Raw genomic sequence first — 57,671 nt, 5'->3', positions numbered from 1 at the left:
CGAGGCAGCTCCTACGGCGCTGCCAGGGTTCGATCCTGAGCTGGTGGAGTATGCGATGAACGTCCTTAAGCATAAAGGGGTCACCTTCCGCATTGGAATTCCGATTAAGGAATGCTTGCAGGATGGTGTAATCGTTGGTGAGGGGGAGAAAATCGAAGCCTGCACGGTGGTCTGGACGGGAGGGATCCGTGGGAACGGATTAATCGAGAAAGCCGGATTCGAAGTGATGCGCGGAAGGGTGAAAATCGACGATTTTCTGCGTGCACCGGGCCACGATGATATTTTTATTATCGGGGACAGCTCCCTGATGTTTAATCCCGAAGGACGTCCTTATCCACCGACTGCCCAAATTGCGATGCAGCAAGGGGTTCTTTGTGCCAAGAATCTGGCCGCTACTCTTCGCAAAAAGGAGCTGCACAAGTTCGTATTTTCCAACAAAGGGACGGTTGCTTCTCTTGGAAAAGGGGAAGCCGTCGCCGTGGTGGGCAAACGCAAAATAAAAGGTTGGGTGGCCGCACAATTGAAAAAAATTGTGGATCTCCGCTATCTGTTCATCATTGGCGGAATTCCACTGGTACTGAAAAAGGGACGGTTTTTCTAAAGGTAGAAAGGTTTCCTTGACTCCTAAAAAGGAGCATGGAGACCTTTTTTATTTAGGCGAACAAAAAAAGGTATTGACTCATAACTATTTGACGACGTATAGTATGGTTACTAATTACAGAGGGGGAGCTTCAGATTGAATTCTGATTTTAATATCAATGCTGATCCCAAGAGAATAAATTTATTGGCAGAAAAGTTTCCAAATGCGGACTCCCAATCGTTGAATACGTTGGTACTTTTCGTGCAGGCAGCGCATGAAGTGTACAATGGAGTGTCTTCCAGACTGTCGGAATATGGGCTGTCTGTAGGCAACCTGAAAATTTTAATGCCATTGTTTCTTCATGAACGTGCATTGACTCCATCCGAGCTGGCTGAATATTCAGGAGTTACTCGTTCAACAGTAACCAGTGTAATTGATAAGCTGGAACGAGACGGCATCATCCGGAGAAGTACGCTGACGGATCGACGTATGACTGCAATCTCCTTGACTAATGAAGGTAAACAGTTAATGACGGAAAGAATTCCGTTGTTTATGCAGCTTTTTGCTGATTTGATGAATGAATTTACGCAGGAGGATCATGATCTTTTTGCAACACTCTTACAGAAGCTTTCCTCAGGTGTTGAACGGATAAAACAGGAATAATCAAATTTCCCGGCTTAAATAGTTAGACGTCGTACTATCAGGCTCCTTATTTGTTTTTGACTATTATTTTTAACTATCATTGGCTAAATCATCATGAAGGAGAGTTTATTGTAATGAACAAAAAGATCATCGTGTACGTTTTACTTGTTGTCGCGTTAGGTACCGGGGGTACGCTAATGGCAATGAGCGGCAAGGATGCTGTGAGTATGGCAGCCCAACAAAAAAATACACTGCTTACGGCAGATACCGTGAATGTTGCTTTTCAGGGCGTAGGGGGAAGAGTAAACACGATTGAGGTGAGGGAAGAACAACAGGTGAAAAAAGGGGATGTGCTCATGACCCTCGATCCTGTAGACCTTGATTTGCAAATTGAGAAATTAAAAACGGATATCGCACAGGCTGATGTGAAAATAAAACAGGCTAAAGACGGGTTGCAAAATCAGTCGGAGAAAATTTCGAATTCAGAAAAACAGGGGCAATTGGACATTCAAGCCGCGCAAGCGGGAGAGTCCTTATTAAACCAAGGCACACGTGCGGAGGATATTGTAAGACAAAAGCTGGCTATTGAAGCAGCACAGCAATCGTTGGACGCAGCTCTGACAGGAGTAGAGACAGCCAAAAGAAATGCGGAAATCGCACAAAAAACAGTATCATCCAGACAACAGGCTCTGGACTTGGCTAAAGTGAATTACAACCGTATCAAAGCGTTATATGATGCAGGAGCTGGAACCAAAGCAGAACTGGATAACGCCAAAAACCAACTGGATAATGCCCAAATCGCGTTAGATACAGCTAAGGATCAGGTTGAAATTGCCAATAACCAGATTACAGCGGCTAGCAAACAATCGGACATTGCTAAAAATGGGATCGCTCAGCAGCAAACCGCTTTGGATAAAATGGAGGCTGGCGCAACTGCTGAGGAACGCCAGCAGGCTCGTATCAAAACAGAAAAAGCCAAGGAAGCATTGACTCAAACCTCGCAAACACGAAAAGATGTTAAGAATAGCGAATACAATGTGGATCTTCTGGCTCAACAAAAGCAGGCATTGAGTGTTCAACTCAAAACTTTGGAATTGCAGCGCGGACGTATGGTGCTGAAGGCATCTACAGATGGTAAAGTGGCACGTATTGTACCTAAAATGGGAGAGATCGTTTCTACGGGGGCAACGGGCGCCGTTATTGAAACCAATCAGCTATACTACGATATTTACGTGGGCGAGGATTCCATATCACAGTTTAAAGCTGGGGGAAATGTGACTTCGCACGTTGTAGCTTTAGATAAAGATGTCCAAGGCAAGGTGAGGTACATTACTTCTGCCCCTCAGTATACTAACATGAGAATGAGTCGGGACAAAGGTCTGTCGGATATCAGCTCCTTCCAAGTACGGGTGGATGTCCAGCGAACATCTGAATTATTGCCTGGAATGACGGTAGAGGTTGTGACGAAATGAAGGCGTTTATAGAAGAATGGAAGCTGATGATCAGCGGCAAAATGGTTTTTATTATGCTGCTCGTTCCTATCGTTGTAGCTGTTGCCTTTGGATTTGTTTTTAAAAATAATCAGCTTAACGATGCCTCTGTAGCTGTAGTCGATTTAGATCATAGCAGTTATAGCCGACAGCTTATTAATAAATTAGATGCATCGCAGTATATTGATGTACGCCATGTGCAAGAGAACGAAACCGATCCGAATTTACTTTTATATAATGAAAAGTTTTTTGCGGTGATTTACCTTCCAGCTGGGTTGGAGGAAAATAGGATTAAAGGAGTTCAGAGCAACATCGGTTTTTATGTAGATAATACGGTAGGTCAGGCTACTGGAAATCTACGCTCGGCAGTCACAGAGATCATGGCGACGGAAAATGCGATGCTGGCTGGTGGTGGATTAAAGGGTATGGGAATGAGTGACAGTCAGGTTACAGGGCTTACTTCCAATATGCTGCTTCAGCAGCGCCTGTTATATAATCCTACCAATGCTACTTTGATGACCTCGGTTATGGGGTTCATTAATACGGTCATGATTTCACTAATTGGTGCTACTGTACTGACAATTGTCCCGCGATTGCGGGAGCAAGGAAGATTAAAAGAGGAGCTTCAGCATTCGTATAGCTTGATTCTTAGGGTGTTGCCGTATGCGTTAGTAGGATGTGTGTCCTTTTACCTGTCCATTGGTTTGCTCAAGCAAATTGGCGGACTACGCTTTGAAGCGAATGTATGGCAGCTCAGTATTCCATTTCTCCTGTACACGATTACGTTGGGTTTGTTTGCGATGGCTTTAGGGTGGAATGCGGCCAATCCTGGAAAAGCTTCCCCACGCCTCATGCTAATTATACTGCCTTCGTTTTTACTGAGCGGCGCTCAATTGCCAGTGGCTATGCTGCCTCCATCGCTGCAATATATAAGTAACATTCTCCCATTGACCTGGCATTTCAAGTTTTTAAGAGGTATGGGCTTTAAAGGTGGAAGCTTAAAATATTTTATTCCCGAATTGGGGGGATTTTTGATCTTACTAAGTGGTTTGCTGCTTATTATCTTTATCCTGATCGCTTTGGAGAAAAGAAAGCTGGCGCATCAAGATATATAAAAAAGGATTCCGTCGTCCCGAAAGTGGGAGTTCGCGGAATCCTTGATTGTATGTTGCGACATAGTTCCGACGCTTATGGTTTACAGCTTCAACATGTCTTCAAATGTCTCTTCATTTAACACACTGCCGACATAGAAGGAGCCGAATTCACCGTAACGGGCACTGACTTCATCAAAACGCATTTCGTAGATTAGCTTCTTGAACTGAAGTGCGTCATCGGAGAACAGTGTTACGCCCCATTCCCAATCGTCAAAGCCGACGGAACCGGAAATGATTTGCTTTACTTTGCCAGCATAGCTGCGTCCAATTAAACCGTGGCTGCGCATCAAGGTGCGACGCTCGTCCATCGAAAGCATGTACCAGTTGTCGTCCAGGTCACGTTTTTTGTTCATTGGATAGAAGCAAATATAACGGGCCTTGTTTAATACGGGCTTCAAGCGTGCGACAATTTGTGGATTTTGCATGGGATCTTCATCCTTGCTCAAATAATTACTCAGTTCCACCACACTCACATAAGAATAGGTTTTGGTTGTATATTTGGCGAAGGTTGTTTTGTTAAAATCATTTTCCAGTTTATTGAGGTCTTCCAGCGTTTCGCGCAGGTGCATCATGACAAAATCAGCCTTTTGTCCGACAACAGTATAGACAGCTGAACTGCCCAGACCCGCTTCCTCGGTAACGTTCCATTCCTTCATAAACTCTTGAAGCTCGTCCAGTGCTCCGGCGCGCTCTTCATCGTCTGCGGTCTTCCATGCTGTCCAGTTGATGGACCGGAAATCGTGAAGCGCATACCAGCCTTCCAGTGTGGAGGCTACTTCGTTGGGTGTTGCTGGGGTTTGTTGAGGTTGATGTTGACTCACGATCTACACTCCTTTACGTCTGTAAATGATAATCGGCTCAGCCGAAATATGTGTACTTCCTTATATCATTCCTGTATCCAATACGTGATGCTTAACCATTATATTGTAGCTCAAAGTAAAGCTTTTCACCAATGAAAGAAGTGTGAAGAATTTTATTTTTACCATGATGCAGGTCACAAAGTCTTAAAATAGTTAGTATTCTCGAAAAAAGTAGAACTCAGACGAATACGGCTGCCAAAAAGGAGAACAATTGCCCTTATTTTGTTGGTCCCACGAGAAGGCAAGTATGATAGAATAGAAAAACATCTTGGAGACCGTTATGTCAGGAAAGGAAGAATGTTGGAATGCGGATGAAAAACCTGCTGCACTATACTGAGAACCACCGCTACTGCGTTTATCGGGAATTTGGCTTGAGCGCACTGGATGAATTGATGCTGGGAAGCGTCTATCAGCCGATGGTAGGCGCATTTGCGGTCAGTCTGTATCGACTGTTGTTCCAGCATGTGCCAGTAGGACAAGTCGGTTATTCGCCGTTGGAACAGCAGCGTCGCCTTTTTCTGACACTGGGACTGGAGCCGAGTGAGAAGGGACGCAAGTATTTGATTGAACAGACCTCCAAGCTGGAGGCCGTCGGTCTATTACAGACGTCCAGGCTGTATGCACCCGAAACGGACGACTATATGTATGAATATGAGATGCAGCCGCCGCTCGCACCTGCTGAATTTTTCAGAACGCAGCATCTCACCCTTTTGTTGAGAGACAAAATCGGTAAGTTTGCAGTGCTTTCTCTGAGAGAATCGTTGTGGAGTAGGGAATCTAGCGAATGGTCGCAATCTTCCTATAATAAAGAAAATATTTCGATTCCTTTCTACGAGTTATTTGAATTGAATACCCATGTTATAGATTACGAACTGGAACAGGCGCTGTCCGAGGTGTCCACTAGCCGTCAGACTGGACCACTAGCGTCAGAATCGGAGGAAGCATTGAATTATGCAGATATTATTCTCCGTTTTCCGCGTGAATCTGCCAATCGCAAGCACGTGGAGCGTCTCCGGTTTGAACACGAGCAGTTAGGCATGGTCAATTACGTTGTTCGCAAATTTGACCTTTCTGTACAGGATATTAGTCGCTTGCTGGATGAGGATGGTATTTTTACCGAAGCAGGCGACTTGTTGCTTGACGAGCTTCAGCTTCGGGCTAGTCAGCACTCCAGACAGGATCGGAAGCGTCAGGAGGAACAGCAGGTACAGGCCGCCAAAGTGGTCGCCTTGCGCCAAAGAGAAGCTTCCACACCTGAAGAGCCGCCTGCAGAACAGGCTGTGGAAATGGAATTTTATGTGGAGGTTCCACCACAATTCACAGCCAAGTGTGACATTCACCAATATAATATGATGTTGCGCAACGAGCCTTATCGCCGTTTGCTGCAAACCTTTTTCCCCGGCACGGTTCCCGGTAACCTGCTGGATATATTTGAGAAAATTGATATCAGCTATAAGCTGCCCGGTGAAGTCATCAATGTGCTGATCCATTATTTGATGTCACTGCTCGTATCGGGGAGCGATCAGCGAATTAACCGAAACTTTGTCGAGGCCGTTGCTTCCAACATGCTGCTTAAGCAGGTAAACACTTACGAAAAAGCCGTTCAATATATAAGGGATCAAGCCAAGGTAAAAGGAAAACAGTCCTCTGCTTCTCCTTCCGGCGGCCGATCCCGCGCATATGCCAAAAATAACGGGCCAGCCAAGCCATCCATTCCAATCGTTCAGGATCACCCTTCCGAGGAGTCTGTATCTGAGGAAGAATTGGATGAACTGCTGCGTCTGGCCGAACGAATGCAATCCGGAAAACAGAAAAAAGTCTAGTGGATTTTAGGTTTTATAAAACTATTAAGCGGAGCCAATTCAAATAGATGTCGACTTTATGGCGGTCAGTAGCGGAGCGGATGGAATCGTTCTGGAGAAGCGATAGCGTTCGCCTTTGCCACCGGATTTTCACCTTTAAATTTCTATTACGATAGAAAAAATCTGGTGGCAACAGCGATCGTAAGAATGATCCATCCGCGAAGCGTCTCCCCCCATAACTCTGCACATTTTAGAAAGGAGGAGCGTTCTTGGAATCACTGGGCGATTTGCTACAGCAGATGCAGAACCCTTCGTTTCGCCAGCGCACTCGCAATGTAGCCGATCAAGTTCTAAATGATCCGCTCGTGCAGGAGTTTTGTGCTGCGCATCCTGATGTGGACGAAACACAATTGCGACTCAACATGAGCATGCTCTTTCAGTATGCCCGGGATCGTCGAAATTGCGACAATTGTCCGGGGCTGGAACAGTGTCCTAACGATTTTCAGGGCCACTTTTGTAAGCTGGGCGTGGAATATCCGAATGGAACAGCCGAAATCGTGGACATTCGGACCCCATGTGCGAAGTTGGTTGCTTCCCAACATGAACAACGGGTGCGTCAGAGAATTAAAAGCTTTTATGTGGATGAACGGGCACTTCTGGAGGGATATAACGCTCTTGAGATTGCGCGCAAAGATTCACAACGTATGCCTGCCGTCACACAGCTATTCCGTTACATTGAAGAAACGAAAAGTCAGGGTCTATCCAAAAAAGGACTGTATCTGGAAGGTACGTTTGGTACGGGTAAAACTTTTTTGATGGGCTATCTATTGCACGAGCTGGCTCTGTCGGGTCTGAACGGTGTGATCGTGTATATGCCTGATTTTGTGGAGGACTTAAAGTCCATGATTCAGGATGGACAGAAGCTGAAGGAAACGACCGAAATGCTCAAAAATTGTGATCTGCTCGTATTTGACGATATTGGTGCCGAAAATTTAAGCCCGTGGGTACGGGACCATGTGATGGGTTCCATTTTGAATTACCGAATGAACCGCAAACCTACTTTTTATACTTCCAATTATTCGTTGCAGGGGCTGGAGAAGCATCTCAGCTTTACGAGCAAGGACGGAGAGGAAATGTACAAAGGACAACGCTTGATGGACCGGATTCGTCCTTTTGTAGATGTCATTACCGTAAAGGGAAAAAATCAGCGGGGGTAAGCGTTTATCCGTCTGCTATTTTGATATCTTACAATTAAAAGACTATTGTGATATAATTAAAAGGTGTCGAAACAGACATTACAGGTTATAATAATCTTGACTTTTCTATAAAGGAGGAACATACAATGGCAATTGTTAACGTGTCCGATCAATCCTTCAACGCAGAAGTCGAAGGCACAGGAACCGTTTTGGTTGATTTTTGGGCGCCATGGTGCGGTCCTTGCAAAATGATCGCTCCCATTCTGGAGGATCTGTCCACAGAAGTTGGCGACAGCGTCAAAATCGCGAAGGTGAACGTGGATGAAAATCCAGAGTCTGCTTCCCGTTTCGGCGTGATGAGTATTCCTACCCTGATCGTTTTCAAAGACGGACAGCCTGTTGATAAAGTGGTAGGTCTGAACTCCAAAGAAGCGCTGAAAAGCATGCTTACTAAACACCAATAATCATCGCATGTGACCCATGCTCCCGCGGGGGCTTGGTGGAGCGGCCATGAAAGGTCAATGCCTCCGGTTGTAAATACCGGGGGCGTTTTTGTGTATTATTCCTATATATTATAAGTAGTTAGTTGAGCAGTCATTAAGAATGGAAGGAGGAACCGGGCGAATGAAACCTTATGCGGAGGACTTGCAGAATCAGGAGAAGGCGCTGGAAAACATACGGCACAAATTAGCGTTACTGCCGGATGCATCAGGCTGTTACCTGATGAAGAACAGCGAAGGCACCATCATTTATGTCGGCAAGGCCAAAGTGTTGAAAAACCGGGTCCGTTCCTATTTTACAGGTAGCCATAACGGCAAGACGCAGCGATTGGTTTCCGATATCCGTGATTTTGAATATATCGTTACAGGTAGTAATATGGAGGCGCTCATTCTGGAGTGCAACCTCATTAAAAAGCACCAGCCGCGCTATAACGTGCTGTTGAAGGATGATAAAACCTTTCCGTATTTGAAAATTACGAACGAGGCACACCCCAAGCTGGAGGTGACCCGTCGCGTTCTGAAAGATAAAGCAAAATATTTTGGACCGTACCCCAATGCCTACGCGGCACATCAGACGAAAAAGCTGCTGGATCGCATGTATCCCTTACGCAAGTGTGGTGTGATGCCCAAGGAAGTGTGTCTGTATTATCACATGCATCAATGTTTGGGGCCTTGTGTGAAAGAGGTCGAGAAGGAAACGTATGAGCAGATTGGTCAGGAGATTGGTTCCTTTTTGAGCGGGGGACATGAGGAAATTAAAAAGGATCTTCAGCGTAAAATGCAGGAGGCCGCAGAGGAATTGTACTTTGAGCGGGCCAAGGAGTTGCGAGATCAGATTATCAGCATCGACGCGATGATGGAAAAGCAGAAAATCACCACATCGGATGCGAAGGATCGAGATGTATTCGGTTTTTCAGTAGATAAGGGCTGGATGTGTGTACAAATCCTATATGTCCGCAAAGGTAAAATGATCGAGCGCCATATGTCGACTTTTCCTTTCTACGGTGAGGCTTACAGTGATTTTATGTCCTATGTGACGCAATATTATAGTGACAACCCAGCAGTGCCGCAGGAAATATTGCTGCCGGATTCTCCTAAGCTGATGCAGGCAGAACAGGTCAATGTCGATCAACCGGTTGCGGCAGAAACTGCACTCCACAGTGCACCTCTAGCCGATGTTACTGGACAGACAGATGAGAAAGCGATACAAACGGAGACAGAGCATTCTGCTGACTCATTGCTGGTGGCTGAAGAACGAGCAGCTTATGCAGTAGCAACGAATCAAGGTCAAGTTGGTGACCAAGATGCAGAGATAAAGGAAACAGAAACCCAACTATCCGGTGGACTGGAGGACCCAGCTACGGCGGCTCTCGCTCTGGCTGAATGGTTGGATGTTAAGGTACTTGTACCGCAGCGTGGACTGAAAAAGCAAATGACAGGCATGGCGACGGAAAATGCACGTGTTGCTTTGGATGAGAAGTTTAAGCTGATCGAGCGGGATGAGGAACGGACATCCAAAGCTGCAAGCAATCTCGGACGTGCCATTGGGCTGGATAGCTTGCACCGGGTGGAGGCGTTTGATAACTCCAACATCCAGGGTTCCGATCCAGTCTCCGCCATGATCGTGTTTATTGATGGCAAGCCTGCCAAGAAGGAGTATCGAAAATATAAGATCCGTTCTGTGCAGGGACCCGATGATTATGAAACGATGCGTGAGGTTATTCGGCGTAGATATGAACGTGTGCTTAAGGAAAATCTGGAACGTCCCGACTTGATCGTTGTGGATGGTGGACGTGGACAAATTAAGGCGGCGACCGATGTACTGCAAAATGAGCTGGGTTTGTTCATTCCTGTGTGTGGTCTGGTGAAGGATGCCAAACATAGAACTTCCCAACTATTAGTGGGAGAGTCCTCTGAGGCCGTGACACTTGCACGCAATAGCGAAGAATTTTATCTGCTGCAACGGATTCAGGACGAGGTTCACCGTTTTGCCATCACGTTCCACCGCGAGCAACGCGGCAAATCTATGGTAACTTCCCGGCTGGACTCTATTCCAGGCATCGGCGAGAAACGGCGTAAGTTACTGCTCAAGCATTTTGGATCACTCAAAAAAATAAGAGAGGCCAGCGTTGAAGAATTCCGGCCTCTCTCTATTGGGGATAAGCTTGCGCGTCAGATTATAGCTGCCCTTCGGGAGGAGGAGTCGTAGAATACGGCTCCTCTTTTTTAATAGGTTCAAACATAATTCGATTTGGCTTTTTAGGACTAAACCAATAAATGATGTAACCCACAATGGCTGGAAGTAAGATCCAGAATAGACCAGCGCTCACATTCACAGTGTCTCCCAGACTCATTACACTAAGCCCCATTAGAATGCTGTCAAAAATAACGTGGCTGAACATGGCGGCAATAAAACCGTAACGCAGGAACACAAAACTGAACAGCAAGCCAAGAAAAGTCAGCTCAATAGGTCTGGAAATCACCGGATAGATCGGATAAAGTGTATGTCCCAGTGCCCAAATCAGCGTGGTGATCAGACAAGCAACAAAAGTGTTTTTCACTATTTTTTTGACCATCGGAATACCAAACAGACGGTAGACAGTCTCTTCTCCAATACCTGCCATCCAGGCCATAATCGGCAGTAACCATGGATAAGCCATATTGTAAGGGGATTGCGTGGCATCTGTTGTGGAGAATGTATTAAATGTGCGCTCCAGTATAAAGAATAAGATGGATTGTACCCCGAGTAAAATAAAGGCCCACAAGTAGCCAACATACATACTGCGAAGCACATACAGCCCGTAGCCCGGCTCTTTCGCACGCGGCCATGCATTCAGTCCAACCTGACGCATAAGTCCGTCACCGCCGACCAAGGAGAAGTAGAGCGCTACTGCCATGAAGAAGGTAACACCAATCTGGAACACCATAAGAAATATAAGCATGCCCTTACCGCCTGCTTCTGCTTGCAATAAAGGCAGCATGTTCATTGTCCCAGCTATACTTGCAATAAAGTATATAACGGACAGAACAATGCCGCGTACAAATGAAGTATGTCGTCGGGTGAGTGACGCATACACAATGGCAAGAACACCCAGCACAAAGCTAAATAGGGCATAACCCGCATAGGTCATCCAATTCGCCCAAAATGTTTGCTTTTCGATATAATCGGTATAGGACGACGGGGCCGAAAAGCTTTGAGAGAAGGAGCGAACATCACCGTCTTCGAAAGTAAAAGCCAGTGTAAGTACCGAGGCGCCGATTTTTTTATCGTCTACGGTATACTTTAATCCACCTTCTTTTTCAGTGGTGGCGAGCTTCAAGTCCGACGGCTTAAAGCCAAAGCGCTTGACCCATACTGCGGCCGCCTGCTCCTTGGCTTCAAGCGTCATGCCGTCCTCAGCTACACGTATAAGCCTGTTACGTGCTTCTTCATCCGTAGAAATATCAGCCTGTGTGTAATTGGTACTGGAGGTGATCCGTTTAAAGCTAACGACCTTCCCAGTGGATAAATCCACATGAATTTGCAGTTTGCTTTTCGCTGAGGATTCAGGCAGATCAACCCGAAAGGTTTCGTAAGGGTAATTTTTCTTCCATGTACGGTCGTACTGTTGAAGCAGTTTTTCTCTAGATAAATAACCGTACAAATCTGTTTCGGCCTGATAGGTCACGACAGGCTCCTCTGGCTGTGATTCAGTATAGCCCAACTCGGAGCGGGCAAAGTCCAATGCGTGTATGACCGCTTCTTGTTTGCTGATGACCTTTGCGTTCATTACTGATTCTGGACTCGGATTGCTAAGCGAGGGAATAAGCAATTGAAAGATAAAAAAGCAAATCAGGCCAATCCCGCCCAGCAAGCCTAATTTTTTGAAGTTGGCCGTGAGCACGACCGGTTTCCCGATAGGATTCATGAGTTTCCTCCTTAATCTGTAAATAAGAACATCCATTAAAGATATCATACTGCACAGGTTCCCGCCAACAGACCAGCGATATTCATGAAAATAGAGTGAAAGCACTTTAAAGTTCTAATAAAATAAGATAAGCTGCGATTAAACGATGCCCATTCGCAAAATAAAGCCAATTTCACGTTTTTTCGGCGAAATCGATTTTGTGATCTGGATATAGAAGGATTATAATCTTGAGGCAATGCCTATGAAATACATAGGTAATGATATACAGTTGAGCCGAATTTCTATGGGAAAACGGGGGAACCATGTTACTGGGGTGAATTTTACAGCCGATCCTGCTGGATTGGATGTGTAAATAGGGCATACTGTGCTGCCCGAATCCGTCAGCTAACCTCGTAGGCTATGAGCAGGAACCAAGTCAGGCACTCGGTTTTCCGGTGTCTATTTTTGTGTGTATAAAAGTGTTTGGATTGGTTAGACCGCTGCGGGTGCAGATTATTCTTCCGATTGCTGTTATCCCCGGATTTTTTGATTGTATAACCCCTTTAATGGTTAAAATCCGGAGATAAAGGCAAACGCTTCGCTTCTTCAGAACAATTCTGCTCCCTTCGCTGCTGCCCGCCAATAGCACAGGGGGCAGAGTAGTGCTTGACATGCATTCTTCCTGTATTCAGGGAATGCTAATTATAGTTACTAAAGGTTTGGAAAAATCAAAAAAATTAGGGGCAACGACGATCGGAAGATCAAATGGAACGCGTAGCGGGCTTACACCGTATTAAATCACTGTTTTTATAGTTTTAAGGATTAGGAGAGAAGTGATGAATAGATGAATCCCAATGCAAGCTGGCTCCGGCTTTCTCCACCGCAGATATTCGTTGCGGGCTTTGCCATTATCATTCTAATAGGTAGTTTATTGTTAATGCTGCCGATCTCCAATACAACAGGAAAGCCACTTGCGTTTATAGACGCTTTGTTTACTGCCGCTTCCGCGACCTGTGTTACAGGGCTTGTCGTAAAGGATACGGGGACCTTTTTTACAACCTTTGGTCAAGTTGTTATCGTTGCGCTCATTCAGATCGGCGGCCTGGGCTTTATGACTATGGCTACCTTGATCGCGCTGGTGTTCAAACGTCGGATTTCCTTACGGGAGCGCCTCATTTTACAGGAAGCGATGAATCAGACCTCTGTCGAAGGAATTGTCGGATTGATTCGTAAGGTGCTGCTGTACTCGCTGGTCATTGAGGGCGTATGTGCTGCAATATTTGCGATTCGCTGGGCGTTTGATATGCCTGTAGGCAGGGCGATTTATTTTGGGATTTGGCATGCCATCTCCATGTTTAACAATGCTGGTTTTGACTTATTCGGGCACTTTCGCAGCCTGACAGGTTATGTATATGATCCGATTGTTAATTTTACAGCTATGTTCCTGATTATTTCAGGCGGCATTGGTTTTGTAGTGATGTCGGATCTGGCAGAATATCGCAAGCGCAAGAGACTGTCCTTGCATACTAAGGTGGTACTCAGCATGACGGGCGCTATGATTGTAGTCGGCACGCTCGTGATTTTTGTATTTGAGTTTACGAATCCAAAGACTCTTGGCTCGCTTGATTGGGGGGGGAAACTGCTGGGATCTTTATTCCAGTCCGTAACCCCTCGTACCGCAGGTGCCAATACACTGGACATTGCAGGCTTGCGGCAGGCTACGCAGTTTTTTATCATCATACTCATGTTTATCGGGGCTTCTCCTGGCTCTACTGGAGGCGGGATTAAGACCACAACATTCGCGCTGCTCATTGGAGCCGTGATTTCGATGCTACGGGGGCGTGAAGATATTGTGCTGTTCAGGTACCGACTTGCGCAGGGACGAATTTACAAGGCTTTGACCATTACACTGCTGGGGCTGCTGTTCGTGATCGGGGTGACCATGATTTTGTCGGCAACCGAAGATCATCATTTTTTGATGATCTTGTTCGAGACGGTGTCTGCGTTTGGTACGGTGGGGCTGTCGATAGGGCTTACACCTGATTTGACAGTCATAGGCAAGCTGGTGATTACCCTGACGATGTTTGCAGGTAGACTGGGGCCACTCACGCTAGCTTATGCACTGGGGCCGAAAAAGGGTAAAGAATTATATCGTCATCCGGAAGGCAAAATGATTATAGGATGAATCATTTCATATTCATTTCGTTGGTTTAATTATTTCAGGATTTTTGTAAAATCCTCATTTATGAAATTGATTCAGATAAGGGAGTTTTCGAGTAGATATGAAAACGCAGCAGTTTGTAGTTATTGGCTTGGGGCGGTTTGGCTCAAGCCTGGCTTTGCAATTGGTGGATATGGGGTGCGAGGTGCTAGGCATTGACCGGAATGAGGATGTGGTGGACAGTATGAGTGAGATGTTGACACATACTGTCGTGGCGGACGCTACCGATGAAGACTCATTGCGATCACTGGGCATCCGTAATTTCGATTGCGGCATTGTTGCTATTGGTGATGACATTCAGGTAAGCATCCTGACCGCCATTTTGCTGAAGGAGCTGGGTGTGAAAAAAGTCGTAGCCAAAGCCATATCTGTGCTGCACGGGCGTGCGTTAGAGAAGCTCGGTGTGGACCGGATCATTTATCCAGAACGGGATATGGGTATCCGGGTGGCTCATCAGCTAGTCACGCCTAATTTGCTCGATTATTTGGAGTTGTCCAAAGAATACAGTATTGTGGAACTCAATGTACCTGCATGTCTGAATGGCAAAACGCTAGCAGAGCTAAATGCCCGTACTCGCTTTGGTTGTAGTGTCGTGGCGCTTCATACGGCGAACGGTATCCTGATCGCACCGACGGCTATGGATCGGCTAAAAGCAGACGATATTATGGTCATCATCGGCTCGAATGACAATATCGGTCGCTTTGAGGATGAGGTTGTTAATGTCAATGAAGAGGGCTAAACCCTCTACACCATACGATAGCCTGCAAACGACGCACGTGTCTCGCTAATCCAGCGTCGTGCTGTCGGACCGAGATCGGTCGTCTCCGAGTAAATGAGGGAGGTCGTTCGGCGTGTCTCCTTCAAATCGGGCAAGTACAATGCAGTGAGTCCATTATCCCGTAATAGTTCGCTGCGCAAATAGGATTTGGGTAGCAAGGCGGAAGCCTTACAGGTTGGAAGCAGGCGTACAATTGCCTCGAAGGAGTCGATTTCCATGCGGATATCCGGCATGATGCCGCTGCGCTGGAATAAGTCATCCGTCAGACTGCGATACCAGGTTCCTTTGGAGAAAATAATCATTGGCAATCCTTGCAGGTCTTTCATCGAGGCCGTTTCTGTCTTGACGGTTAATTCATGTCCAATGGGAACAACAAGCTCCAAATGATCATCAAATAGCGGAATGCAACGCAGTCCGGCTTCATGAATGGCAGACCCGACAATACCGGCGTCTGCTTTTTTATCACGTACAAAGGCGACGATTTCATGGGTTTTACCGGTGAGCAGCTTCAGCTCGGTTTGAGGATGCTTGCTCATGAAAGCTTCGACGAGGGTAGGCAGCGTCGTTTGGAGTGTCGTGAGGCTTGCGCCGAGTGTAAGCATACTCTGGGCTTCATTTTTGTGCTGGGACAGCTTTTGTAAAAAGCGAAGCTGTCGTTGCCGTTGCTCTAGTGCGAATGTATAAACAAATCGGCCAGTGGACGTAATTTCGAGCCGTTTGCCCCGACGATCAAAGAGATTCACACCCAGCTGTTCCTCCAGCTTGGCAATTTTGCGAGACAGGGCAGGTTGGGACAGATTCAGTAGTTTGGAGGCTTTATTCAGGCTGGACTGCTCGACAATGACGGCAAAAGCGTTCAAATCCTCAAACAAATCATCCACTTCCTCTCTATATGCAAAAAAGACATAATAATTAATACGTATATTGCAATTCCATTATAAGCCGAAAAGGAGTAACATGAAAGCGACACAAGATGTTCACACTTTTGTTTTTCCTTATAAGGGACACCTTGTTGGACATTTCCTGTCGGGAACTGTCATTTTATATGTTATATTACTATTGAAAACGCTATTATTGGGAGAAGGGAGCATGACCTAGATGAGAGGATTTTATTCCAGAAAGCTGCATTCGCTTCTTGGCGTCATTCCGTTGGCTCTATTTTTTGTTGAGCATTTGGTGACGAACTTCACAGCGGTGGAGGGCGGCAAGGAAGGATTTAATCGCAGCGTGGCCTTCCTGAATGGTTTGCCGCTGGTTATTGTGCTAGAAACGTTATTCATCTACTTGCCATTACTGTTCCACGGGATTTATGGCTTGTATATCGCTTATCAGGCTGACCCGAATGTCAAAAGGTTCGGCTATTCACGTAACTGGCGCTTTCTGTTCCAGCGTATTTCTGGCGTCATTACATTTGTATTTATTATCTGGCACGTATACGACACACGCTTTCAGGTAGCTCTGGGTAAAGTAACTCATGAGGAGCTAGGCGGCGTTATGCATGGCATTGTGACGAACCCGGTTTATTTCATTTTGTATTTAATCAGTGTCGTTTCGGCATCCTTTCACTTTGCTAACGGACTGTGGGCATTTATGGTCAGTTGGGGGATTACTGTGGGACCGCGTGCGCAAAAAGTATCTTCTTATATCTGTATGACCCTGTTCGTGGTGGTGTCTATCGGCTTCATCGCTTCCCTGCTTGCATTCCGCAGCGCGGAATTTCAGGAAACGGCAACTGCCTTGGTGCAATGCAGCGCTTTTAAACAGCTACTGTAAATGAGTCATATCCATTATACATCGTGTTGAGATTCTATTTTTAAACGTAAAAGGGGATTTGGTTAAAATCCTGAAAAAAAGGAGTGAGCAGAAATGGCAGCATCCAACATTATTGTCGTGGGCGGCGGTCTGGCAGGTCTAATGGCTACGATCAAGGCGGCAGAGGCGGGAGTTCACGTTCATTTATTTTCTTTGGTTCCGGTCAAAAGGTCCCACTCCGTTTGTGCTCAAGGCGGCATCAATGGTGCGGTAAATACCAAGGGTGAGGGAGACTCACCCTGGATTCACTTTGATGATTCGGTCTATGGCGGGGACTTTCTGGCCAACCAGCCTCCGGTAAAAGCGATGTGCGAAGCGGCTCCAGGGATCATTCATCTCATGGACCGCATGGGCGTCATGTTTAACCGGACACCGGAAGGACTGCTGGACTTCCGTCGCTTCGGCGGTACCCAGCATCATCGGACCGCCTTTGCTGGCGCGACGACAGGACAGCAGCTTCTGTACGCTCTCGATGAGCAGGTACGGCGCTGGGAATCTGCTGGTTTGGTGACCAAGTATGAAAATTGGGAGTTTTTACAGGCTGTACTGGATGATGAAGGCATCTGTCGAGGGATTTGCGGGCAGGATTTGCGTACGATGGAAGTGAAGACTTTTGCAGCGGATGCAGTTATTTTGGCGTCTGGTGGCCCCGGGATTATTTTCGGTAAAACCACGAATTCCGTCATTAATACGGGCACAGCTGCTGGTGCGGTGTATCAGCAAGGCGTACGCTATGCGAACGGTGAGTTTATCCAGATTCATCCGACGGCTATACCAGGGGATGACAAGCTGCGTCTCATGTCCGAGTCGGCACGGGGAGAGGGCGGTCGTATTTGGACGTATAAGGACGGTAAGCCATGGTATTTCCTCGAAGAAAAGTATCCGGCTTACGGAAATCTGGTCCCTCGCGATATTGCAACACGTGAAATATTCAGTGTATGCGTTGATGATGGACTGGGTATTAATGGCGAGAACATGGTCTACCTCGATCTGTCCCACAAGGACCCGAAAGAGCTGGATGTAAAGCTGGGCGGCATTATTGAAATCTATGAAAAATTCGTCGGTGACGATCCGCGCAAAATCCCGATGAAAATATTCCCGGCTGTTCATTATTCAATGGGCGGCATGTGGGTCGATTACAATCAGATGACGAATATACCGGGCTTGTTCGCGGCTGGTGAGTGTGAATTCCAATATCATGGTGCGAACCGTTTGGGTGCGAACTCGTTGCTGTCAGCCATTTACGGCGGGATGGTAGCTGGACCTAAGGCTGTGGAATATATCAAAGGCTTGAAAAAATCTGCACAGGATATAGCTACTTCCGTATTTGATGCGGCAGTGAATCAGCAGACGGAGAAGTATGAGCGTATTTTGCATATGGACGGAAAAGAAAATGCTTATGTTCTTCATAAAGAGCTGGGCGAGTGGATGACGAACAACATGACTGTGGTTCGTTATAATGACAAGCTGGAAGCTACGATCCACAAGATCAAGGAGCTGAAGGAGCGTTACTCTAACATTAACATCAATGACGCTTCGCGCTGGAACAATGCGGGTGCGGCGTTTACACGGCAACTGTGGAATATGATGGAGCTGGCCGAAGCGATGACCAAAGGTGCGCTGTTGCGCAACGAAAGCCGCGGGGCCCATTACAAACCAGACTTCCCGGATCGCAACGATGAGGATTTCCTGAAAACGACGATTGCGGACTGGACACCGGAAGGACCACAAATCTCGTATGAAGCGGTGGATGTTTCGCTGATCAAGCCGCGTATTCGGGATTATTCCAAGAACAAATAACGGAAGGGAGTGTATTTAGATGTCGGAGCAAGCAGTGAAGTCGAATAAAACAGTGAAGTTCGTTGTGACCCGTCAAGCTGATCCTAAAACCAGTTCCTATACGGAAGAATTCGAATTGGCTTATCGTCCGGGGATGAATGTGATTAGCGCGCTGATGGAAATTCAGCGTAACCCGGTGGACAGCCACGGTAAAGAGACGGCTCCGGTGTGCTGGGAGTCGAATTGCCTGGAGGAAGTATGCGGAGCATGCTCCATGGTGATTAACGGCAAGCCGCGTCAGGCCTGTGCGGCGCTCGTCGATAAGCTGGAGCAGCCGATTACGATCGCGCCGATGAGCACGTTCCCGGTAGTTCGGGATTTGGTCATCGACCGCAGCCGGATGTTTAATGCGCTCAAGAAGGTCAAAGCGTGGATTCCGATTGACGGTACCTACGATCTGGGCCCTGGTCCTAGAATGGCAGAGAAAAAGCGTCAGTGGGCGTATGAGCTGTCCAAGTGCATGACCTGCGGTGTCTGTCTGGAAGCTTGCCCGAACGTCAACGAGAAGACGACGTTCATCGGACCTGCGGCGATATCTCAGGTTCGCCTGTTCAACAGCCATCCGACAGGGGAAATGAATCAGGAAGAGCGGCTGGAGGCGTTGATGACGGACGACGGGCTGGAAGGGTGCGGGAACTCGCAAAACTGCGTACGCTCTTGCCCGAAAGGCATTCCGTTGACAACTTCTATTGCCGAAATGAACAAGGAAACGACCAAGCATATGTTCAAGCGCTGGCTGACTGTATAGCACTAGACAGCGAATAGGTTATGCACAAACAGGCTTTTTCTCAAACTGGAGAAAGCCTGTTTTTTTGCGCTCAGGAATGATGGAGGGTAACATGGAGAAAGGAGCGCGGGATAGCAGTTATGGTATAATTATGGTATTGTGTATCGTTTTTGGTGAAAAGGAGGCTGGACAGGTGACTGTGCAACCGATAACGAATCGACCTGTCACTAGGTCGGATGTAATGAAGGGATTAAAGGATCTGGGAGTTCGGAGCGGCATGACATTGCTTGTTCACTCGTCGATGCGCAGCTTTGGACGCTTTGTTCCAGGCGGGGCCTCAGCCATTCTTGCCGCGCTAACCGAAGCGGTTGGTCCGGAAGGGACGCTGGTAATGCCGACACAGTCTCATGACTTGACTGATCCCTCGACTTGGATGAACCCGCCTCTGGATGAGTCATGGTGGGAACTGGTACGCGAGGAAATGCCCGCTTATGATCCGGCCTGGACGCTGACCGGAGGGATGGGCGTCATTGTAGAAACGTTCCGTGGTCTGCCAGGAACCAAGCGCAGCGGACATCCGCATGTTTCTCTGGCGGCACGTGGACCTGCTGCTTCAGACTTGCTGGAGGCGCATGAGCTTGATTTTGGGCTGGGTGAGCATTCGCCCTTGGCAAAGCTGTATGAGGCAGATGCCTATGTACTGCTGTTGGGCTGCGAACATGACAGCAACACGTCCTTGCATTTGGCGGAATATCGAACAGCCTATAATGGACGAGAAGTGATCACGCATCAAGCTCCTATGATGGTGGATGGAGCAAAAGCGTGGGTATCTTTTCAGGATTTTAATATTACCTCAGATGACTTTGAGAAGCTGGGACTTGATTTTGAACGGGACTGTCCCTCAGCCTTTACGCGGGTGAACATTGGGGAGGCTTCATGTTTTTTCGCGAGGCAACGTGATTTGGTAGACTATGCGGAGCAGTGGTTGTCCAACTACCGCTAAAGCTTCTGGACAGTAAGAATTTCTAAAAAGTGAGATCAAGGAATAGATTGCAGGGGGGAATGCATATGGAGAAGACGCCGCACACCCGCCGCGAGAGTCAGGATGGCCCGCATCAGGGGTCCGCTATCCCTCCCGGTTCTTCGCGGCGTTCCATTTCAAATGAACCAGCCAATCCTTCGCGCCGCCATTTTTTGAAAAAAGCGGCTTTAGCCACAGCCGGAACCGCGCTTCTGGCTGGAGGATATGCTTCCTTATGGGAGCCTAATCATTTGGAAATTACACGCTTCAACTTGTCTCTCCCTCGTCTTCCGTCTGCTTTTGACGGAATCAGGGTCGTACATTTTAGTGATGTGCACTTGGGTTTTCACATGGATGAGCAGGATCTACGCGAGCTTGCGGACCGTATAGCAGGTCTGAAGCCAGATTTGCTCTGTTTTACAGGCGATATTGTGGATGACTATGCAGTATCCATGAAGGCTGCTGTTCCAGTTATGGCTTCTATGCACGCCACACTTGGCAAATTTGCTATTCTGGGCAATCATGATTATAGAGGCTTACCAGCCGGAGTACAGGAATTGTATCCGAAAACCGGGTTTACGTTGCTGAGAAACGAGCATGCGATTGTAGAGCTTGCGGGACAGCGTGTAGCCTTGGTCGGTTTAGAGGATAACATCATGGGCAAGCCCAATCCGCAGCGTGCCATTCACGGACTACCTGATGAGATGTGCAAGCTCCTGCTGATGCATGAGCCGGACTATGCAGATGTGGCGGCGCAAATGTCCTTTGATCTTCAACTGTCAGGGCATACGCATGGAGGACAGGTACGCTTGCCGGTCATTGGAGCGCCGATGCCGCCTCCGGGTGGACGCAAGTACATCCAGGGATTATTTCATGTGGGAACGGAGAGAATGCCGCTGTATGTCAGCCGAGGCATTGGCATGACACATCTGCCGATTCGCGTGCTGTGCAGACCGGAGCTTAGTGTCATTACGTTAAAATCCGGCCAATAGGCCATGATCTTTTTTTCATCTTTATCATATATGTTGGAACTACATAAAGATGGCTCGAATGTAGTGTAGAGATGTAGTCGTTTCGGACAAAGGAGTGAGGTTCAGATGGATCGTATTGCTGTCATTTCAGATATTCATGGCAATTGGCCTGCCTGTGAGGCGGTGCTGGAGGATATTGCTTCCCGAGGCATTAGCCGTGTGTTTTGTTTGGGGGATCTGATCGGCAAAGGGCCTAGCCCGTGCGAGGTTCTGGATGCTGTCCGTCAACGTTGTGAAGTGGTCGTGCGGGGGAATTGGGATGAGCTGGTTAGTATTACGGATGATCTCAATTTTAGCTGGCAAGCCGAACGCTTGGGGGCAGAACGAGTGCAGTATTTGGCACAGTTACCGTTTCATTATGATTTCAGAATGAGCGGACGCCGTATCCGTCTGGTGCATGCCTCGCCGCAAAGTGTATATCACCGTGTGCAGCCATGGGATGAGCCGGAAAAACGGCTTGCCATGTTCGATCCGTTAGCAGAAGAAAATGGAAAAGTTGTTTTTGCTCCGGATGTCGTGGGATATGGTGATGTGCACAATGCTTTTATCCAGCATTTTCAGGGAAAAACACTTTTTAACGTCGGTAGTGTCGGGAATCCGTTGGATGTTACGCAGGCTTCCTACTGCATTTTAGAGGGGGAGATGGGAGAGGAGCAGCCTGCGTCCTTCTCCATTCATTTTGTACGTGTACCTTATGATATAGAACTGGCGGTAAAACAAGCGGAGGAAGCTGCTGTACCTTCTTTGCCGTATTATATTCGAGAGCTGCGCACAGGAATTTACCGGGGGATTCAGGACCTGGATTAAGTATGGAAACATTCATTTCTAAAAGCCAATCCATCCGCAGGAGGGAACATTGTGCTGACTAGAGAAATGCTTCGTCTTGGGCTACCGGAGCTTTACGCCCGTCGAGTCCGATTGCGCCAGTTAAGAGCGGAGGATTATCCCGCGCTGGAACGGATCCTATCCGATCCATTGGTGATCCAATATGTGAATCGAATTCGCAAGCCAGTCTATACACGAATGCGGCGTCTGGTTGCGCAAATTAAAGTATCTGCTGATTCACTAGATTCCCTGCATTTTGCGGTGGAATGGCATCAGAGAAATACAGGAGAAAGCAATTTACTTAGTGAATCCAATGAGCTTACCTCCTCACCGTTGCTCGGTATTGTCTCTTTTCAGCAATGGAATGAAAGAACGGGTGAGGCGCAATTGGGCTATATTCTGGATCGTCCTTTTTGGGGACAGGGGCTGGCTACAGAAATGGTAGGAGAAATGCTGAATTTTGGTTTCGGATCTTTGAAGCTCAAGCGGATCGAAAGTCGTTGCCAAGAGGATAATCAGGCTTCCATGCGCGTGCTTATTAAAAATAAGATGCGCCTGCTGCGTACCATTGGTGCTTATGATCCCTCAGGCGAGGTACCGAGTGTATTGGTATTTTCGATGACCCAAGGGGATTATGCGTAGAAATGGCAGTGGAATATTTTGTTACAAAGATGAAATATAACTGCAAAACAACTCTAACACAGGACGGGTACAATACAGACATGACCCCCTTTTGAATAATATATGTTGCTGGGACCCGATGATTCGGGTCCTCTTTTTTTGTTATCCTATAGTTAGAACCGAACAGGAAAGAAGGGCTGGCATTGGCTTTGAATATATGGAGTGCAGACATTCATCATTTATTTGACCAATTCACTGAGCTTGTGGATGGTCATATTCATCATAAAAAATCGGAGCAACAACTCACGATTCCCTCGCATATAGGTAAGGGAAGTATGACTCGCACACGGATTCGTCCAGGTATGGAAATCGTGGTCACGGATCTCACCTTTGAACAGAATATGAAGCTTCATATTCAGGAGGCTTGTCCGCTCTTTGAACTCAGCTATTGCTTAAACGGTGAAATATACTGTGAATGGAACGGCAAAGAAAGTCATACCAATCGGTTGACCGGGAATGTTTTATATTTAGAGGATGAACTGGTTTATGAGGAAAAGAAGGCAGGCGTTCACCAACAAATAGTGGAAATAAGGTGTTCTCCACAAGAGCTATTTTCTTACGCCGGAGATATTGCAGAAAAGCATAGCATAGAAACATGGTTACAACGTTACAAAGGGAATATTGACGCCTACGCGGATACGCCCGCCATGCACAAGTGTGTTTATGACATGATACATTGTAACTACAATGGGACGATGAAACGGTTATACATGGAAAGTAAGGCAATGGAGTTTATAGCATTATTTGGGGAGATGGATGGACATGTAACAAGGGGGACAAGCCATTTTATAAGTCGTGAAGATATATCAAAGCTCCATAAGGCTCGTGAATTCGTCATTCTTCATTTTGAGCATCCCCTGTCCATTCAAGCGTTGGCCCGAAAGGTTGGGCTTAATGAATTCAAGCTAAAGAAAGGATTCCCCCATTTATTCGGAATGACTATTTTTGAAATGGTGCGTAAGCAAAGAATGGAAAAAGCTCTCTGGTACTTGGAAGTTGAACAATTAAACATTGGAGAGACGGCATTTTCAATCGGGTACAGCAACGCCAGTAATTTTACGACAACCTTTCGAAAGTATTATGGTTGTAATCCTAGCGAATATATCAAAAAAATACGTAATCCAGATACATTTACGAATAAATCTTAATGAAACAATCCTTCAAGCATGTCCATCATGTTTGGAGGGTTTTTTATTGGTGCTCCTTCTATAGGGATAGAAAATACCTTTGCAGGTAGAGACCTCCTTGCTTTATAGATGATAATGGTTATCAGTTGAGATAAGAAATGAAAAGATTAAAGATGCCCATTATAGGTTGGAGGAACTACAATGAAAGATCAATTTGCCATAGCCATGACTAATCCTCAAGCAGTACAGCAGGTAGATTCGCGTCGCTGGTACGCATTAGCTCTTATTTTACTTCCTACTTTATTAATTTCACTGAACAACTATATGATGCAGGTTGCCCTTCCGATGATGCAGGCGGACCTGCATGCCAGTTTTTCAGAGGCACAGCTCATATTTACGGGATATTCTCTGGGATTGGCTGTGGCCTTGATATTGGGCGGCAAACTTGGAGATATGTATGGTAGAAGACGTATGTTATGTATCGGGGTGTTGGGGTTTACATTGATGGCTCTGTTAGGGGGGATCGTATCGCAGCCTACGTTAATCATTATGATTCGTGTGCTTCAAGGGATATCAGCTGCCATGATTCAACCCCAGGTTCTATCTATCATGCAAAGCAGCTTTCTTCCCAAAGAGAAGGGACTGGTATTTGCAATTTACGGAGCTATCATTGGGGTTGGATTTACACTTGGTTTAATTCTGGGTGGATTTTTGGTAGACTGGAACCTTTTCGGCCTGGGCTGGCGCATCATTTTCTTTTTTAATGTCCCCTTTGGGCTGTTAGTGTTACTCTTTTGTCCTATTATTACGGAATCCTATGGCAGATCCGTGCCGAATATGGATTGGAGTGGGGCTTTTCTGTTGCTTCTTGGTTTATTGCTGTTTGTCTATCCGTTGACAACCGGGCAAAAGCAGGGCTGGGCTTTATGGACATGGGGGTGTCTGCTGTTGTCCATTCTGGTTTTGGTTGCTTTTATAGTTACGCAGATGGGAAAAGAAAAGAGGGAAGGCTCGCCTTTTATTCGTCTATCTATATTTAGAAAGAGTTCATTCGGCGCAGGGATATTGACGGTAATTGTCATCTATCTTAGTATGTTTTCGTTCTTCTTTATTTTAAATTATTATGTACAATCCGGTTTGAAATACAATGTTCGATCCACAAGCATGGTCTTTTTGCCGCTTGGTGTTGGCTTTTTTCTCACCTCATTATGGTCGTCCAGGCTAGTAAAGAAGTGGGGGAGCAAGGTGTTGAAATCAGGTATGCTAATCATGGGGATTTGTAGCTTTCTGCTCATTGGATCGTTACATCTAGATGCAATCCATTTATGTCATATTCAAAATATCATGATACTAGGTGTATATGGTCTGGGTCTCGGGATGGCCACAACGCCACTGGCCCATGTCGTCCTTGGTGCTGTATCGGCTGAAGAGGCAGGAACGGGTTCAGGCTTGTTTACGACCTTTATGTACTTGGCTAATTCGTTGGGAGTCGCTCTGATCGGTATCTTGTTCTCTTCCTTGCTCCATCACACGCTTTCAGAAGCTAATCTGTCAGATTATATCAGAGCATTCTCTATTTCTGTGGCAGTGAGTGGAGTTCTTGCCTTGGCTGGACTCATTTGCATTTCATTTTGTTACAAAGATGAAACATAACTGCAAAGTTACTTTAACATAGAGTGGGTACAACATAGATATGACCCCCTTTGAATTATATATATTGCTGGGACCCGAAGCTTCGGGTCCTCTTTTTTTATGATTTTAGGAACGGTTCAGGCTGGTTATCAGCTCTGGAAGCCATTCATTTAGGGAGAGAAATGAGTACCCCTCTGACTGGGCTTTGGACGTATCCATGTACCACGATTGTGTAATACCGAATGGAGACATGTGCTCGTCTGCTGTTTTTTCTTTCACCACAGCTTGTTTTCCCGTTGTCTGCTCAATGATCGAAATGATCTCCCCAATCCTCACTGTACCGTCGGAGCAAGCATTTACAGGCCCTGTTAAAGGAGTGTGACCGAGCCAAAGCAGAAAATCTGCGGCTTCATCGGAACGAATAAATGAGATTTGTGCTGTGGAATTAGGTACTCCGATTTCTCTTCCTTCACGAACATGTTCGATATGAAAATGAAGCCTTTTCGTATAATCATCTGTTCCCAATACAATCGGAAAACGAACAGCGACTACAGGGAATGTAGCTTGTTGCATAAAAACTGCTTCTGCCTGCCGTTTAGCCTCCTGATATGTAAAATCGTCTTTCCCGCCCTTGCGAACCAGGTAAGTTTGAGGATCAAAGATGCTCTCTGTCAGCACTTCCGGGCTCGAATCATAGACGGATAGGCTGGAGGTCACAATATACCTCTTGGCTTTAGCATCAAAAATGCGGCAGGCTTCGCTGGCTTCATCTGGAGAAAAGCAAATATTATCATAAATAACATCCCACACTTGCTCACCTACCGCCTCTGCGAGTGCCTGCGGGTCGGTACGGTCTGCACAGATCCGCTGAACGCGGTCACCAAACGAATCACTTGTTTGGCCTCGTGTGAGGATGGTAACCGAGTTCTCGGAACTCTCCAGCAGACGTTCCACCAGTCTCTTGCCAAAAAAGCGCGTTCCTCCCAATACAAGTACCTTTCTCATACTTTATCACTCCTTCGGAATGGTTTTCATAGATCAGGATTTTGCAAAATTCGATTCCAGTCGCTTATTGTTTTTTTTTGCAAAATCCTCAGATATTAAGGTAGACGAAATAATGACTGTAAAGGGTACAGAGCGAATGAAAAGAGCTTAACATACTTTGATGAAGTGCTCTTAGTACGGAGCCATTTTGCAATCTATCATATACTTAGTTTATTTACATAGTTCATCTAACAATTAAGTAAAAAGAGGAGGATCATAGGCTGTAGTGAAATCGCATGTCCTGTGGGGGCAGATGAATTTGAACCGGAGTGGCTCATCAAAAAACGAACGTTATGAAATGATCCATCAAATGATGGAACGGCATGAGGAGGCACATCAGGGGAATTGGCAAGAGTTTATGCGACAGAGCGCACAGGTTTGGCGCCAATATCCGCAATTGACACGTAACGAGCTAAGCAGCATTACGTGCCCTGCATTATTTATCGCGGGTGAACATGATGATTTTGCCACCGAAGAGCAGCTTCTGGAATTATGCTTATGGGTCCAAGACTCACGTTATCTAATTGCTCCGGGTTGTAGTCATCGACCGCACATGCTTAGAGAGAAGCCGATCTTAATCAATGATTCTATTCTTTCATTTTTGAACAAGCATGCAATCCGTTGATCATAAGATCAAATTATTCGCATAGCGGTGGAGCAACGCCTAATCTTACTCTCCTAGAAGCTTCAAGAAATTGGCCGGCACCGTAATTTGCTGATTATTTATCATAATCTTCCGAAGCTCCTCTATGGAGTCCTCTTCACCTCTAGCGTCTTTAATTTCCTTGATCTCACGATGTAGACGCTCCATTTGGAGATCTAGCGCATTAGCGGAATCCGCTGCGCTCTTTAATTCACGTGTCAGACTTTCGGGAACGGACTGGTTGTACTTATAAAAGATTTTATGCTCCAGGCTGGCCCAGAAATCCATGGCAATGGTTCGAATTTGCACCTCTACGCAGACTAGCTCCTCACAATCCGACATGAATACAGGAACTTGAACCAGCAAATGCAGGCTCTGGTAACCGTTCGGCTTGGGATTCTTGATGTAATCCTTAATTTCCAGTACCTTCAAGTCACTTTGTCTCTGAAGCATGTTACTGACATCGTAAATGTCAGAAATAAAAGAGCAAGTAATACGTAAGCCAGCGATATCCTTAATATGATTTTTGACAGCATCCAGGGATAACTCGCTATTTTTACGAAGCATTTTGTTCATGATGCTCTCAGGAGATTTAAGGCGTGATTTGGTATGCTCAATAGGGCTGTAATCGTGTAATGCTTGAAATTCCTGTTTTAATATTTCAATCTTGGTTTCCATTTCGTCGAGCGCAAATTTATAGATTAGCATAAACCGCGTGATGTCATGCTTTAGCTTTTTGATCTTGTCCATAGGATCTTCCAAGTGCATATGTAATTCTCCTCACACATAGATGTCATAATCTTGCTAAGCATTCGCCTTTGCAATGGGATTATCACCTTATAAATTACAATCCCCAACAATCCCATTGCAGCAGCGTTCGTAAGATCAAATGATTTGCGGAGCGGCAATTCCCACCTTAAATTTTAAAGCGCCACAGGAATTTTACGTTTTTCTTTAAAATAGACCCATTCCCGGAAGCCGATATCCTTCAGCATTGCCTTTACTTCTTCCCAATCATCGCCTACCCGCGAAGGCTTATGGGCATCCGAACCAAAAGTGACCTCCACACCAAAATGGTGCGCTCTTTCTAAAATAGAAGCAGACGGGTACCATCCGCCACTCAGCTTGGTTTTACCCGAAGTGTTAATTTCAATCGCCACATTGGATTCCGCAATTACCCGCAAGGTTTCATCAATGGCTGTATCGGCAGGAATGTCTGAAAAGGCAGGGAAGTTCCCCTTCATTGCGTCAATATGACCTAATATCTGAAACATGCCGCTTCGCGCAGATTCCTGAATGAGCGCATAGTAGGCTTGTTTGACTTCGATTTTACGAGCGTCGCTTAATTTGTTCCAACGGTTACGGTTAAAAATGCTGTCCCCTTCGACATTGTGAATCGACCCAATGAGGTAATCAAATGGATAAGGAGCCAGAGTGGAACGATATAATTCAGCGAAATCAGGAAAATAATCTGTTTCCAATCCGAGCAGCACGTCAATACGGCCTTCGTATTCCTTTTTGAGCTGTTGTACCTCTTCTACGTATTCAGCAAGCTGTGACTTAGCCATATAAATTTTAGGAAAAGCCTGATCCTGTTCGCTACATAGAAAGGGGGAATGATCCGAAATGCCAATAGCTTGTAAGCCAGATTGAATACCTGCTTCAATATAATCCCGAATGTTGCCGTCTGCATGACCGCAGCGGAAATGATGGGTGTGCAGATCAAATTTCATAGCCTGTCTTCCTTTCGTAACCAAGTTTATATTGCGTATGTTGTTCATAGTGAATTACGTTATTCAGAACTGGTAAAATTCGTCTCCGGCATCCCCTTCAGATCACTTAAAAATTGCTGCATGGCTGAGTTTAGATATCGGCCGGATTTATAAATCACTCCTACCGGATGACTAACTTCCAGCTCGGGAATATGGATCATTTTTAATGTGCCTGCACGCAGTTCCGAAGTGACCGACAGTCTGGAAATAATGGCAGCACCGAGATTAATTTCGACCATCCGTTTGACTTCCTCACTGCTGGACAACTCGATCACTACATGAGGTACGATTTGGTGCTTTTTAAATACATCGTCCACGAATTTTCGTCCCACCGTATCGGGAGAGAGCAGAATAAGCGGAATTTCCCGAAGGGCTTCAATGGTAGCATGTGGTTGTGAGGCCAGCGGATGAGTAGGAGACACGACTAGCTCGAAGGAATCGTAATACAGAACCGAAGTGCTTAAATTGGGATTACGTTCGATCAGATAGCCGATGCCAACATCAATAAGTCCGTTCTCCACCTGCTGATAAATCATTGAGGAAGCCATGGATTGAATGGAGGTTTTGATGAGAGGGAACTGATCCTGAAAGTAGGAAAGCACGCGCGGTAAAATTTGAATAGCGATGGATGTTGTGGTACCCAGCGCAATGTGACCCTGCGGTGTTTCGTTTAGATCGTACAATTTTTGTCTTAATTCCTCAACAACCTCCAATATGCGCTCGGCGTGTTCCAAAAAAACAGCTCCCCGGTCGGTCAGGGTGACGGGCTGGTTGCGGTCAATCAGAATGGTTTTGAACTCATCCTCTAGACTTTTAATTTGGGCGGACACCGCCGGCTGCGTCAAATTGAGAAGTTCTCCGGCTTTGCGGAAGCTCATTGTTTTGGAAATCATGATAAGTGTTTCAAGTTGACTGATGTTCATGAAGTTCCTCCTCTCTTTTCTTAATCTTGTCGCAGCTGTATAGAATGAATATTTTTAGCCAATCCATAAATTCATATGTAAAACCGTCGTTATGCTTTATTTCATTAAATTATAGGTTATTCGAGCAGGAAGGGCAATGAATCGAAGCAGAGCACCTTAAAGTGTGGTATATTGGGAAATAAAGACTAAAGTCCTGATATCCTTCAAAAATAATCAGTCTAAAATCGGTAAGAAGCAAAGATATAGGACATTATTCACATTTTTTGTGGTTTAGCTATAAAAAATTACCGGGCAGCTGTCGATAAGTGATAGAGAGAGCATTTTGTTGAGGATCGATGCGTTTTACAGTAATATTTAATTAAAAAATTCTAATTTAAATGGGACTTTTGTTGTATGTCTAAAAGCCCATCGTAAAGGGGCGCTTTGATCGTGAAGGCAGAAGTGATAAATCCTTTTTTGGAGTCGGCGCGACGGGTCATTGAACAATTGATCCAAGTATCTCCTTCACCCGGAAATCTTGGTGTGAAAAATGTCGAGCTGGTGGACGACCACATCTGGATTATGATCGGGATGACCGGACAGCTTAGCGGAAATATTGTGTTCGGCCTGAATGAACAGGTGGCGCTACGTATGGTATCAGCGATGATGGGCGGATTTGTGTTGACTGAAATTGATGAGATGGGAAAAAGCGCAATTTCAGAATTGGGCAATATGATTAGTGGTAATGCCAGTACGATTTTGTCCAATCAGGGAATTGTCGTGGATATTACGCCTCCGCAGGTCATGAAATCAGAAAACTTGACCACTTTTGTGCCTCAGCGTGCCCTTTATATTCCGCTCACGGTGGAAGGAATCGGCGAGCTGGATATTCAGGTGATGATCTCTTAATATTAAAGGAGCAAGTTTCCTTAATGTGGAGGGATGACCGTGAGTATACTACAGGACAAGATAGTTGTGATTACAGGTGCATCTAGTGGGATTGGAGCCCTTTGCGCTCAGTTGTTAAGCGAAAAGGGCGCGATTCCTATTTTAACAGCACGCTCGCAGGAGCGACTGAAGCAAGTATCTGCGGGAATCAGCGGCAGGCATGAGCTTATCCAACTGGACGTCACCCGCCAGGAGCAGGTAGAGGCTGTTGCTGCACGAGTATTGGAACAGTACGGACGGGTCGATATATTGCTTAACAATGCGGGCTACGGAAAGTTTGAGTATTTTAATGAAACCGACCTGACGGAGTTTGAACAAATGATGGATGTGAACTACATGGGTGTTGTTCGCTGCATCAAGGCGTTTCTGCCGCAAATGACAGAGCGGGGCCATGGACAGATTGTCAATGTAGCATCAATGGCTGGGAAAATCGGGACAGCCAAATCGTCTTCTTACACGGCGACGAAGCATGCATTGCTGGGTTTCAGCAATGCGCTCAGGCAAGAGCTGCGCGGGAGTGGAGTGACTGTAACGACGATTAACCCGGGGCCGATCGACACACCGTTTTTTGAGCTGGCAGATCCTTCAGGAGGATATGTTCGAAATGTAAGCTGGTTTATGCTACAACCTGATAAGGTAGCACGGCATATCGTAAGAGCGATGGAGCTTAGCAAGGAAGAGGTTAATCTGCCACGGTGGGTATCTCCTTTTCTCAAGCTGTATCAGTTAGCTCCCAGACTAACCGATAGGCTGGGTCATGGTGTGATGAATAAGAAATAAAAGATGTCCCGTAAGCCATTAGCTATGGTGAGGGACATCTTTTATTTTTGTGATTTGGTAACAGGGCTATTTTCGCATATAATGGAGAGTAACGAATTTACGTATAGGGGTTGGACCTTTTCATGACATTGAATTTTGAATCGCTCGGCGTTGAACAAGATCTGTTGGACAAACTGACTGAGCATGAAATTACACAGCCTTCGCCAGTTCAGGCAGAGGCTATACCGGAAATAATGAAGGGAAAGCATGTTTTGGCGCGTTCACAAACTGGCACAGGCAAGACACTGGCTTATTTGTTGCCGCTGTTGCAAGCGATTGATCCACAGAAAAAGGCTACACAAAAGCTGATACTAGCTCCAAGCCAGGAACTGGCCATGCAAATTGTACGTGAGGGTCAGCGCTACGGAGAGCATCGCGGAATCCGTGTACTCGGTCTGATTGGTGGGGCGGCTATCAAACGTCAAATCGAAAAGCTCAAGGATCATCCACAGCTTGTCGTGGGCACACCAGGACGTGTACGGGAACTCATCGCTTCGAAAAAGTTGAAAATGCACAATATTACAGCCATTGTTATTGATGAGGTGGATCAGATGTTCCAGCTCGGCGGAGCAGGCGATGTAACAAACATATTGGGCACCGCCCAACGTGATCGTCAATTGGTATTCCTGTCCGCAACGCTGAACGATGAGATTCAGTCGCTGGCGAAACGAGAGATGCGTGAATATGTAGAAATTGGGATTGATCCCGACCAGAAGACGGCCAGTGGACTGGAACACTATTACTTTGTATCTGAAGAACGGGATAAAGTGGATATGCTGCGCCGTCTGGTGCGTCATTTTAATCCAAGAAAAGCGCTGGTGTTCGTGAATACAACCAATGCCATCGGGGAGATTGAAGCCAAGCTCAAGCATATGGGGCTGACTACGGCATCCTTGTATGGAGATGCGGATAAAGTCACGCGTAGCAACGTGTTGGCCCGATTCCGCGAGGACAAGCTCAAAGTGCTGGTCGCTTCGGATGTGGCAGCCCGTGGTCTGGATATTGAGGGCCTTGAAATGGTCATTCATTTTGACCCGGCTACGGATAGTCAAGCTTATGTTCACCGTGCAGGACGGACAGGACGGATGGGACGCAAAGGATTGGTGGCGTCGGTTGTCACCGACCGTGAAACGTTCATCATGCGTAAGTTCTCCCGTGAACTGGGCATTGAGATCGCAGAGCGTGCGTTGCACGGAGGTCGAGTAGTTGTGCCGCGTCCGGCGGATGCCAAGCGTGCACCTGTAAGACCATCCGAGGCCAGATCCATGTCTGACGGAGCACAGACGGAAAACCGTAAGGCACCTGTTCGTACCGAAAACGGACGTCTTGGCAGGAATTCCGCGAACGGTTCAGCTCCAGGCAAGAGCAAAGGAGCAGCCTTGTCCAAAGCAGGAAAAGCACAGCGTGAGCGTGATCGCAAAAACAAGGGTGCACCAAGATGGCTGAAGGAAAAAGGATCAAAACCGAACGAGTAAGGGAGAAGAGGGGGAGCCATGGAACAACAGCCTGTGTTGCAAATTAACGGACTGACCGGCGGATATAGCGCCAAGCGCCCGGTGCTGCATCAGATTTCGCTGGATGTGAAACCGGGCGAAATGGTAGGATTGATCGGTCTGAACGGGGCCGGGAAAAGTACGACCATGAAGCATATTTTGGGCCTGATGACACCGCAGGCCGGAGAAATTCGTGTGCAGGGTCATAAGCAGGATGAAAATCCCGAGGAGTATCAGGGAGCCATTGCTTTTGTACCTGAATCTCCAGAGCTGTATCCTGAAATGACGGTGATGGAGCATATGGAATTCACGGCCAGAGCGTACGGAGTTAGCGAAGCAGATTTCCGCACACGCAGTGATCAAATGCTGGACTTGTTCCGTATGCGGGATAAAAGTGGAAGTATGTCGATGCACCTGTCTAAAGGGATGCGCCAGAAAGTGATGATTATGTGCGCATTTTTAGCGGGACCGCCGTTGTATGTCATAGATGAGCCTTTTTTGGGTTTGGACCCGCTTGGTATTCGTTCCCTGCTTGACTTTATGTTAGAGATGAAGCGTTCGGGTTCGTCCATTCTGCTCAGTTCTCATATTTTGTCCACGATTGAAAATTATTGCGATCGTTTCATTGTACTTCATCAGGGTGCCATCATTGCACAGGGTACGCTGGACGAAGTGACAGCACAGGCGGGTAAGCCGGGCATGCCGCTGGAAGATGCATTTTATGAGCTGGTACAGGGCAGGGAATGAGCATGGATTTGCAACGTTTGCATAAAGAAAGACGTGTAGCGTTCTGGGGACAGGTGCTGCCCTATCTGGGCTATGTCATTCAGAGCGGTCTGGCGGTGGTCTTCGGCTTTGCACTGATTGCCTTTGCCGCATGGTACACGTCACTGCTGATGCATACTCCACCGGATTTGCCCATCCGCTGGATCATGCTTATTGTGGCTATTCCGATTGCTCATGCGAGCTTTCGTACGTATTTAAACGCGGCGGATATTGTTTTCCTCCGTCCACAGGAGCACGCGATGCACGATTATTTTAAGGCCAGCCGGATTCGGGGTGTGGTGTATAAAATATTCGGTTTGCTATTGCTGTCTATTATCGTGTGGCCGCTGTATATTCGCAGTGATACCGCGCCTAAGCCGCTGCTACTGACCCTGCTACTGTTCGTGCTGTTAAAGCTGCTATTCAGCTACGGCGGCTGGCAAGAGCTTCGCATGGTATCGATTGGCGGGAGTGTAGGCTATCGTCTGCTTCGGTGGGTGTTGGCTGTGCTGATGGTAGCCGTATGGCTATGGCAGCCTCCACTACACAGCGTGCCATTTATCATATTGGTCGGTGTGGTGTACGTGCTTGTTCTGCGTTTTCCGGTCAAGCTGCTAGTGGCTTGGGAAAAGCTGATTCGCACAGAGGGTATGCAGGCTGCTCGGGTGATGCGCACTTTGGGCTGGTTTGTCGATGTGCCCGCCCTTACGCAGAGAGTGACGCCACGTCGTTGGCTGTCCTGGTTGGGAGGTAACATACCTTGGAACAGAAGGGGAGCGTATCGTTACCTGCTGTTTAAGACATTCCTGCGTACAGAGCCAGCAGGTATTGTCATTCGGCTTGGAATTCTGGGGTTGTTAATTATATATATCACCCATGCTAGCTGGATTGGGATTGCAGTATATTTATTTTTCATATTCCTCATTGGTGTACAGGTCACTTCACTAAGGCAGTATCACAAGGATTCGTTATGGCTTCAGTTATATCCGATTCCTGCGCATAGTCGTCGTGCGTCTTTTCTCGACTTTGTTGTTCGGTTGACGTTGCCGGCTGCTGTGGTTCTGTGGCTTCCTTTTCTGGCAAAAGGAACGGAAGATCTACTGTCTACACTGCTCACGCTGCTTGGGGGAGTTGCAGTAGTGTTCCTGTTACGAGGCGCTCAAGCCAAAAAATGGCGTTTGGACGGGCAGGATGAAGAAGAAGTGTAATGTGTATCTATGTGAATAAAGTAAAGGCTAATTCGCAAGCAGCAAGAGCTGTCTGCGAATTAGCCTTTTTTTGTATGCTCACTGCTATCGTAGCTGTGGGTGCAGATAATCGTCTGCTTATATGAAGATCGTTTTGCTGATGATAACTAATAAAATGAACAGTACCAGAATTGTTCCTGTGCTTGTAAATGCGCCGTAACCACCGTAACCGCCTCTTGTTTCTTCTGCTCCCATGCTCATTCTCCTCTCGGTCATTGTGATAAAGGATACATCGTATCTTATGAAGTGGATTTTCAGATTGCGTGGGCCAATGCTCAGTTGTGTTGCCGAATCGCCTTATATTTTTCATCAGATGTAGGGGAGGAGAGAGGAAAAGGCACGTATTATCGAGAATAGAAGAAGTACGTAGTCATTATCACTTGGAAAGTGGGAAAGACGAGATGCTGGTAGATAAGCTGCTCGTGAACATATTTCTTGTGTTTGTACCATTATTAGTATATAGCTCTTTGTCAGATCATCGGCATAGGAAACATACCCCGTTGCTTATGGGAGGGGTGTTGGGTGTGTCTTCTGTGCTTTGCCTTATGTTTTCGTACATCTGGTATGGATTATATTGGGATCTTCGATATGTTCCTCTGATCCTTTCTGTTTTATATTTTGGTCCTAAGGCAGGACTTCTAAATATAACGCTGATGGTGATGGCTCGTATGTATATAGGTCCTGAGTCTATTGTGGTAGGATTTCCCAGTATGATGTTGTGTTATTTGGGCCCTCTCTTGGTGAGAAAGAAGTTTATGCAGCTCAATAGTATGTTGCTTCGGGTGGGCATGAATATGCTAATGAGTATATGGACCAATATTGCCATGCTTATAATTCTGTTAATACATTCCTGGGCCAATGGCAGGCTGGATAAGGATGAGATCGAGCTGATCCGGGCAATACTCTGGTTCGGTGTGATTCAATTCCTAAGCATTGGAGCCTCCTCTTTCTGGATGGAGTTTAGTTTGGAACGGGAAGAAATGAGAAGGAAGGTTAAATATGCTGAGCATCTGAATACGTTAGGTGAACTGGCTGCCTCTATGGCTCATGAAGTACGGAATCCGTTGACTGTTGTTAAAGGGTTCCTGCAAATGGTTCAGTCAGGGCTAGAAGGGAAAAATCGCAGATATATTGCTTTGGCACTAGCAGAGGTCGATCGGGCTGAAAGAATTATTAGCGACTATCTGAACTTATCCAGACCGCAGATTGGGAACACAGAGCTGATGGATCTGTCTGGCATGGTTCAACAGATTGTTTTGCTTTTGAAACCGATGGCGACCAAGCAAGGCGTAAGACTGTATACTGAGCTAAGGAATGAAATATACGTACATATGGATCGTAATCAGCTGTTACAGGCGTTAATACATGTGACGAAAAATGCGATCGAAGCTGCGGATGATGGAGGCAGGGTATACATAAAGCTGGCGATTCAGGAAGAGAAGGCATGTCTGCATATTAGGGATACGGGAAAAGGCATGAGTCAGGAGCACCTGGAGCGAGTGGGGACTTTGTTTTTTTCAACCAAAGAGGTAGGAACAGGACTGGGAACGGTCGTCTCCTTTCGAATCATTGAAGCCATGAACGGAAGTATACACTATGAGAGTGAGCCCGGAGTCGGAACTGAGGTAGTCATCCTGCTGCCACTCGCACAGAAATCTTTGCTCGCTGCTGAAGGATAGTTTGTTTCGAAGTGTGATTCACAATGGTTCAGCCCATTAAAAAGCGGTATGCCGTAACATCCGGCATACCGCTAATGATGCTATATTTAATCTGTTACATATTAGGTGTTCAACAAATCTTGTGCGCCACGGTAAACAATGTCATACAGGTCTTCCAGATACTCTTCCTCGATACATGAGAATGCGATTCGGAGGTCATATTCACCCAGCGCAATTGTTCCTACCCCATATTGTTCCAGCAAATGTGTGCGCAGTCGTTCAGCGGACAAGCCGTTCAGCTTAAGACACATAAAATAACCCGAATTGAAAGGATAGTAGCTCCATACATCTCCGTATTTTCCACTATCGAGCAACGCTTTGACTTTGTTAGCCCGTCCCTTCATAATCTGGAACTTTTCTTTCTTCTGTTGTTCAAAGTCCGTTGACTTGAGGGCATCCAGGACGAAGGTTTGAGATGGGTGAGGACCGCTCGAAATCGTTGCCCGAATAATCCCTAATGTTTTTTGTTCCAGTGCGCTCAGTACATCCTGATGTTCCGAAGCAAAGGTAATAAATCCGACGCGGAAGCCCCAAACGAATTCTTCCTTGGTAGCTCCGTCAATTTTGACTGGTAGAATTCTCGGATGAAGTCCAGCTAACTGACCGAATAGTGATTCATGCAGGGAGTCCTCGAAGAACAGACCAAAATAAGCGTCATCCGTCACAACTACGACATTGATGCCCGCTTCCGCGGCTTCCTGGATGGCAGCAACAATCGCTTTACCCTCTTCGACTCCCGGTGTGTAGCCTGTCGGGTTATTCGGGAAGTTCAGCACAACGATCGCTTTGCCGTATTCTTTCTGTGCCAGTAGCGCGTCGCGTAATCCTTCACTATTAAAACGTTGATCCTCTGTGAACAACGGGAAATTCACCAAACGTCCATGACGGCGAATACCGAAAGTCAGCTCATAGTTTTCCCAGTTTTTGTCTGGGTAAATGACAGCATCCCCTTCATCCGTGAACAGGTCGGCAACGATGCTCAAACCGTGGGTCAGCGCGTTCGTAACTACGGGAAGGCCGTAATTTTTCCCAGCCAATGAAGGGTTTTCCTTCAGCATTTTGTCACGCCATACACTACGAAGTTCAGGTTTGCCCGCAGGGGGAGCGTAAGGGTATAAATCCTTGGGATTGTAGGCGGACAGCTTCTCCTGAATGACCTCCAAATGCATAGGACCATTGCCTTCTGTAGCAATGCCAATCGTGGCGTTGTACTTTTTAGCAAGCTTCCCTGCTTCTGCGGATTGACTCAAAATCCCTTCTTTTGGGAAATAAATTTCTTTCCCTAAAAGAGAAAGCATTTGATATACATGCTCGTTGCCTGTCTGAATGTTTTGGTTTAACTGCGCTGCCAGTGGATTCATTCCCGTTTCATCCTTCCAAGTCATTTTGATTACATATTATAGCATTACACACGGTAAGCGTCACGCAAAAGCATCTGGAATATAAAAGCGCATTTTTTTGCTTAATGACGGCGCTGAGCTTATATTATAAATTAACGGGATAAAGGACAACCAAAGATGAACAAGAGGAGGTGCAGATTTTGCTGGATACATCTGCGTCATCGTTTATCCTGTTGTCGGCTTTCGCCAAAATTGTGTGCGAGCCGGGCTGGAAGTGGCAGGTACGCGAGAAGCCGATGCCAAACTATGATTTATTTTATGTATGGAGCGGAGAAGGAACAGTGATCTTAAACGGGACGTCGTATCCGGTAAGCAAGGGGAGTTGCTTCCTGTTCAAGCCGGGGGATGATACCCGTGCCACACATAACCCGCAAAAGCCGCTCATACTTACCTATATTCATTTTGATCTTATCGAACAGCCAAAGCTTATCCCTGCAAGCTACCGTATGCTGGAGGAAACGTTCGAGGTAGAGCATATGCTTGCCAGATACGTTCGACTACGTCTGGAGCGTGCTTACGGAGCTGACGAGGAAGGCAAGCTGATCCTGAAACAACTGATGATTCATCTGCTGCGTGCGGACCGCAAGGAGCCTCAGGAGCAACAGGCCAGTAACCAGCTCACCGAGGTCATTCGGGAAACGGCCAACTATGTGCGTCAGCATCCGGGACTTCCTCATCGCGTCGAGGATTTGGCTGCACGGGCGGGGCTGTCACCGCGTTATTTTTCGATTAAATTCAAGGAGCTGCTGGGTGTGTCCGCGCAATCTCATATTATCAGCATGCGGATTGAGCGTGCACAGCATCTATTACTACATGCCGGAATGAATGTGACCGAGGTGGCAGAGGCTCTGGGGTATCGTGACATCTTTTTTTTCAGCCGCCAATTCAAGCAGTATACGGGGAAAAGTCCGTCTGAGATCCGGTAATGCTATGGACGGTGGACAAGCTGTTTCGGATTTAGGCGTAATGGGATTAACGAATAACGAATATAAAGGATAAATTCCAAAAAGGACCCGAGCAGTTACGCCGGGTCCTTTTTTTATGAGCAATTTAGCATCATCCGATCCCGATGCTCATATGTGTAGCTATAATACGGTTACGGTAAATTCACTTATGCTTTGGGATCATGTCGAAAGCAACCCAGACGTTGTCCCATTTTCACCGCATCCCCCGGCTTCAATGCGGGGTCTGGATCAAACGTGCCGTTTTCAGTTAGCAAAACGACAGTTGATCCAAATTCGAAATAGGCGAGATCGTCTCCTTTTGTCCATGAGACGGCTTTATCATCCGTATATTTGATGCTACTCACATTCATTGCGCCAACCTTGACGACCGCCACCTCACCATATTCATGGGCAATGTACGTAATCTGTCGTTCATTGCGGCTAAGAACTGCTCGCATATGTTGCAAGCCGAAGTCATTCACTGGGTATACCTTGCCGCGCAGATGTTCTTTTTCTACCAGCGTACCGGATACTGGTGCATGAATGCGATGATAATCCGTCGGGCTGAGATAGAGTACAAAAGCATAGCCGTGTGTGTATTTTTCAAGACGCGGAGAGCGGTTAAGAAGCTCTTCCAGCGTATAGTCCTGCCCTTTGACATCCAAAAGAGTGCCGGACGTAATTGGGCCAGTGAAAGTAATCCGTGCATCCACCGGACTGGTCATCACCTCGGCGTTCGTATCAATCGGGCGCATGCCCGCTTTTAATTTGCGTGTAAAATAGGCGTTCAGGGAACGGTATTCCTTCCATTCCTGTTCCGCCTCATGCGTCTGGATCTGGTACGTACGTATAAAGGTGGGGATAAAAAGTCGGCTTGCACCGCTTTGCGCGAAGGAGCCTACAATCCGGCACACCCACTTGCGCGATGATAGCTCCGTCATGAGCCGCAGCCACTGTTTTGCCATTACAGATCCCCCTTGTTCATTTCCGAGCCGTCTTGGCCGGAACCTGTCCGGCCGCTCTGAACTATATTGACACAGAATGTGACGTAAATCAATACAGTGGACGGCCTGGTGAACGTTCGGTGTCTGACGAAGGCATCCGTTCGAGAAGCCAACGAGCGTAAGCCATCGGCTGAGTGTATGTTTCTTTCCAGACATTGTGCATGCCCGCCTGGCTGAAGCCATAGCGCTGATCACGACCGTTGCATTCGATAAAAACAATCTTGCCCTCATGGGTAATTCCCAGATCCAGACCGACGTCGGCGAGACGGGGAAGGGTTTGTGCCAGTCGGTGCACGATTTGTAACGAGAGTCGCTCCAATTCATTCATCAGCCGGACTGCGTTCGAAGTCTGAACCGTCTCGGTTTGTGATAATACCTCCAGTAAAGAACGGGCCGTACCGCCCTGTGCAACATTGGAAACGAAGGTGTGGGAAGGAGCAATTTTAGCATACATGCCTGTCACACCCCAGATACCGCCATATCCGCGCTGAACTGACACACGGACATCAAACGGACGATTATTGTTCAAAGCAAGCGGTATGGTTTCCTGTACGATATGAGGCACATGCAGCAGTCGTTTGTGTAGAAATAATGGGAGTTCCCCAACATTCAAACGTAGTGTGGACCAACGCTCAGGTATAGCCGGATGAGCACATTGCAAAGTCCAGCCTCCGCGGGAATGCCGCAGACGCATAATTCCTCTACCTACGCTACCGCTACTGGGTTTAATTACAACATCTCCGGTTTCCTCCATCAAGGTATGGATGGAGGAAAGGTTGCCTTGCAATGTTTTGGGGAGGTGGATGCGTAGCAAAGGGTCTTCTTGCAGAATTGCATGTATATGGTCTTTGTGGAAACGGTTTTGTTCATTAAAAATATAGAATCCCTTTTGTACAAGCTTGTTGATATCGCTAGCATTTTCATTTTGCCGATAGAGAGTCCGATTGTGGATGACCGGCGGCAACGGAAGAGTCATCTGCCGATACTCGTTGCCGTGTTTAACAAAAGCCCGGCATGTTCCGGTCGCTATATGAATATCCTCCAGACGAAGAAAGCAGGGGATGAGCTCGTAGCTTAACCCGGCGTCCTCGTAATTGGCGATAGATTCATATCGCGTCCTCATGGCGGGAATGCCCCGGTAGGTTGCCGGGTTGAGCATGACGCCGACATGCAACATGAGTATGTCCGCCCTCCTTGTAGTCACTCCAACTGATCATACTGTGATTCTAGTCCATCATATGTATCAAAGATCGGCCAGGCATGGACGCTAGCCTTGCGGTAAGCCCAAAGTTAGAAGCGAGGCACCTTTCAGGGAGGCAGACGATATGATACAAGATGATTGTTGAAGAGTGTTGGAATAGGGTCAGAAAGTAGGTGAGGTGATGCAGAGGCCGAAGGTAGCAGTCGTTACACCGGGCTCCTTTGTTATACCTTCGCCCCGCAGCAGTTCTGTGGAGCGGGTAATTGCCCACATGGTACCGCTGGCTAGTCATGAGCTCCAAGCGCAGATCTATGGCATAAAGGGAGCAGAGGCACCTGATCATGGCGATGTCGACGGAATTCCCTGCATGCGTTATAAGCGGGGAGCAGGTTATATTTCTGAGGTGATTGCTGATTTAAAGAGATGGTTACCAGCGGTAGTAGATGTACACAACCGTCCGGCAGTTGCGTATGCAATTCGCGAGGCTTTACCCGATAGTCGGGTTGTGCTGACTTTGCATTCGACCACGTTCATCCGGGAGCCCCACCTCAAACGGGAGGAGATGGGGAGGCTGCTGGCATCGATGGATCGCATTATCGTGAACAGTGCGTATTTGGGGGCAATCGTAGCTTCTGACTGTCCCGACGCGGTCAGGGAACGCATCGTGATAAACAAGCTGGGTATCCATCCCGGTGATTTCCTACCAAGGTGGACTCCTGCAGCAGAAGCGGCCAGATCGGCGCGATTGGACGATTTCGGCTGGTCAAGCCGCCAAATCGTGTTATTCGCGGGCAGACTGATGCCAGGAAAAGGCGTTCACCGACTGCTCAAGGCCCTGCGGCATGTCGTCCGCGCCTGCCCGGACGTACTGCTGCTCATTGCAGGTAGTGCCTATTACGGGCATGACCGCCTCACGCCGTACACGGCGTCGTTGCATCGGCAGATGCGTAAACTAAGGTTGGGGAAGCATGTGCAATTCCTAGACTATGTCCCGCATCCAGCATTGGCCTCGCTATATCAGCTAGCTGATGTGACCGTTGTTCCTTCAGTGAAGGATGAGGCCTTCGGGCTGGTCAATCTGGAAGCCATGGCAGCAGGAGTGCCTGTGGTCGCTTCACGAATCGGCGGTATTCCGGAAGTTGTACAACACGGCGAGACAGGCTGGCTTGTGTATCCGTCTCACGGTGAGCAGGAAATGGCCGATGCCATCATCAGGCTACTCCAGCAACCTGGCTTGCGACGACGGATGGGAGAAGCCGGGCTTGGCGAGGTACGAAGACGATTTTTATGGCAGCACTCAGCACAACGCTGGGCACAAATCATAACGGACTGCGCAACGGAGTGACGTAGGCGCTGTTACGCGCATAGGCTATCTTATAGGCATTAGCCATGATTTCCAGCCGGGTGAATGAAGCGGGGCGACCGCTGGTTCACTCCTGTGCCAAAGGAGCGATCACCATGAACCATCGTACGAACCATAGCCCTAAGGATAAAAGAACAGCGCGGCGTAACCTTTCCAATGCAGTTCCCTCACCCCGTGTTAACAAGGAGAAAGCGGCTTCGACTTCCGGCAGTCATAGACTGAGCCAGCGCGGGACGGCAACGGTCCCTGCCCCCGTAGAGAAGGATACCTCGGTTCAAGCTATAGAGGAAGCGGCATGGAAGAAGCATAAGCTTCCCAAAACGCTAGAGGAAGCGATGCAGATGAATCGAGCATCTGTACTGCTGTTGTCTGTGCCTGAGTCAGATACGGAAGGCAGGATGGATAACGATAAACCGTCTATTACGACGGAAGATCAGGCAGAGCAAGATTCGCTACTGGATTGTTCCATAACCAGTATTCACATTGCGGAAGGAAGACACCGCCCAAAGCAACGCGTGGTCTTGCCTGAGCAAGATATCGATCTAGCTTTCGATACGGAGAAAGAATTAAACTTGAATGCCATTCACGACGGATCAGCGACCAGTGACGAGGCTTCTGACGATCATATAGCTTCATCTCAATATGGGAGCATTTCTTTTCACCTCCCCGCACGAGCGGATAGGGGCGAAGTGAGCGTTATATTTGAGAAGCCTTTTATAGATACACAATATGTAATCACTGCCAGTGCGAGTATACCGGGAGTGCTGGTATCCGTCACACAACGTCAGAGGTACTCAGCAGTACTTACTGTGGAACGCATACACTCAGGTCCGCTATGTGAAGGGTTGGTCCTTTGGATTGCGATGGGGCAATAATAAGAAGCCGGAAATATAATTGCCAATAATCAACTTCATACTAGAAAAAGGCGTCCCACAGTGGGACGCCGTATACATAAGAGGGAAGGGGGAAAACTTGTAATATCGGGGAAGTTTGTATTTATTACTTATCTCACACCTACAGCGTCAAAAGACTTAATAGCAGAGGTTACGGCTATTGAATTTTCACCATAACTATCTTTGGCCGCTTGGATAACAGCGGCACGCGCGGTGGAGAAGTTAGACGTGGAAGTCAGATAATTGGTGAAGGCATTATAATAAATATATACGGCTGCATCACGTCCGATTCCATCTACCTTGACACCATGGAAGGTGCCTCCTTGTGCCAGTAGATAGTAGGCTTTATTAATAATGCCACTATTAATATGGGCTCCACCATAATCCTCGTTGTTAGGATCAGGATAGAGATTGCTGTAGTGATCGACTTGACCGTATTTGACAGGATCGGAAAGGGAGCGAATGGCGTCGCCCTTAATATTAGGGGTATAAGCGACTTTGCCGAAGTCCCAATTGGTACGCTCAATGTCGTTGCCTATAATATCTGAGATGGCTTCACTTAATGCACCAGATTCAGCGAAATACACGAGCCCTGATGAATGCTCGGTCACACCGTGTGTCAGCTCATGGGCAACAATTTCAAGGTCGCTGCTGAAAGGAGCAAATAACGTGCCGTCTCCGTCTCCGTAAAGCATATGAGTGCCGCCCCAGTGGGCATTATTGTAGTTCTTTGCGCCGTAATGGACTGCCGAAGCGATGGCCATGCCATGCCCGTCAATGCTGTCGCGTCCAAATCTATCCTTGTAATAATCGTAAGTGCGGATAGCGTAAGCGTGGGCATCCACCGCAGCCGGATCTTCCCATACGTTATCTGAATCTGTATACAGGGTGCCGGGGAGCGTCTCGGTGTTGTGGACGTTATAAGTTAGGATTCCTTTACCACGAGTCGTATCCTTTAGTTGATACTTCTTGCCCGAAGCTGTTGTTTCAAATGTTTTGGTGTCACCGAATACACCGCGCCCTGTGCCGATCACTTCGTTAAGGATGTCATACTTGAATACGATTTTTCCATTATTAGCGTCAATAAAGTAACGTGTGCGCAGCAGAGTGGGTTGTAAAGTATTAACTTCGGTTACATAGACTAGACGTGTTGAGTCTCCATCGGGATAGATGTACAGTTCTGCTTTAGGGTCCACGCTTGGTTCCAGATTGGCAATTTTGGGGATAGAGGATGCAGGCGCTACCGCTTCCAATTTACTGTTCTCCAGTTCAGCTGCTTTATCCAAATCCAAGAAGTCCTTTTCAAGAGAGATTGATAATTCATTGTTAGATGCTTTTTCGTAAGTGTCTTTACTTACACTACTTGTATCCTCGTAAGGTTCAGTAACGATTTGGACGGAGGAAGAGAGAGATTGAACCCGTATAGCTGCATCTTCATATGCGGTATATACAGCCTCAGTAGCACTGATTTTTGGAGTTGTATTTTCTTTAGCATCGGCTTGTTGATCTTCTGAAATGACTGCTCCCAAATAAGAGGTGATTTGACCAGACTTGTTTACATGGATGGTCTGTTCGGCTCCAAATACGGGAATTCCGTCTACGTATTGTTTTAACCGATAATGCTTTGTACCAAATTTGTCACTGGTACGATCCACGATACGAAATTGCTCGCGCACATGGGAACCGATGTGGGTATTGTCCAGACTCAATAATGTTTTTTGTTGTCGATTTAAAAAGCTCCAGACCAGATTGTCGCCTGTTACCGTTGAAGGGGACTTCCAGTTCACCGTTTGGAATGTTGGCGTAAACTGAGTCGGATCGGGAACAGAATTTTCAGCTGCGGAGGCCCCCGGCGCTATAGATCCTAATAACATAGCCCCTCCAAGAAGTGAAACCCATACTTTTTTCAATTCATACTCACTCTCCCTAATTAATATTGGGGTGAAAAACACCCTGTTTGCAGAAGCTATTCGTCATATATGTAAGTCTTGTTGCTCCTTTGAAACGTGAAGAGGATTGAAAAAAATTACCTTATGTAAAATATTAAGGTTTATTTTTTTGCAATCTCATCGTCTTGGCTCTGATATTAGCACAGAGGTTGTCGAACGAGAAGGTTAATTTTACAAAATACCCCAAAATGAATCTTTAGTCCCTGATTTACTGTTTATTTGTCTTATTTAGTCGAAAATGATCGAAGGGACCCGATGAACAAGAAAAGGGCGCCCCTTTGAGGGGACGCCATAAATAAGGGGGGAAGGGGCGCAGACTTGTACACTGCACCCCTATTTTTTCGTCCATTGTATGAGTCAGGGCCAAGTGACAGTTGCACAACGGCAAAGGTCTATGGACGGGATATGAGGATTATAGCGTATATGATTTAGTTTACGCCTACAGCGTCAAAAGATTTGGCAGCTGCAGTTGCTTCTGCTGAGTTCGCACCGTACTGATCTTTTGCTGCTTGGATCACAGCAGCGCGTGCGTTGGAGAAGTCGGAAGAAGAAGTCAGGTAGTTCGTAAAGGCACTATAGTAAATTTGAACCGCTGCATCGCGGCCAATTCCATTTACAGTTACACCATGGAAAGTACCACCTTGTGCCAACAGATAGTAGGCTTTATTGATAATACCGCTGTTCGTATGAACGCCGCCGTTATCGGAGCTGCCTGTATACAAGTTGGAATAGTGATCTGGTTGATCGTACAGGGTAGGATTGGACATAGAGCGCAGAGCATCGCCTGCAATGTTTGGCGTATAAATATCATCGCCTACAAGCCAATTTTTACGCTGAATGTCATTACCGATGACGTCCGAGAAAGCCTCATTCAATGCACCGGACTCTCCGTAATATTCCAAATTCGAAGTATACTCTGTGACACCGTGCGTAAGTTCATGACCTACCACATCGGGGTCCCCGCTGAATGCGATAAATGTGCTACCGTCCCCGTCTCCATAAGTCATTTGGGAGCCATTCCAGAAGGCGTTGTTGTAACGGCTACCGTAATGGACTGTCGAACGGAGTTGCAGCCCGCGTCCGTCAATGCTGTTGCGTCCAAATTTGGCCTTATAGTAATCATATGTTTTGGCAGCATACGTATGGGCATCCACGCCGGCTGGATCATTCCATACATTATCGGCATCGGTCAGAATGGTACCTGGGATGCTTTGACGGTTGGAGGCCGTGTAGGTCACAACCCCGTTACCGCGTGTTGTATCTTTTAACTGGTAGCTACTGCCGGAAGCAGTTGTGGTGAATGATTTGGTATCACCAAGCACACCTTTACCTGTGCCTGTCGCTTCATTAATGATGTCATACTGGAATACGATGCTGCCATCATTGGCATCAATAATGTAGCGAGTACGCAGTGGGGCAGGTTCTAAAACATTGACTTCTGTTACATAAACCAGCTGCAGGTCATCCCCTTTAGGATAGAAGTACAGATCGGCTTTAGGATCTACTTCTGGCTGCAGATTAGCGATTTTGGCAATGGAACTTTTTTCTGCTTCCACCGCTTCAATTTTGCTATCTTTCAGGGCAGATGCTTTATCAAGACTCAGCTCGTCCTTATCAGTAGATAGCGTTTTTTCGTTGTTAGCTGCTTCGGCGTAAGTGTCTTTGCTTACACTGCTTTGTTCCTCAACATCTTTAGAAATCGTATCGTCGGAGGTAGGGAGGGCTTCAATCCGTGCAGCTGCTTCTTTATATGCAGTGTAGACCGCTTCAGAAGCGCTGATTTTTGGAGTTGTACCTTGCGTAGCTTCAGCTTGCTGATCCTCAGTAACCACCGCTCCTAAGTAAGAGGTGACCTCACCAGATTTGCCCACATGAATAGTCTGTTCAGCTCCATATACGGGAATCCCGTTTACATACTGTTTCAGCCGATAATGGCTCACACCGGACTTGTCGCTTGTGCGATCAACGATTCGGAATTGTTCACGTACACTAGAGTCGTCCGCACCCAGTAACGATTTCTTTTGCCGATTCAAATAGCTCCATACAATGTCGTCCCCGGATACCGAGGAAGGGGCTTTCCATTGCTCGGCGTGAAAAGTCGGTGTAAGCTGAGTTGGCCCCGAAACGGAACTCTCCGCTGATGCACCAGACGCGACAGACCCTAATAACATAGCTCCTCCAAGAAGCGAAACCCATACTTTTTTCATTAAAAATTCACTCTCCTCGATTAATTTCAGGATGAATCATCCTGTCTTGAATAAGGCATTGCGCCATTTATGTAGGTCGTGTTGTCGTCTGGAATAGAAGAAAATGGAACATGAAGAGAAATACCGAAGTGTTTTTCATGAAGCGTACGTGAAAAGAGGGTACTGCAATATGAAGCATGTAGCCTAAAAAGGTGACAAACTCCTCCTTTCCTGTCGTATATAAAGAAAATAGAATAATGGTGGATAATGGAAAAAAATGACTTATGCAAAAAAAACAAATGTTGATTTTTTGAACTCCCATCATCTGGCTCTGATATTAGCACAGAGAATGACGGACGAGAAGATCTATGTCACAAATTTATCCAAAATGATTCTTTAGACCCTAATAACTCATTTATTTAATAGGATTAATAAGTTTTGTAAAATAAAGTCGAAAATTGCTGTGTCGAAAAGACTCCACGATTGCCGTTACACACGGCTTTTGGACCGCATAGGTTATGTTGAACTGTCCTAATCATGCTGTCCATCTATACAGCAGGAAGGGAGGTGAGACGGGAGCATGAAGAAGCAGGGAAGAGCTGGATACAAGATCAAACGGAGGCGGCATTCCGGCGCTTACTATCATTCCAAGATGTGGCTGCCGTTACGAATGCCGAACATGCATAAGAATCCGGTAGCCCCTGCCATGAGGGAGGTACTCGACACGGAGAGAGGGGCACAGAGCGGAGAAGAGCGACCATCTGAACTGTCATCAGTGGGAAAGTTTTTCGTATCTGTCATTATCCCGGCCATGAATGAGCAAAAAACAATCGGAGCTGTGATTCGCGAAGCGCGCCGTGTCCATCCACATACAGAGGTTATCGTCGTTGAGAACGGATCACACGATAGAACGGCGAAGGTGGCAGCAGCGGCGGGAGCTCGTGTACTTTCTTTCCCGGAACCGCTCGGACATGATGTTGGCCGTCGTATTGGAGCGGAGGCGGCATCCGGACAGATCCTGCTTTTCCTGGATGGGGATATCGTCATTCCCTGCGTTAGACTCCGGCCGTTTATACACGCCATATGTGCAGGGGCGGATGTGGTGCTGAATGATTACCATGGACCTGTGAATCGTACGCCCGTACATCCTGTAGTGGAGGCAAAGCATGTATTGAATATCTTGTCGAATCGTGCTGATTTAGGGGGAGCATCTATGACTGGCATTCCACACGCCATAAGTCAAAAGGCTCTAAAGGAAATAGGTCTAAAGCCCTTGGAGAAACCTCCTTTATTTCAAGCTATGTCCATCGCCTCCGGGTTAAGAGTGGTGACTGTATATGGAATAGCTGTCGGTAAAATAAATGCGACACGTAAAAAACAGAACGGCAAGGACCCGCTGGCAGATGTAATTGTTCAGGATCATCTGGATGCCATTGCCTGGCTTACATCGCGTCTAGGAACGCGTGCGGGATATACGGATTTGGGGCGCAAACGGATCAGAGACGAGGTGAAACTGTGAGTAGACAGTATCGCAGAGGGAAGCGTGAAGAACCGAGCTGGGGGATCAGACGTGTTCAGCGAAAACGAGGAACGACGACTTCAATGCATAGCCGTAGGGTGAGAAAGCCCACACCTCGGGCGAAAGGAATGACCGAAGTGACTCCGCCTGTGGAACGCGAAGTTCCGGGAGATATTGTGTTACAGGGAACGGCAGCGGCTGTGGTCAGCGCCTGTAATGAAGAGTCAACGATTGACCGGGTACTGGGTGAGCTGGAAAAACTTCCATTTACGGATATCATTGTCGTATTGAACGGCTGCACGGACGGCACGCGCTCCACCGTAGCCAAACATCATCCCAGTGTGACTCTCGTCAACGTGCCGGATCGACTGGGGCATGATGTTGGCCGTGCAGTAGGCGCGCGTATGACGCAGGCTGATATTGTGCTGTTCGTGGACGGAGATTTGCCGATTCCAGCATCTGATTTGTTACCTTTTCTCCACGCGGTGGATCAGGGAACGGATGTTGCGCTTAATGATCTGGGCAGACATTTGCCGCCCTATGCCCAGCAGGACAGCGTGACACGGTGCAAAGCATTCCTGAATCGCGTACTACGCAGGCCGGATCTGGGAGCAAGCTCATTGACTGCCGTACCGCATGCATTATCTCGGCGTTTACTGGATCAGCTTGGCTCAGCCGTGCTTGCCGTACCGCCAAAAGCCCACGCCATGGCAATTCTCCATGGCATGATCGTGGCGGCAGTACATGCTGTCGATGTCATTAAAACAAACCGTAAGCGGACCTTCAATGTTGGCAAAGGGAACGCTATGGAACAGTTGATCGTCGGTGATCATGCAGAGGCACTGACGGCGGTGTTTCAGGTAGCCGGGTATTCCCCGCTCGGGCCTGTTCCAACACGGGTAGACGTTGCCAAAGGGAGGAATGCACAATGAGTCTGACGAGCATCATTATTCCGACTTATAACGGCCTGCATCTGTTAAAGCCGTGCATTGAGGCGATTCGGACACATACGATAGATGCACCGTATGAAATCATTGTTGTGGACAACGCCTCAAATGACGGAACGGATGATTTTTGCGCATCCGAGCGGCTGATCAGCATACGTCTTCCTGAAAACAGAGGCTTTCCAGCAGCATGTAATACGGGGCTCCGGCTGGCTTCCGGTGACCAGTTCGTTATTTTAAACAATGATGTGACGGTTACGCGGGGATGGCTATCGAATATGTTGGCTGCATTGCAGAGCGAAAGCATAGTGGGATTGGTGGGACCGGTGACGAATTACGTCAGCGGTATTCAGCAGATACACGGATTAGAAGGAGATTTGGCCAGTTGTCTGAGATATGCGGAGCAGAATAATGCAAGTAATCCCTCCAGATGGCAGGAGGTCAAGCGGTTGGTCGGATTTTGTTTGTTGTTCCGGCGCGATCTGATGGAACGGATCGGATTGCTGGATGAACGGTTCAGCCCCGGACATTATGAGGATGACGATTATTGTCTACGCGCACGCGTGCATGGCTACAAGCTGCTCATGTGCAACGACTGTTTTGTCTATCACGAGGGGAATGCGAGCTTCTCACGCTCGGAAACTTCCTGGATGGAAGAGCTGATCGAGCGGAACTATCGTTTGTTTATAGAGAAATGGAGTATAGATCCCAGAATGTTCATCGAAACTGGAAACGCTGGGGTTGTATGCACTGAACATGCTGTCGAAGGAGGAAGGAAGATATGAAAGGGGTTATTCTCGCAGGAGGAACCGGATCGCGCCTTCATCCGTTGACTACATTACTCAACAAGCATCTGCTTCCGGTCGGCAAGTATCCCATGATCGTATATGGTATCGAGAGGCTGCGACAGGCGGGGATCACCGATATGCTTATTATTATTGGTAAACAATCGGCCGGACTGTATACCGATTTTTTGGGCAGTGGCAGCGATTATGGTGTCCAACTGACATACCGGATTCAAGAAAAGGCGGGCGGCATTGCGGAAGCACTCGAACTGGCAAGAAGCTATATGCAGGCAGAAGAGAAATTCACTGTTTTGTTAGGTGATAATTTGTTCAAGGAAGACTTGGGACCTGTGATCGAACGGTTCAAGCAACAGCCCCCGGGGAGCGCCAGAGTGTTGTTGAAAAAGGTGGCAGATGCTCGTCGTTACGGGGTACCCGTATTTGATCCTGAGCGCCCGGAGAGCATTATGCGGATTGAAGAAAAGCCACAGCATCCCCAATCCAAATATTGCGTTACGGGTATCTATATGTACGATACTGCCGTGTTCGATAAGATCCGGCAAATTACACCTTCGGCACGCGGTGAGCTTGAGATCACGGATGTTAACAACTGTTATGCCGCTGAAGGCAAGCTGGAATATGATATTTTACGGCGCTATTGGAGCGACGCAGGAACCTTCGATTCCCTCCAGGAAGCTGGAGTGAAAATGAAAGGACTTCTACCCTGATCTCAATGAAACACCATCCGGCCGGGCCAGGCATATAGTATAGGCATAATGCCACCCGGAGGAGTGAACGGCATGAAACGCCTGAATATGCAAAGGAAACACAGCAAGCGGCTCGGAAAGAAAGGCTATTGGTCAGGATTTAAAAGGGGCCAGGAGCAAGGCAACAGGTTGGGCCAGGCTTCGTTCGGCAAGGTTTTTGAAGGCGTCAGTATTATCATTCCGTCCTGCAATCAGCTTCAACAGCTCCGTGCATGCATTCACCGTATTGAGGAGAATACGAGCCATCCTCACGAAATTATTGTGGTGGACTGCGGCTCGACGGACGGGACATCCACCTATTTGCTCCGTAAAAGCATCGCTGTGCGTTATGCGCTGTTAAAAAAGGATGTTCAAATGATAGGTAGCCTGAATCAGGGGCTGATGATGGCAAAAGGCACAACTATTGTGGTACTGGATCAAAACTCCATGGTGACCCCCGGCTGGTTGGATCGGTTGTTAGCGTGTTTATACAGCGATCCGCGTATCGGTGTTGTTGGGCCTGTAACGAATGGTCCATTCGAAGAACAGCAGATTGAGGTTCCTTATATGAACGAAAATGGAGCACGTCAATTTGCCATGACCTACAATATGCCTAACCCGGATGCATGGCGAGAGACCGAAAGCTTAGCCGGATTTTGTTTATTGCTGCGCAGAGAGACACTGGAAAAAACGGGCTACTGGGACGGAGGCTGCCACAGTACTCAGGAAGCCCATGCAGATTGGCTGCTGCGTGTGCGTTTGTTGGGGATACGTATGGCAATTGCCGGCGATGCTTTTATCCATTATGAGGAAAGAGATCGGGATACGGTGTATGGTTTTCCTCAAACGACCGAAAAAAGCGGTTCAATGGAGGAAAGCAGCCGGAACCGATCCTTTTTTGTACAAAAGTGGGGGGACGCGGATAAGCTGTTCCACAACCTGAAATTCAGTACAGCGGAGACGGACGGCCAGATATCAACAGGTAAGGAAACACACGTATCAGCGGCAAGCTTTTATCCCATCGGAGCGGTTGTTCAGGGACCGTCTGGAGCAGTATTTCGGTTAGAGCCGGGAAGAAGGCGGTATCTGCATGGAGTCAGTGCTGCGGGAGGTGAAAATGTGCGCCCTGTTAGAGTGTCTCAGCTGGATTTGTTGGTGCTTCCCTTGGTAGGGAAGCCGGAGGCCACAGTTTCCGGCAGCATTGATGCACCTGTAGCTGAGCCGCCAGAGGAACCTATTCCTGTACTGGCGGCTCCCGATCTGGAGAACATGTCCATGCTGCCCACACTGAATATACCGGCTCAACGCAAGCGATGGATCGAGGTATTGTATGCTGAGGGCGGGCAACTGTATCAAATCGGTAACGGCTGGAAAAGGCCGTTCCTTACCCTGTACGCTGCGATGAGCTGGCGGGCAGAGGACTACCGAATTCAGTTTTTGTCTCCCGGAGATTTGTCGGCTTTGGTGGAGAAGCAGCCTATTATTGCTCCACCAGTGCTGCACGGGCATCTGTAATGATCTGAATAGGCGCTTTTAGGCGGAACCGACTACTCGCTGCGGCATACGCTGTAGTAGCGGAAAGCCCGTAGGTAATTCGTGCGTTCCGCACGGCGGAGCACATAAAGGAGGGGCTTATGCATAACGAGTTAGATGATTTGCTGATCCACATTTCGCACTCGCAGCAGCAGATGTCAAGGTTGTTGGATGCGGAACGTCAGGTGGTTGTGCGCATGGCGCAGATCATACATGAACTGCCAGATGAGGAGCCGCGTTTTGATGGAATTCCGGGCATTCTCGACAGCTCGGGACAAGTAAACAAAAGCATTGTGGCCTATCTGAACGGTATTGCCGATCTTCAGGAAGCAATGGCTGAAATGCTCGTTCGTGTCGTGAAGGAAACGGCATACCCGGAAGAGGAGTAACGTAACAACCGAGGGCAGGGAGTGAACACATGAGTAGGGAAAAAGCAATGATTCACATGCTGGACGCAGCCTCCAAAATGCAGCGGAATGTGTCTATGATTCTGGAGGCCAAGGCGGTCGAAGCAGAAAAAGTGCGTAATTGGGCGCTGAACCATCTGGCGCCCCACGCCTTTGAAACCGATGAAGAACAGCTGGGACGACCTTTGGAGATTCACGAGCAAATGGTGGAAATGCTGGAGGGATTAACGCGGCTTCAGGCTGGACTTTGCAGCAATCTCAAAGCATTGCTGGATCAGGATGAGCAGCAGGGTGGCGGCATGGAAGGGATGATGGGAGGAATGGGCTCGGGGGATATGAACTAATGAGCATGAGGCGTGAACGTGAGATCAAGCTGGATATGATGGAGTCTATTGCTGCCAGCCAGCACGCCGTTGCTCGGATGCTGACCAGTCTTGCGGACTTGACGCCCCATGCGGATATGTCGGCTACCCGTCTGGAAGAAACCATTCGTATACTCAGCAACTACCAGGGAGAAATCACGCAAATGTTGGCGGGTATTCCATTAAGACGACAGGTATATGGGAAACCGACTAAGCCGTGGCTCCATGTGCCTGTTCAGAAAAATGAAACCACCACGAGAAAGCAAAGGAGGAATGAAAATGAGTACAAGGTGGGAACGCGCCACTCGGGACAAAGCCCGCAAAAGACGTAAAGATGCCCGGCGTTCCAGCATGCGGAGATTAAAACGGAGAAGAAGACGTCTCCTTGCTCTAAGACGCCGTAAAAGAGGACTTCATTCTGCACGTAGAAGACATCCTCTTTTGCGGCGGCGGAAAAAACCTCAAGCTAACCCGGCGGCAGCCCCTTCTGCGGACAATCCACAGCCCGGGACTGTTGTATTGGAGCATGATCCGCAGGCATTTCAGCAGGGATATGATGCAGCTTACAACGAGGGTTTCAATTCAGGCTTTGCCAAAGGTTATGAAGATGGACACCAGCTCGCTTACAAAGCTCAGTAAACTGTGCAAATCATCTATTACTGTTCTCCCCCGAAGCTAACAGCTTTGGGGTTATTTGCGGTTCGGCAGTTGGACGGGCAAACGCCAATTTTGTCCGGGCAGTGGCAGTCGTCCATGATGCGTTTGACCCCTCCGCATATAGTTTAGGAGTGACAGAAGTTTATCCCACAACAGGACAGGGTGAAGGATGTGAACGATCAACAAAGCGGAAATGAACGCGAAGCGTACCGATGCGGCTATCGGGAAGGACGCAGAATGGGCGGTTGCACGGCTGCTCTGTCACAGGTCGTGGCAATACAGCCTGCTGTTCGTCATTTGAAAGTGTTATATATTCCGCAAGGTTTCGCAGCTATAGACACAGGTGTGCAAGAGGCATTAGGTCAAATATGCAGCTCATGCGCCATCGGTACGCCTGCTACGATGCTAGCTGACGCCGAGGCTCAACGTCCAGACCTCGTGCTGGTCATGAACGGGCTGCATGTTTTTCCGGCGGATCATCTGGAGCAGGTACAGCAAATACGAGCCCTAGGCATTCGGACGGCTATATGGTTTGTAGATGATCCTTACTTTACGGAGGATACGGCGTTGATCTGTCAATCCTACGATGTCGTATTTACGCACGAAATTTCTTGCCTGCCGTTTTATCGCGATCAGGGAGTAACGAGGGTTCACTATTTGCCGCTGGCTGCGTCAACTCGTATCTTTTATCCCCGGCGGGTAGAGCGGGAACATCAGCATGATATTTGCTTCATTGGAAATGCCTTCTGGAACCGTGTGAAGCTGTTCGACTACCTTGCTCCCTTCTTGGCGGACAAAAGAGTGCTGATCGTAGGTGGGCACTGGGATCGGCTGACCCGGCGGGATGTGCTGGAACGCTTTATCCGTCCAGGTTTTATGGAGCCGGAAGAGACCGCTCAATATTATAACGGCTCCAAAATTGTCATCAATATGCACCGCCCGACAGACCCCGGACTGGATAATCGGAATACACACCAGCTTTCAGCGGAGTCCATCAATCCTCGGACATACGAAATTTCTGCTTGCGGCACGCTTCAAATGACGGATATTCGGAAGGATTTGAGCCGTTATTACCGACCAGGCTATGACATTGAAACCTTCTCTGGAGCAGAGGAGCTGAAAGTGAAGCTGGACTACTATCTCAAGCATGACTGGGAACGCGAACGCATGGCCTGGCGCGCATTGCACACGACTATGCAAAAGCATATGTACTCCAATCGCATGGAAGAACTGCTGGACAAGGCGATGGCCTAAAGTAAACACCATAAACAGTGAGGAGTGAAAGTGATGACGATATCTACGACAGGACCGTATGACCCGGCTGTTCACCAGACGGCGGCAGCCTCCTGGGAAAGGGGGAGAATTGCGGGAGTGCATGACGGATACGACGAAGGATATCTGCGCGGACGTGCTAACGCAATTGTTGGGCGGATGAAAGCAGTTTTCCCTTTTCGACAAATCCATGTACTGTATGTCGTCTCCGGCAAAGGCCTTCCGTATTCTCCGCTGGATGAGGCGGTCATTACCACGTTGCAAAGCATGACGGCTCAGGTTACCGTAACAGACCCACGTCAGCCGGTAGGAGATATTGCCGCTCAGCTCCGTCCGAATCTGATGCTGGCACTGGATGGAATGGATCTTCCGTTGGAGCAGGTTACTGCGGTACGCCAGTTGGGCATCCCCACCGCCATCTGGCTAACGGACGATCCGTATTACACCGACACGACGACCAAAATCGTTACGAATTATGATTATGTGTTCACGTTAGAAATGAACTGCCTGGAGCTGTACCGCCAGTTGGGTTGCACGTCTGTGCACTATTTGCCCTTTGGGGCATTTCTGACTCACTATTTCCCACTCAGCTCGCCCGCTTCGGTACGACGTGAGATTGGGTTTACAGGCTCAGCCTACTGGAACCGCATCTATTTCTTCAATCCGATTATGCCTCAGCTCATGGCCCGTAACATTAAAATCAACGGAATCTGGTGGGATCGTCTCCCGGATTATCAGTCGTATGGTGACAAAATTGAGCTGGGTCGCTGGATGTCTCCGGTCGAGACCAATGATTCGTATAACGGCAGCAAAATCGTAATTAATCTTCATCGTTCCCATCAGGATGATTCGGTGAACAACAACTCACTGAAAATTCCAGGGGCTTCGCCCAACCCGCGCACGTTTGAAATTTCTGCCAGTGGCACGTTGCAACTGACAGATACAAGAGATGATCTGGCTCGTTTTTACAAGCCGGGGGAAGAGATAGAGACCTACAGCTCTCAGCAGGAACTGCTGGAGAAGGTTGAGTTTTATTTAACGCATGAAAAAGAGCGCCATGAGATTGCCCTGCGTGCTCTGGAACGAACCCTGCGGGAGCACACCTATGGTCACCGGATTGACCAACTGTTATCGGTCATATTTCCATAAGGTGATTCACACGTCCGATGGTTGCTATTTTAAAGGAGGTGAACTCCGATCAAGCCGAAAATGATGCTATTCAGCCATGTTAGCAACGTCCGCAGTATTACGGGGGCAGAGAAACTGTTATTGCAATTTTGTCTAGACATGCGTACGTACTTCGATTGTATTCTCGTAACGCCTGGTGAAGGGCGGCTGACCTCAATGGCC

The 57,671-nt window shown here is 47.5% G+C and carries 54 protein-coding genes and 1 riboswitch (2 of these 55 only partly in view); of the genes, 41 read left to right on the top strand and 13 right to left on the bottom strand.

Translation table 11 applies throughout. The annotated features are described in order from the left end of the window. From ACM1ND_RS21670 to ACM1ND_RS21655, 4 genes are all read left to right on the top strand, one after another. Positions 1 to 601, top strand: the 3' portion of a protein-coding gene (locus tag ACM1ND_RS21670; protein WP_053326050.1) for an NAD(P)/FAD-dependent oxidoreductase. 590 nt of this gene lie to the left of the window's left edge; 601 of the gene's 1,191 nt are visible here — the last part of the coding sequence; its start codon lies beyond the left edge, outside the window; its stop codon occupies positions 599 to 601. 135 nt (positions 602 to 736) lie between these two features. Beyond that, a complete protein-coding gene (locus tag ACM1ND_RS21665; protein ID WP_068941836.1) occupies positions 737 to 1,243 on the top strand; it encodes a MarR family winged helix-turn-helix transcriptional regulator in 507 nt (168 codons plus the stop codon). 113 nt (positions 1,244 to 1,356) lie between these two features. Beyond that, positions 1,357 to 2,694, top strand: a complete 1,338-nt coding sequence (locus ACM1ND_RS21660) for an HlyD family secretion protein (RefSeq protein ID WP_068941835.1) — start codon at positions 1,357 to 1,359, stop codon at positions 2,692 to 2,694. Beyond that, the gene (locus tag ACM1ND_RS21655; RefSeq protein WP_341057109.1) at positions 2,691 to 3,827 is read left to right on the top strand and encodes an ABC transporter permease; all 1,137 of its coding nucleotides are present in this window, start codon (positions 2,691 to 2,693) and stop codon (positions 3,825 to 3,827) included. Before ACM1ND_RS21660 ends, ACM1ND_RS21655 begins: the two co-directional genes overlap by 4 nt. An 80-nt stretch (positions 3,828 to 3,907) precedes the next feature. Here ACM1ND_RS21655 and hemQ read toward each other — a convergent pair whose 3' ends face one another. Next, a complete protein-coding gene (gene hemQ / locus ACM1ND_RS21650) occupies positions 3,908 to 4,687 on the bottom strand; it encodes a hydrogen peroxide-dependent heme synthase (RefSeq protein WP_023990152.1) in 780 nt (259 codons plus the stop codon). A gap of 344 nt (positions 4,688 to 5,031) precedes the next feature. Here hemQ and ACM1ND_RS21645 point away from each other — a divergent pair, with 344 nt between their 5' ends. The 4 genes from ACM1ND_RS21645 to uvrC all read left to right on the top strand — a co-directional run bounded on the left by ACM1ND_RS21645 (position 5,032) and on the right by uvrC (position 10,433). Further along, positions 5,032 to 6,549: a DnaD domain protein gene (locus ACM1ND_RS21645; protein WP_028541451.1), complete on the top strand. Its 1,518-nt coding sequence runs from the start codon at positions 5,032 to 5,034 to the stop codon at positions 6,547 to 6,549. 248 nt (positions 6,550 to 6,797) lie between these two features. After that, positions 6,798 to 7,745, top strand: coding sequence for a primosomal protein DnaI (dnaI, locus tag ACM1ND_RS21640; RefSeq protein ID WP_023990150.1), 948 nt, complete (start codon positions 6,798 to 6,800; stop codon positions 7,743 to 7,745). A 125-nt stretch (positions 7,746 to 7,870) separates the two neighbouring features. Further along, on the top strand, positions 7,871 to 8,188 hold the full coding sequence (trxA, locus tag ACM1ND_RS21635) for a thioredoxin (RefSeq protein ID WP_010347861.1): 318 nt from the start codon (positions 7,871 to 7,873) through the stop codon (positions 8,186 to 8,188). Positions 8,189 to 8,348: 160 nt separating this feature from the next. Continuing rightward, a complete protein-coding gene (gene uvrC / locus ACM1ND_RS21630; RefSeq protein ID WP_023990149.1) occupies positions 8,349 to 10,433 on the top strand; it encodes an excinuclease ABC subunit UvrC in 2,085 nt (694 codons plus the stop codon). On the opposite strand, the gene ACM1ND_RS21625 is transcribed toward uvrC, so the two are convergent. Beyond that, positions 10,402 to 12,132 carry a CPBP family intramembrane glutamic endopeptidase gene (locus tag ACM1ND_RS21625; RefSeq protein WP_023990148.1) on the bottom strand — a complete coding sequence of 577 codons (1,731 nt, stop codon included), beginning with the start codon at positions 12,130 to 12,132 and terminating at the stop codon, positions 10,402 to 10,404. The two genes, uvrC and ACM1ND_RS21625, sit on opposite strands and share 32 nt — an antisense overlap. A gap of 261 nt (positions 12,133 to 12,393) precedes the next feature. Continuing rightward, positions 12,394 to 12,546: riboswitch (cyclic di-AMP (ydaO/yuaA leader) on the top strand. A 409-nt stretch (positions 12,547 to 12,955) separates the two neighbouring features. On the opposite strand from ACM1ND_RS21625, the gene ACM1ND_RS21620 reads away from it, so the two are divergent. Continuing rightward, entirely contained in the window at positions 12,956 to 14,296 is a 1,341-nt protein-coding gene (locus ACM1ND_RS21620; RefSeq protein ID WP_076295554.1) for a TrkH family potassium uptake protein, read from the top strand. Positions 14,297 to 14,393: 97 nt separating this feature from the next. Continuing rightward, positions 14,394 to 15,071 (top strand): potassium channel family protein, encoded by a 678-nt coding sequence (locus tag ACM1ND_RS21615; RefSeq protein ID WP_023990146.1) that lies wholly within the window; start codon positions 14,394 to 14,396, stop codon positions 15,069 to 15,071. Positions 15,072 to 15,076: 5 nt separating this feature from the next. Here the strand turns inward: ACM1ND_RS21615 and ACM1ND_RS21610 are convergent, their stop codons facing one another. Beyond that, positions 15,077 to 15,982: a LysR family transcriptional regulator gene (locus ACM1ND_RS21610; RefSeq protein WP_103744847.1), complete on the bottom strand. Its 906-nt coding sequence runs from the start codon at positions 15,980 to 15,982 to the stop codon at positions 15,077 to 15,079. 226 nt (positions 15,983 to 16,208) lie between these two features. Between ACM1ND_RS21610 and ACM1ND_RS21605 the strand changes: the two genes are divergently transcribed. The 9 genes from ACM1ND_RS21605 (at position 16,209) to ACM1ND_RS21565 (ending at position 25,826) form a co-directional block, all read left to right on the top strand. Further along, positions 16,209 to 16,883, top strand: coding sequence for a succinate dehydrogenase cytochrome b558 subunit (locus ACM1ND_RS21605; protein ID WP_023990144.1), 675 nt, complete (start codon positions 16,209 to 16,211; stop codon positions 16,881 to 16,883). 93 nt (positions 16,884 to 16,976) lie between these two features. Then, on the top strand, positions 16,977 to 18,722 hold the full coding sequence (gene sdhA, locus ACM1ND_RS21600) for a succinate dehydrogenase flavoprotein subunit (RefSeq protein WP_013311796.1): 1,746 nt from the start codon (positions 16,977 to 16,979) through the stop codon (positions 18,720 to 18,722). 19 nt (positions 18,723 to 18,741) lie between these two features. Beyond that, positions 18,742 to 19,509, top strand: coding sequence for a succinate dehydrogenase iron-sulfur subunit (gene sdhB / locus ACM1ND_RS21595; protein ID WP_053326044.1), 768 nt, complete (start codon positions 18,742 to 18,744; stop codon positions 19,507 to 19,509). A gap of 172 nt (positions 19,510 to 19,681) precedes the next feature. Next, positions 19,682 to 20,491 carry an aminoglycoside N(3)-acetyltransferase gene (locus tag ACM1ND_RS21590; RefSeq protein ID WP_023990142.1) on the top strand — a complete coding sequence of 270 codons (810 nt, stop codon included), beginning with the start codon at positions 19,682 to 19,684 and terminating at the stop codon, positions 20,489 to 20,491. Between the two features lie 65 nt (positions 20,492 to 20,556). Further along, positions 20,557 to 21,501 (top strand): metallophosphoesterase, encoded by a 945-nt coding sequence (locus ACM1ND_RS21585; protein WP_023990141.1) that lies wholly within the window; start codon positions 20,557 to 20,559, stop codon positions 21,499 to 21,501. 105 nt (positions 21,502 to 21,606) lie between these two features. Further along, positions 21,607 to 22,347: a metallophosphoesterase family protein gene (locus tag ACM1ND_RS21580; protein WP_418026558.1), complete on the top strand. Its 741-nt coding sequence runs from the start codon at positions 21,607 to 21,609 to the stop codon at positions 22,345 to 22,347. A 51-nt stretch (positions 22,348 to 22,398) separates the two neighbouring features. Next, positions 22,399 to 23,007, top strand: coding sequence for a GNAT family N-acetyltransferase (locus ACM1ND_RS21575; protein ID WP_076295557.1), 609 nt, complete (start codon positions 22,399 to 22,401; stop codon positions 23,005 to 23,007). A 182-nt stretch (positions 23,008 to 23,189) separates the two neighbouring features. Further along, entirely contained in the window at positions 23,190 to 24,194 is a 1,005-nt protein-coding gene (locus ACM1ND_RS21570) for a helix-turn-helix transcriptional regulator (protein ID WP_418026557.1), read from the top strand. A gap of 180 nt (positions 24,195 to 24,374) precedes the next feature. Beyond that, positions 24,375 to 25,826, top strand: a complete 1,452-nt coding sequence (locus ACM1ND_RS21565; RefSeq protein WP_418026556.1) for an MFS transporter — start codon at positions 24,375 to 24,377, stop codon at positions 25,824 to 25,826. Positions 25,827 to 25,931: 105 nt separating this feature from the next. Here the strand turns inward: ACM1ND_RS21565 and ACM1ND_RS21560 are convergent, their stop codons facing one another. Next, positions 25,932 to 26,810, bottom strand: a complete 879-nt coding sequence (locus ACM1ND_RS21560) for an NAD-dependent epimerase/dehydratase family protein (RefSeq protein WP_418026555.1) — start codon at positions 26,808 to 26,810, stop codon at positions 25,932 to 25,934. A gap of 265 nt (positions 26,811 to 27,075) precedes the next feature. On the opposite strand from ACM1ND_RS21560, the gene ACM1ND_RS21555 reads away from it, so the two are divergent. Beyond that, positions 27,076 to 27,474 (top strand): alpha/beta fold hydrolase, encoded by a 399-nt coding sequence (locus ACM1ND_RS21555; protein WP_418026554.1) that lies wholly within the window; start codon positions 27,076 to 27,078, stop codon positions 27,472 to 27,474. Positions 27,475 to 27,519: 45 nt separating this feature from the next. Here the strand turns inward: ACM1ND_RS21555 and ACM1ND_RS21550 are convergent, their stop codons facing one another. The 3 genes from ACM1ND_RS21550 to ACM1ND_RS21540 form a co-directional block, all read right to left on the bottom strand. Further along, positions 27,520 to 28,260, bottom strand: a complete 741-nt coding sequence (locus ACM1ND_RS21550; RefSeq protein WP_068941817.1) for a GTP pyrophosphokinase — start codon at positions 28,258 to 28,260, stop codon at positions 27,520 to 27,522. 155 nt (positions 28,261 to 28,415) lie between these two features. Then, positions 28,416 to 29,225, bottom strand: coding sequence for a histidinol-phosphatase (locus ACM1ND_RS21545; RefSeq protein WP_028541459.1), 810 nt, complete (start codon positions 29,223 to 29,225; stop codon positions 28,416 to 28,418). Positions 29,226 to 29,284: 59 nt separating this feature from the next. Continuing rightward, positions 29,285 to 30,187, bottom strand: a complete 903-nt coding sequence (locus ACM1ND_RS21540; RefSeq protein WP_023990132.1) for a LysR family transcriptional regulator — start codon at positions 30,185 to 30,187, stop codon at positions 29,285 to 29,287. Between the two features lie 429 nt (positions 30,188 to 30,616). Here ACM1ND_RS21540 and ACM1ND_RS21535 point away from each other — a divergent pair, with 429 nt between their 5' ends. The 5 genes from ACM1ND_RS21535 to ACM1ND_RS21515 all read left to right on the top strand — a co-directional run bounded on the left by ACM1ND_RS21535 (position 30,617) and on the right by ACM1ND_RS21515 (position 35,399). Further along, entirely contained in the window at positions 30,617 to 31,075 is a 459-nt protein-coding gene (locus ACM1ND_RS21535) for a chemotaxis protein CheX (protein ID WP_023990131.1), read from the top strand. A 39-nt stretch (positions 31,076 to 31,114) separates the two neighbouring features. Then, positions 31,115 to 31,894, top strand: coding sequence for an SDR family NAD(P)-dependent oxidoreductase (locus tag ACM1ND_RS21530; protein WP_258297104.1), 780 nt, complete (start codon positions 31,115 to 31,117; stop codon positions 31,892 to 31,894). Positions 31,895 to 32,016: 122 nt separating this feature from the next. Continuing rightward, positions 32,017 to 33,408, top strand: a complete 1,392-nt coding sequence (locus tag ACM1ND_RS21525; RefSeq protein WP_209940357.1) for a DEAD/DEAH box helicase — start codon at positions 32,017 to 32,019, stop codon at positions 33,406 to 33,408. 18 nt (positions 33,409 to 33,426) lie between these two features. Further along, complete coding sequence (locus ACM1ND_RS21520; protein ID WP_013311782.1) at positions 33,427 to 34,173, top strand: ABC transporter ATP-binding protein; 747 nt, start codon at positions 33,427 to 33,429, stop codon at positions 34,171 to 34,173. A gap of 2 nt (positions 34,174 to 34,175) precedes the next feature. Continuing rightward, a complete protein-coding gene (locus ACM1ND_RS21515) occupies positions 34,176 to 35,399 on the top strand; it encodes an ABC transporter permease (protein ID WP_418026553.1) in 1,224 nt (407 codons plus the stop codon). Positions 35,400 to 35,516: 117 nt separating this feature from the next. Here the strand turns inward: ACM1ND_RS21515 and ACM1ND_RS21510 are convergent, their stop codons facing one another. Next, complete coding sequence (locus ACM1ND_RS21510; protein WP_023990126.1) at positions 35,517 to 35,633, bottom strand: hypothetical protein; 117 nt, start codon at positions 35,631 to 35,633, stop codon at positions 35,517 to 35,519. 206 nt (positions 35,634 to 35,839) lie between these two features. Between ACM1ND_RS21510 and ACM1ND_RS21505 the strand changes: the two genes are divergently transcribed. After that, complete coding sequence (locus tag ACM1ND_RS21505) at positions 35,840 to 37,117, top strand: sensor histidine kinase (RefSeq protein WP_076159686.1); 1,278 nt, start codon at positions 35,840 to 35,842, stop codon at positions 37,115 to 37,117. 101 nt (positions 37,118 to 37,218) lie between these two features. On the opposite strand, the gene ACM1ND_RS21500 is transcribed toward ACM1ND_RS21505, so the two are convergent. Continuing rightward, positions 37,219 to 38,517, bottom strand: a complete 1,299-nt coding sequence (locus tag ACM1ND_RS21500; RefSeq protein WP_023990124.1) for an aminotransferase class I/II-fold pyridoxal phosphate-dependent enzyme — start codon at positions 38,515 to 38,517, stop codon at positions 37,219 to 37,221. Between the two features lie 179 nt (positions 38,518 to 38,696). Between ACM1ND_RS21500 and ACM1ND_RS21495 the strand changes: the two genes are divergently transcribed. Continuing rightward, on the top strand, positions 38,697 to 39,482 hold the full coding sequence (locus tag ACM1ND_RS21495; protein WP_023990123.1) for a helix-turn-helix domain-containing protein: 786 nt from the start codon (positions 38,697 to 38,699) through the stop codon (positions 39,480 to 39,482). 185 nt (positions 39,483 to 39,667) lie between these two features. Here ACM1ND_RS21495 and asd read toward each other — a convergent pair whose 3' ends face one another. Next, entirely contained in the window at positions 39,668 to 40,465 is a 798-nt protein-coding gene (gene asd / locus ACM1ND_RS21490; protein WP_028541464.1) for an archaetidylserine decarboxylase, read from the bottom strand. Positions 40,466 to 40,553: 88 nt separating this feature from the next. Further along, complete coding sequence (locus ACM1ND_RS21485) at positions 40,554 to 41,681, bottom strand: YheC/YheD family protein (RefSeq protein ID WP_023990121.1); 1,128 nt, start codon at positions 41,679 to 41,681, stop codon at positions 40,554 to 40,556. A gap of 205 nt (positions 41,682 to 41,886) precedes the next feature. Between ACM1ND_RS21485 and ACM1ND_RS21480 the strand changes: the two genes are divergently transcribed. Further along, the gene (locus ACM1ND_RS21480; RefSeq protein ID WP_418026552.1) at positions 41,887 to 43,050 is read left to right on the top strand and encodes a glycosyltransferase family 4 protein; all 1,164 of its coding nucleotides are present in this window, start codon (positions 41,887 to 41,889) and stop codon (positions 43,048 to 43,050) included. Positions 43,051 to 43,163: 113 nt separating this feature from the next. Continuing rightward, positions 43,164 to 43,943: a WIAG-tail domain gene (locus ACM1ND_RS21475; protein ID WP_418026551.1), complete on the top strand. Its 780-nt coding sequence runs from the start codon at positions 43,164 to 43,166 to the stop codon at positions 43,941 to 43,943. A 128-nt stretch (positions 43,944 to 44,071) separates the two neighbouring features. On the opposite strand, the gene ACM1ND_RS21470 is transcribed toward ACM1ND_RS21475, so the two are convergent. Together ACM1ND_RS21470 and ACM1ND_RS21465 are read right to left on the bottom strand one after the other, a co-directional pair. Then, positions 44,072 to 45,871, bottom strand: a complete 1,800-nt coding sequence (locus ACM1ND_RS21470) for a M4 family metallopeptidase (protein ID WP_418026550.1) — start codon at positions 45,869 to 45,871, stop codon at positions 44,072 to 44,074. Between the two features lie 467 nt (positions 45,872 to 46,338). Continuing rightward, the gene (locus ACM1ND_RS21465) at positions 46,339 to 48,117 is read right to left on the bottom strand and encodes a M4 family metallopeptidase (protein ID WP_023990117.1); all 1,779 of its coding nucleotides are present in this window, start codon (positions 48,115 to 48,117) and stop codon (positions 46,339 to 46,341) included. Positions 48,118 to 48,676: 559 nt separating this feature from the next. Here ACM1ND_RS21465 and ACM1ND_RS21460 point away from each other — a divergent pair. The 12 genes from ACM1ND_RS21460 to ACM1ND_RS21405 form a co-directional block, all read left to right on the top strand. After that, positions 48,677 to 49,615 (top strand): glycosyltransferase family 2 protein, encoded by a 939-nt coding sequence (locus tag ACM1ND_RS21460; protein WP_418026549.1) that lies wholly within the window; start codon positions 48,677 to 48,679, stop codon positions 49,613 to 49,615. Further along, positions 49,612 to 50,547 (top strand): glycosyltransferase family 2 protein, encoded by a 936-nt coding sequence (locus ACM1ND_RS21455; RefSeq protein ID WP_023990115.1) that lies wholly within the window; start codon positions 49,612 to 49,614, stop codon positions 50,545 to 50,547. The genes ACM1ND_RS21460 and ACM1ND_RS21455 overlap by 4 nt, the downstream gene beginning before the upstream one ends. After that, complete coding sequence (locus ACM1ND_RS21450) at positions 50,544 to 51,344, top strand: glycosyltransferase family 2 protein (protein ID WP_076264909.1); 801 nt, start codon at positions 50,544 to 50,546, stop codon at positions 51,342 to 51,344. Before ACM1ND_RS21455 ends, ACM1ND_RS21450 begins: the two co-directional genes overlap by 4 nt. Next, complete coding sequence (locus ACM1ND_RS21445; RefSeq protein WP_028541469.1) at positions 51,341 to 52,072, top strand: sugar phosphate nucleotidyltransferase; 732 nt, start codon at positions 51,341 to 51,343, stop codon at positions 52,070 to 52,072. Before ACM1ND_RS21450 ends, ACM1ND_RS21445 begins: the two co-directional genes overlap by 4 nt. Positions 52,073 to 52,144: 72 nt before the next feature. Continuing rightward, positions 52,145 to 53,605, top strand: a complete 1,461-nt coding sequence (locus tag ACM1ND_RS21440) for a glycosyltransferase family 2 protein (protein ID WP_418026548.1) — start codon at positions 52,145 to 52,147, stop codon at positions 53,603 to 53,605. A gap of 119 nt (positions 53,606 to 53,724) precedes the next feature. Further along, a complete protein-coding gene (locus ACM1ND_RS21435) occupies positions 53,725 to 54,012 on the top strand; it encodes a hypothetical protein (RefSeq protein WP_013311765.1) in 288 nt (95 codons plus the stop codon). 29 nt (positions 54,013 to 54,041) lie between these two features. After that, on the top strand, positions 54,042 to 54,374 hold the full coding sequence (locus ACM1ND_RS21430; RefSeq protein WP_418026547.1) for a restriction endonuclease subunit S: 333 nt from the start codon (positions 54,042 to 54,044) through the stop codon (positions 54,372 to 54,374). Next, a complete protein-coding gene (locus tag ACM1ND_RS21425; protein WP_013311763.1) occupies positions 54,374 to 54,724 on the top strand; it encodes a hypothetical protein in 351 nt (116 codons plus the stop codon). Before ACM1ND_RS21430 ends, ACM1ND_RS21425 begins: the two co-directional genes overlap by 1 nt. Further along, complete coding sequence (locus ACM1ND_RS21420; protein ID WP_028541471.1) at positions 54,672 to 55,031, top strand: hypothetical protein; 360 nt, start codon at positions 54,672 to 54,674, stop codon at positions 55,029 to 55,031. Before ACM1ND_RS21425 ends, ACM1ND_RS21420 begins: the two co-directional genes overlap by 53 nt. 180 nt (positions 55,032 to 55,211) lie before the next feature. Beyond that, positions 55,212 to 56,303: a CgeB family protein gene (locus ACM1ND_RS21415; RefSeq protein ID WP_069080654.1), complete on the top strand. Its 1,092-nt coding sequence runs from the start codon at positions 55,212 to 55,214 to the stop codon at positions 56,301 to 56,303. Positions 56,304 to 56,336: 33 nt separating this feature from the next. Beyond that, on the top strand, positions 56,337 to 57,470 hold the full coding sequence (locus tag ACM1ND_RS21410) for a CgeB family protein (RefSeq protein WP_023990108.1): 1,134 nt from the start codon (positions 56,337 to 56,339) through the stop codon (positions 57,468 to 57,470). Positions 57,471 to 57,530: 60 nt separating this feature from the next. Further along, positions 57,531 to 57,671: the beginning of a glycosyltransferase gene (locus ACM1ND_RS21405; protein WP_339200819.1), read on the top strand. Its footprint extends 1,521 nt past the window's final position; the window shows 141 of its 1,662 coding nt (coding positions 1-141); it begins with the start codon at positions 57,531 to 57,533; its stop codon lies off the right edge, out of view.

The organism is Paenibacillus sp. JJ1722 (genome assembly GCF_048282685.1).
Lineage (GTDB): Bacteria > Bacillota > Bacilli > Paenibacillales > Paenibacillaceae > Paenibacillus > Paenibacillus polymyxa_B.
This window is presented reverse-complemented; position numbering and strand designations above follow the sequence as displayed.

Excerpts from the sequence above, each read along its gene's own strand:
- ACM1ND_RS21660 (WP_068941835.1), top strand. The coding sequence starts at position 1,357 with ATGAACAAAAAGATCATCGTGTACGTTTTACTTGTTGTCGCGTTAGGT.
- ACM1ND_RS21655 (WP_341057109.1), top strand. The coding sequence starts at position 2,691 with ATGAAGGCGTTTATAGAAGAATGGAAGCTGATGATCAGCGGCAAAATG.
- ACM1ND_RS21645 (WP_028541451.1), top strand. The coding sequence starts at position 5,032 with ATGCGGATGAAAAACCTGCTGCACTATACTGAGAACCACCGCTACTGC.
- trxA (WP_010347861.1), top strand. The coding sequence starts at position 7,871 with ATGGCAATTGTTAACGTGTCCGATCAATCCTTCAACGCAGAAGTCGAA.
- uvrC (WP_023990149.1), top strand. The coding sequence starts at position 8,349 with ATGAAACCTTATGCGGAGGACTTGCAGAATCAGGAGAAGGCGCTGGAA.
- ACM1ND_RS21625 (WP_023990148.1), bottom strand. The coding sequence starts at position 12,132 with ATGAATCCTATCGGGAAACCGGTCGTGCTCACGGCCAACTTCAAAAAA.
- ACM1ND_RS21620 (WP_076295554.1), top strand. The coding sequence starts at position 12,956 with ATGAATCCCAATGCAAGCTGGCTCCGGCTTTCTCCACCGCAGATATTC.
- ACM1ND_RS21615 (WP_023990146.1), top strand. The coding sequence starts at position 14,394 with ATGAAAACGCAGCAGTTTGTAGTTATTGGCTTGGGGCGGTTTGGCTCA.
- ACM1ND_RS21605 (WP_023990144.1), top strand. The coding sequence starts at position 16,209 with ATGAGAGGATTTTATTCCAGAAAGCTGCATTCGCTTCTTGGCGTCATT.
- sdhA (WP_013311796.1), top strand. The coding sequence starts at position 16,977 with ATGGCAGCATCCAACATTATTGTCGTGGGCGGCGGTCTGGCAGGTCTA.
- sdhB (WP_053326044.1), top strand. The coding sequence starts at position 18,742 with ATGTCGGAGCAAGCAGTGAAGTCGAATAAAACAGTGAAGTTCGTTGTG.
- ACM1ND_RS21585 (WP_023990141.1), top strand. The coding sequence starts at position 20,557 with ATGGAGAAGACGCCGCACACCCGCCGCGAGAGTCAGGATGGCCCGCAT.
- ACM1ND_RS21580 (WP_418026558.1), top strand. The coding sequence starts at position 21,607 with ATGGATCGTATTGCTGTCATTTCAGATATTCATGGCAATTGGCCTGCC.
- ACM1ND_RS21565 (WP_418026556.1), top strand. The coding sequence starts at position 24,375 with ATGAAAGATCAATTTGCCATAGCCATGACTAATCCTCAAGCAGTACAG.
- ACM1ND_RS21560 (WP_418026555.1), bottom strand. The coding sequence starts at position 26,810 with ATGAGAAAGGTACTTGTATTGGGAGGAACGCGCTTTTTTGGCAAGAGA.
- ACM1ND_RS21550 (WP_068941817.1), bottom strand. The coding sequence starts at position 28,260 with ATGCACTTGGAAGATCCTATGGACAAGATCAAAAAGCTAAAGCATGAC.
- ACM1ND_RS21545 (WP_028541459.1), bottom strand. The coding sequence starts at position 29,225 with ATGAAATTTGATCTGCACACCCATCATTTCCGCTGCGGTCATGCAGAC.
- ACM1ND_RS21540 (WP_023990132.1), bottom strand. The coding sequence starts at position 30,187 with ATGAACATCAGTCAACTTGAAACACTTATCATGATTTCCAAAACAATG.
- ACM1ND_RS21525 (WP_209940357.1), top strand. The coding sequence starts at position 32,017 with ATGACATTGAATTTTGAATCGCTCGGCGTTGAACAAGATCTGTTGGAC.
- ACM1ND_RS21520 (WP_013311782.1), top strand. The coding sequence starts at position 33,427 with ATGGAACAACAGCCTGTGTTGCAAATTAACGGACTGACCGGCGGATAT.
- ACM1ND_RS21515 (WP_418026553.1), top strand. The coding sequence starts at position 34,176 with ATGGATTTGCAACGTTTGCATAAAGAAAGACGTGTAGCGTTCTGGGGA.
- ACM1ND_RS21510 (WP_023990126.1), bottom strand. The coding sequence starts at position 35,633 with ATGGGAGCAGAAGAAACAAGAGGCGGTTACGGTGGTTACGGCGCATTT.
- ACM1ND_RS21505 (WP_076159686.1), top strand. The coding sequence starts at position 35,840 with ATGCTGGTAGATAAGCTGCTCGTGAACATATTTCTTGTGTTTGTACCA.
- ACM1ND_RS21500 (WP_023990124.1), bottom strand. The coding sequence starts at position 38,517 with ATGAATCCACTGGCAGCGCAGTTAAACCAAAACATTCAGACAGGCAAC.
- asd (WP_028541464.1), bottom strand. The coding sequence starts at position 40,465 with ATGGCAAAACAGTGGCTGCGGCTCATGACGGAGCTATCATCGCGCAAG.
- ACM1ND_RS21485 (WP_023990121.1), bottom strand. The coding sequence starts at position 41,681 with ATGTTGCATGTCGGCGTCATGCTCAACCCGGCAACCTACCGGGGCATT.
- ACM1ND_RS21480 (WP_418026552.1), top strand. The coding sequence starts at position 41,887 with ATGCAGAGGCCGAAGGTAGCAGTCGTTACACCGGGCTCCTTTGTTATA.
- ACM1ND_RS21475 (WP_418026551.1), top strand. The coding sequence starts at position 43,164 with ATGAACCATCGTACGAACCATAGCCCTAAGGATAAAAGAACAGCGCGG.
- ACM1ND_RS21465 (WP_023990117.1), bottom strand. The coding sequence starts at position 48,117 with ATGAAAAAAGTATGGGTTTCGCTTCTTGGAGGAGCTATGTTATTAGGG.
- ACM1ND_RS21460 (WP_418026549.1), top strand. The coding sequence starts at position 48,677 with ATGAAGAAGCAGGGAAGAGCTGGATACAAGATCAAACGGAGGCGGCAT.
- ACM1ND_RS21450 (WP_076264909.1), top strand. The coding sequence starts at position 50,544 with ATGAGTCTGACGAGCATCATTATTCCGACTTATAACGGCCTGCATCTG.
- ACM1ND_RS21445 (WP_028541469.1), top strand. The coding sequence starts at position 51,341 with ATGAAAGGGGTTATTCTCGCAGGAGGAACCGGATCGCGCCTTCATCCG.
- ACM1ND_RS21440 (WP_418026548.1), top strand. The coding sequence starts at position 52,145 with ATGAAACGCCTGAATATGCAAAGGAAACACAGCAAGCGGCTCGGAAAG.
- ACM1ND_RS21435 (WP_013311765.1), top strand. The coding sequence starts at position 53,725 with ATGCATAACGAGTTAGATGATTTGCTGATCCACATTTCGCACTCGCAG.
- ACM1ND_RS21430 (WP_418026547.1), top strand. The coding sequence starts at position 54,042 with ATGAGTAGGGAAAAAGCAATGATTCACATGCTGGACGCAGCCTCCAAA.
- ACM1ND_RS21425 (WP_013311763.1), top strand. The coding sequence starts at position 54,374 with ATGAGCATGAGGCGTGAACGTGAGATCAAGCTGGATATGATGGAGTCT.
- ACM1ND_RS21420 (WP_028541471.1), top strand. The coding sequence starts at position 54,672 with ATGAGTACAAGGTGGGAACGCGCCACTCGGGACAAAGCCCGCAAAAGA.
- ACM1ND_RS21410 (WP_023990108.1), top strand. The coding sequence starts at position 56,337 with ATGACGATATCTACGACAGGACCGTATGACCCGGCTGTTCACCAGACG.